Annotated in this window: 49 protein-coding genes (2 of these 49 running past the window's edge); 19 read left to right on the plus strand and 30 right to left on the minus strand. The window is 68.8% G+C overall.

The window, feature by feature from the left end:
• Nucleotides 1–386, plus strand: the end of a protein-coding gene (gene kdsA, locus ABE85_RS25795; protein ID WP_067283643.1) for a 3-deoxy-8-phosphooctulonate synthase. Its footprint begins 454 nt before the window's first position; the window shows 386 of its 840 coding nt (coding positions 455–840); its start codon lies beyond the left edge, outside the window; it ends in the stop codon at nt 384–386.
• A gap of 72 nt (nt 387–458) precedes the next feature.
• Here the strand turns inward: kdsA and ABE85_RS25800 are convergent, their stop codons facing one another.
• The 11 genes from ABE85_RS25800 to ABE85_RS25850 all read right to left on the minus strand — a co-directional run bounded on the left by ABE85_RS25800 (nt 459) and on the right by ABE85_RS25850 (nt 13,209).
• Entirely contained in the window at nt 459–1,745 is a 1,287-nt protein-coding gene (locus ABE85_RS25800; RefSeq protein ID WP_082939115.1) for an acyltransferase family protein, read from the minus strand.
• Between the two features lie 133 nt (nt 1,746–1,878).
• Entirely contained in the window at nt 1,879–3,132 is a 1,254-nt protein-coding gene (gene wecB, locus ABE85_RS25805; RefSeq protein WP_067283647.1) for a non-hydrolyzing UDP-N-acetylglucosamine 2-epimerase, read from the minus strand.
• Nucleotides 3,133–3,139: 7 nt separating this feature from the next.
• Nucleotides 3,140–3,691 (minus strand): dTDP-4-dehydrorhamnose 3,5-epimerase, encoded by a 552-nt coding sequence (gene rfbC, locus ABE85_RS25810; RefSeq protein WP_067283649.1) that lies wholly within the window; start codon nt 3,689–3,691, stop codon nt 3,140–3,142.
• The gene (gene rfbA, locus ABE85_RS25815) at nt 3,691–4,581 is read right to left on the minus strand and encodes a glucose-1-phosphate thymidylyltransferase RfbA (RefSeq protein ID WP_067283651.1); all 891 of its coding nucleotides are present in this window, start codon (nt 4,579–4,581) and stop codon (nt 3,691–3,693) included. The genes rfbC and rfbA overlap by 1 nt, the downstream gene beginning before the upstream one ends.
• 14 nt (nt 4,582–4,595) lie before the next feature.
• Entirely contained in the window at nt 4,596–5,477 is an 882-nt protein-coding gene (gene rfbD, locus ABE85_RS25820) for a dTDP-4-dehydrorhamnose reductase (RefSeq protein ID WP_067283654.1), read from the minus strand.
• Between the two features lie 14 nt (nt 5,478–5,491).
• Nucleotides 5,492–6,550, minus strand: coding sequence for a dTDP-glucose 4,6-dehydratase (gene rfbB / locus ABE85_RS25825; RefSeq protein ID WP_067283655.1), 1,059 nt, complete (start codon nt 6,548–6,550; stop codon nt 5,492–5,494).
• Between the two features lie 85 nt (nt 6,551–6,635).
• Nucleotides 6,636–7,916, minus strand: coding sequence for a nucleotide sugar dehydrogenase (locus ABE85_RS25830; protein WP_067283656.1), 1,281 nt, complete (start codon nt 7,914–7,916; stop codon nt 6,636–6,638).
• 98 nt (nt 7,917–8,014) lie between these two features.
• Nucleotides 8,015–9,424 carry a mannose-1-phosphate guanylyltransferase/mannose-6-phosphate isomerase gene (locus ABE85_RS25835; protein ID WP_067283984.1) on the minus strand — a complete coding sequence of 470 codons (1,410 nt, stop codon included), beginning with the start codon at nt 9,422–9,424 and terminating at the stop codon, nt 8,015–8,017.
• Nucleotides 9,425–9,548: 124 nt separating this feature from the next.
• Nucleotides 9,549–10,571, minus strand: coding sequence for a UDP-glucose 4-epimerase GalE (galE, locus tag ABE85_RS25840; protein ID WP_067283658.1), 1,023 nt, complete (start codon nt 10,569–10,571; stop codon nt 9,549–9,551).
• 16 nt (nt 10,572–10,587) lie between these two features.
• Complete coding sequence (locus tag ABE85_RS25845; protein WP_157523198.1) at nt 10,588–11,760, minus strand: hypothetical protein; 1,173 nt, start codon at nt 11,758–11,760, stop codon at nt 10,588–10,590.
• A gap of 54 nt (nt 11,761–11,814) precedes the next feature.
• The gene (locus ABE85_RS25850; RefSeq protein WP_082939116.1) at nt 11,815–13,209 is read right to left on the minus strand and encodes an undecaprenyl-phosphate glucose phosphotransferase; all 1,395 of its coding nucleotides are present in this window, start codon (nt 13,207–13,209) and stop codon (nt 11,815–11,817) included.
• A 137-nt stretch (nt 13,210–13,346) separates the two neighbouring features.
• On the opposite strand from ABE85_RS25850, the gene ABE85_RS25855 reads away from it, so the two are divergent.
• Together ABE85_RS25855 and ubiB are read left to right on the plus strand one after the other, a co-directional pair.
• Nucleotides 13,347–13,880: a hypothetical protein gene (locus ABE85_RS25855; protein ID WP_067283662.1), complete on the plus strand. Its 534-nt coding sequence runs from the start codon at nt 13,347–13,349 to the stop codon at nt 13,878–13,880.
• 22 nt (nt 13,881–13,902) lie between these two features.
• Nucleotides 13,903–15,456, plus strand: coding sequence for a ubiquinone biosynthesis regulatory protein kinase UbiB (gene ubiB / locus ABE85_RS25860; protein WP_067283663.1), 1,554 nt, complete (start codon nt 13,903–13,905; stop codon nt 15,454–15,456).
• 106 nt (nt 15,457–15,562) lie between these two features.
• Here ubiB and ABE85_RS25865 read toward each other — a convergent pair whose 3' ends face one another.
• The 4 genes from ABE85_RS25865 to ABE85_RS25880 all read right to left on the minus strand — a co-directional run bounded on the left by ABE85_RS25865 (nt 15,563) and on the right by ABE85_RS25880 (nt 18,541).
• Nucleotides 15,563–16,285 (minus strand): sigma-70 family RNA polymerase sigma factor, encoded by a 723-nt coding sequence (locus tag ABE85_RS25865; RefSeq protein ID WP_067283665.1) that lies wholly within the window; start codon nt 16,283–16,285, stop codon nt 15,563–15,565.
• A gap of 174 nt (nt 16,286–16,459) precedes the next feature.
• The gene (gene sctS / locus ABE85_RS25870; RefSeq protein ID WP_409072598.1) at nt 16,460–16,729 is read right to left on the minus strand and encodes a type III secretion system export apparatus subunit SctS; all 270 of its coding nucleotides are present in this window, start codon (nt 16,727–16,729) and stop codon (nt 16,460–16,462) included.
• 10 nt (nt 16,730–16,739) lie between these two features.
• Nucleotides 16,740–17,435, minus strand: a complete 696-nt coding sequence (gene sctR, locus ABE85_RS25875) for a type III secretion system export apparatus subunit SctR (RefSeq protein WP_067283991.1) — start codon at nt 17,433–17,435, stop codon at nt 16,740–16,742.
• Entirely contained in the window at nt 17,432–18,541 is a 1,110-nt protein-coding gene (locus ABE85_RS25880; RefSeq protein ID WP_067283666.1) for a FliM/FliN family flagellar motor switch protein, read from the minus strand. Before ABE85_RS25880 ends, sctR begins: the two co-directional genes overlap by 4 nt.
• A gap of 133 nt (nt 18,542–18,674) precedes the next feature.
• Between ABE85_RS25880 and ABE85_RS28175 the strand changes: the two genes are divergently transcribed.
• The 8 genes from ABE85_RS28175 to ABE85_RS25920 are packed head-to-tail and all read left to right on the plus strand — an operon-like array spanning nt 18,675 to nt 27,756.
• Nucleotides 18,675–19,394, plus strand: coding sequence for a FliH/SctL family protein (locus ABE85_RS28175; protein ID WP_067283667.1), 720 nt, complete (start codon nt 18,675–18,677; stop codon nt 19,392–19,394).
• Complete coding sequence (locus ABE85_RS25890) at nt 19,391–19,600, plus strand: hypothetical protein (protein ID WP_067283668.1); 210 nt, start codon at nt 19,391–19,393, stop codon at nt 19,598–19,600. Before ABE85_RS28175 ends, ABE85_RS25890 begins: the two co-directional genes overlap by 4 nt.
• Nucleotide 19,601: 1 nt before the next feature.
• On the plus strand, nt 19,602–21,410 hold the full coding sequence (gene sctC / locus ABE85_RS25895) for a type III secretion system outer membrane ring subunit SctC (protein ID WP_067283669.1): 1,809 nt from the start codon (nt 19,602–19,604) through the stop codon (nt 21,408–21,410).
• Between the two features lie 31 nt (nt 21,411–21,441).
• Complete coding sequence (locus ABE85_RS25900; protein ID WP_067283673.1) at nt 21,442–22,671, plus strand: hypothetical protein; 1,230 nt, start codon at nt 21,442–21,444, stop codon at nt 22,669–22,671.
• A 58-nt stretch (nt 22,672–22,729) separates the two neighbouring features.
• Nucleotides 22,730–24,883 (plus strand): flagellar biosynthesis protein FlhA, encoded by a 2,154-nt coding sequence (locus ABE85_RS25905; RefSeq protein ID WP_082939117.1) that lies wholly within the window; start codon nt 22,730–22,732, stop codon nt 24,881–24,883.
• A gap of 1 nt (nt 24,884) precedes the next feature.
• On the plus strand, nt 24,885–25,955 hold the full coding sequence (locus ABE85_RS25910; RefSeq protein WP_067283677.1) for a hypothetical protein: 1,071 nt from the start codon (nt 24,885–24,887) through the stop codon (nt 25,953–25,955).
• A complete protein-coding gene (locus tag ABE85_RS25915; protein WP_067283679.1) occupies nt 25,949–27,304 on the plus strand; it encodes a FliI/YscN family ATPase in 1,356 nt (451 codons plus the stop codon). Before ABE85_RS25910 ends, ABE85_RS25915 begins: the two co-directional genes overlap by 7 nt.
• 56 nt (nt 27,305–27,360) lie before the next feature.
• A complete protein-coding gene (locus ABE85_RS25920; protein ID WP_067283681.1) occupies nt 27,361–27,756 on the plus strand; it encodes a hypothetical protein in 396 nt (131 codons plus the stop codon).
• A 78-nt stretch (nt 27,757–27,834) separates the two neighbouring features.
• On the opposite strand, the gene ABE85_RS25925 is transcribed toward ABE85_RS25920, so the two are convergent.
• From ABE85_RS25925 to ABE85_RS25960, 9 genes are all read right to left on the minus strand, one after another.
• Nucleotides 27,835–28,977: a flagellar biosynthesis protein FlhB gene (locus tag ABE85_RS25925; protein WP_067283683.1), complete on the minus strand. Its 1,143-nt coding sequence runs from the start codon at nt 28,975–28,977 to the stop codon at nt 27,835–27,837.
• 18 nt (nt 28,978–28,995) lie between these two features.
• The gene (locus ABE85_RS25930) at nt 28,996–29,838 is read right to left on the minus strand and encodes an EscT/YscT/HrcT family type III secretion system export apparatus protein (RefSeq protein ID WP_067283685.1); all 843 of its coding nucleotides are present in this window, start codon (nt 29,836–29,838) and stop codon (nt 28,996–28,998) included.
• 10 nt (nt 29,839–29,848) lie between these two features.
• Entirely contained in the window at nt 29,849–30,544 is a 696-nt protein-coding gene (locus tag ABE85_RS25935) for a GNAT family N-acetyltransferase (protein WP_067283686.1), read from the minus strand.
• A complete protein-coding gene (locus ABE85_RS25940; protein WP_157523200.1) occupies nt 30,541–31,248 on the minus strand; it encodes a hypothetical protein in 708 nt (235 codons plus the stop codon). The genes ABE85_RS25935 and ABE85_RS25940 overlap by 4 nt, the downstream gene beginning before the upstream one ends.
• Nucleotides 31,249–31,256: 8 nt before the next feature.
• On the minus strand, nt 31,257–32,096 hold the full coding sequence (sctJ, locus tag ABE85_RS25945; RefSeq protein ID WP_157523203.1) for a type III secretion system inner membrane ring lipoprotein SctJ: 840 nt from the start codon (nt 32,094–32,096) through the stop codon (nt 31,257–31,259).
• The gene (locus ABE85_RS25950; RefSeq protein ID WP_067283692.1) at nt 32,096–32,452 is read right to left on the minus strand and encodes a hypothetical protein; all 357 of its coding nucleotides are present in this window, start codon (nt 32,450–32,452) and stop codon (nt 32,096–32,098) included. Before ABE85_RS25950 ends, sctJ begins: the two co-directional genes overlap by 1 nt.
• 13 nt (nt 32,453–32,465) lie before the next feature.
• On the minus strand, nt 32,466–32,939 hold the full coding sequence (locus ABE85_RS25955) for a hypothetical protein (RefSeq protein WP_157523206.1): 474 nt from the start codon (nt 32,937–32,939) through the stop codon (nt 32,466–32,468).
• Nucleotides 32,940–33,098: 159 nt separating this feature from the next.
• Entirely contained in the window at nt 33,099–33,257 is a 159-nt protein-coding gene (locus ABE85_RS27820) for a hypothetical protein (RefSeq protein WP_157523209.1), read from the minus strand.
• A gap of 61 nt (nt 33,258–33,318) precedes the next feature.
• Complete coding sequence (locus ABE85_RS25960) at nt 33,319–33,513, minus strand: hypothetical protein (RefSeq protein WP_067283699.1); 195 nt, start codon at nt 33,511–33,513, stop codon at nt 33,319–33,321.
• Nucleotides 33,514–33,695: 182 nt separating this feature from the next.
• Here ABE85_RS25960 and ABE85_RS25965 point away from each other — a divergent pair, with 182 nt between their 5' ends.
• The 4 genes from ABE85_RS25965 (at nt 33,696) to aspS (ending at nt 38,290) form a co-directional block, all read left to right on the plus strand.
• Nucleotides 33,696–35,204, plus strand: a complete 1,509-nt coding sequence (locus ABE85_RS25965) for a sodium:solute symporter family protein (RefSeq protein WP_082939119.1) — start codon at nt 33,696–33,698, stop codon at nt 35,202–35,204.
• Nucleotides 35,205–35,254: 50 nt separating this feature from the next.
• Nucleotides 35,255–35,620 carry an FmdB family zinc ribbon protein gene (locus ABE85_RS27210; RefSeq protein WP_082939120.1) on the plus strand — a complete coding sequence of 122 codons (366 nt, stop codon included), beginning with the start codon at nt 35,255–35,257 and terminating at the stop codon, nt 35,618–35,620.
• 20 nt (nt 35,621–35,640) lie between these two features.
• Entirely contained in the window at nt 35,641–36,318 is a 678-nt protein-coding gene (locus ABE85_RS25975) for a DUF502 domain-containing protein (RefSeq protein WP_067283704.1), read from the plus strand.
• Between the two features lie 178 nt (nt 36,319–36,496).
• Nucleotides 36,497–38,290, plus strand: coding sequence for an aspartate--tRNA ligase (aspS, locus tag ABE85_RS25980; RefSeq protein WP_067283707.1), 1,794 nt, complete (start codon nt 36,497–36,499; stop codon nt 38,288–38,290).
• 147 nt (nt 38,291–38,437) lie between these two features.
• Here the strand turns inward: aspS and ABE85_RS27825 are convergent, their stop codons facing one another.
• Nucleotides 38,438–38,584: a hypothetical protein gene (locus ABE85_RS27825; RefSeq protein WP_157523212.1), complete on the minus strand. Its 147-nt coding sequence runs from the start codon at nt 38,582–38,584 to the stop codon at nt 38,438–38,440.
• 249 nt (nt 38,585–38,833) lie between these two features.
• Between ABE85_RS27825 and ABE85_RS25985 the strand changes: the two genes are divergently transcribed.
• The 3 genes from ABE85_RS25985 to ABE85_RS25995 all read left to right on the plus strand — a co-directional run bounded on the left by ABE85_RS25985 (nt 38,834) and on the right by ABE85_RS25995 (nt 41,854).
• Nucleotides 38,834–40,432: an ABC transporter substrate-binding protein gene (locus tag ABE85_RS25985; RefSeq protein WP_067283710.1), complete on the plus strand. Its 1,599-nt coding sequence runs from the start codon at nt 38,834–38,836 to the stop codon at nt 40,430–40,432.
• A complete protein-coding gene (locus ABE85_RS25990) occupies nt 40,429–41,280 on the plus strand; it encodes an urease accessory protein UreD (RefSeq protein ID WP_067283712.1) in 852 nt (283 codons plus the stop codon). Before ABE85_RS25985 ends, ABE85_RS25990 begins: the two co-directional genes overlap by 4 nt.
• Nucleotides 41,281–41,449: 169 nt before the next feature.
• A complete protein-coding gene (locus tag ABE85_RS25995; RefSeq protein WP_067283715.1) occupies nt 41,450–41,854 on the plus strand; it encodes a GFA family protein in 405 nt (134 codons plus the stop codon).
• Between the two features lie 261 nt (nt 41,855–42,115).
• Here the strand turns inward: ABE85_RS25995 and mdoH are convergent, their stop codons facing one another.
• The 5 genes from mdoH to ABE85_RS26020 form a co-directional block, all read right to left on the minus strand.
• Nucleotides 42,116–44,293, minus strand: a complete 2,178-nt coding sequence (gene mdoH, locus ABE85_RS26000; protein WP_082939145.1) for a glucans biosynthesis glucosyltransferase MdoH — start codon at nt 44,291–44,293, stop codon at nt 42,116–42,118.
• Between the two features lie 11 nt (nt 44,294–44,304).
• Nucleotides 44,305–45,813 (minus strand): glucan biosynthesis protein G, encoded by a 1,509-nt coding sequence (locus tag ABE85_RS26005; RefSeq protein ID WP_067283721.1) that lies wholly within the window; start codon nt 45,811–45,813, stop codon nt 44,305–44,307.
• 244 nt (nt 45,814–46,057) lie between these two features.
• Nucleotides 46,058–47,419 (minus strand): sigma 54-interacting transcriptional regulator, encoded by a 1,362-nt coding sequence (locus ABE85_RS26010; RefSeq protein ID WP_067283722.1) that lies wholly within the window; start codon nt 47,417–47,419, stop codon nt 46,058–46,060.
• Between the two features lie 79 nt (nt 47,420–47,498).
• Nucleotides 47,499–48,101: a hypothetical protein gene (locus ABE85_RS26015; protein WP_157523215.1), complete on the minus strand. Its 603-nt coding sequence runs from the start codon at nt 48,099–48,101 to the stop codon at nt 47,499–47,501.
• Complete coding sequence (locus tag ABE85_RS26020; RefSeq protein ID WP_067283726.1) at nt 48,059–49,507, minus strand: ATP-binding protein; 1,449 nt, start codon at nt 49,505–49,507, stop codon at nt 48,059–48,061. Before ABE85_RS26020 ends, ABE85_RS26015 begins: the two co-directional genes overlap by 43 nt.
• Before the next feature lie 192 nt (nt 49,508–49,699).
• Between ABE85_RS26020 and ABE85_RS26025 the strand changes: the two genes are divergently transcribed.
• Nucleotides 49,700–57,144: the beginning of a C80 family cysteine peptidase gene (locus ABE85_RS26025; RefSeq protein ID WP_067283731.1), read on the plus strand. It continues 8,428 nt past the right edge of the window; only the first 7,445 of its 15,873 coding nucleotides appear in the window; the start codon lies at nt 49,700–49,702; its stop codon lies off the right edge, out of view.

Consider the following 57,144-nt stretch of genomic DNA (forward strand, 5'->3'; position numbering starts at 1 on the left):
AGGAAGGCGGCAACCCGAACGTGATGCTGTGCGACCGCGGCGCGCAGTTCGGCTACGACAACCTGGTCGTCGACATGCTGGGCTTCGGCGTGATGAAGCAGGTCAGCGGCGGCAAGCCGGTGATCTTCGACGTGACCCATGCGCTGCAGCAGCGCGAGTCCGGCGCCGCGGCGTCGGGCGGCCGTCGGGGTCAGGTGACCGAGCTGGCCCGCGCCGGCATGGCGATCGGCCTGGCCGGCCTGTTCCTGGAAGCCCATCCGGATCCGGAGAAGGCGCTCTGCGACGGCCCCAGCGCGCTGCGCCTGTCGCAGCTCAAGCCGTTCCTGGAACAGGTCAAGGCGGTCGACGACCTGGTCAAGGGCTTCCCGGCGCTCGACACGAACTGAGGCGCGCCACAACGCGAGGCGCGGAGGCACCTCGTGGTGCCTCGGGCGCCTCAAGCGCCTGAGGCGTGGCCGTCAGGCTCGTCCAGCAGTGGCGGTGACGGGTTGGTCGTGCGGGGCCGCCGGGAGGCGGCCGTTGAACAGCAGCCGCGTCACGGCGAAGGGGCGCACCACCCAGCGATGGAAGGCCAGGCTGAGCGCCAAGGCGCCTGAAGCGATGAGCGCGAACTTCAGCGCCGCGGGCCAGTCCAGCGGCAGCAGGAGCAGCGCCAGCGCCACCACCATCAGGTGGTGGACCAGGAAGATCGTGTAGCTCGCGTCGGCGAGCGCGCGGCCCAGATGGTGGCCAAGACGGTCGCCCATACCGCTGCCGTGCGGGCGGCTCCGCCAGCGGGCGAGCAGCCCGACGGCCGCGCCGGTGGCCAGCCAGATGCCGAGCAGTTCCACGGCCAGCGCCACCTCTCGCGCCAGCGCGTGCGGCAGCGTGTCGCTGGCCGCGTCGCCCCAATTGGCCGCGAAGGCCGCCACCGGCAGCAGCCACCACGGCGTGCGCAGCCAACCGGCCAGCCACGTCGGGTGGTGTCGCATCGTCAGTCCGGCCAGGAACATCGGTGCGTAGAACGCCAGGTTGAACAAGGTCAGGCCGCCGGGTCCCGGCGCATAGGCCAGGCCGCTCAGCCGGACGACGACGAGCAGGAGGTGACTCAGCAGGGCGCCGATCAGCGCCACGGTCATCCAGTGGATCGGGTGGGACGCGGGCAGGGACGCGAAGGCGATCTTCCGCCGGGTCCCAAGCGGCAGAGCGCCGCGGATCGCCACCCAGACCAGCACGAGCAGGTTCATCACCAGCAGGTCGCGCACGAACCAGAGATGGCCCATGGGCGTCGAGATCGATGCCAGCGCCTCCCATGGGTCACCGCCGCGATGCCAGGCCAGCAGGGCGGTCTGCGCGGCGTTGAGAACGGCCCAGCAGCTCAGCAGCGGCACGCCCAGGCGTACCAGTTGGCGCAGCGCGAGGCCAGGTGCGGCATGACGCGTCAGGCTGCCCGCGAAGAGCAGGCCCGATAGCAGGAAGAAGCCTGGGACGCGGAAGCTGTGGATCACAGCGACCAACGCGTCGAAGGCGATGCCGCGGTGGGAATCGGAGACCAGCCAGTCGCCGGCGCTGACGAAGACGTCCGCGGCATGCAGGGCGATGCCCAGCACCATCAGCGTGGCGCGGATCCTGTCGAAGTCGATGGCGACAGCCATGCCGGTGGGACCGGATGTCGCTGTCGCGGGCGTCGTGATTGTTTCTGCGGTGGGCGGCCCGCCGACGGCGGAACCGGCCACCTCCCCGTGCGGGGCGATGGAAACGTGCATGGCATACCTCCTCAGCACTTGCCGGGCGCCTCTCCGTGCGCCTGAGCGAATGACTGTACGAGTGGCGCACCTGCGAAATGCATCCACCTGTAAGCAGTTCTTTCAGAGCCCCCCGGAACGCGGGGGTGGCCGGTCAGCGGAGGAGATCGCCCGCGAGCCGGGCGACGATGCGCGCGGCCGCCTGGCCGTCCCAGAGAGGGGGGCGGCGTACTTCAACGTTGGGCTGGCCCTCACCCCCACCCTCTCCCGCAAGCGGGAGAGGGAGTCCGCCACTGCTCCTGCCACCCCCTCTCCCGCTTGCGGGAGAGGGCAGGGGTGAGGGCCAGCGGCCGTCGATGTCATCGACCCGTTGCATCGCCAGTGCCAGGATCCGCGCCGGGTCGGTGCCAGCGATCTGGTTGGTGCCGAGGTCCACCGTGACCGGCCGCTCGGTGTTGTCGCGCAGCGTGAGGCAGGGAATGCCCAGCGCGGTGGTCTCTTCCTGCAGACCGCCACTATCCGTGAGGACCAGCGCGGCGCGGCGCCACAGCGCCAGGAACGGGCGGTAGGGCAGGGGGGGCAGCAGGTGCAATCCCGGTGCGGGCGTCAGGCCCAGCGCTTCGAGGCGGGCACGCGTGCGCGGATGCACCGGGAACAGCAGCGGCAGTCGCGCTGCCAGCGTGCCGAGCGATTGCATGAGTGCGGCGAGCTGCGCCGGATCATCCACGTTGGCCGGCCGATGCAGCGTGACGACACCGAAGCGGCCCGTGGTCGCGTCGCCGGCGCCAGCGGCATCGAGCGCCGCCTGCGCCGCCGCTTCCGCGGCTTGCGCCTCGGCATCGCCGGCGGCCAGCCGCTGCAACTGGAAGAGCAGGTTGTCGACCATGACATGACCGACCTCGACGATGCGCGTGTCCGGATGCCCTTCGCGACGCAGGTGCGCGGCCGCGCTGGGTTCGGTCGTGAAGAGCCAGTCCGTGATCGCGTCGGTCGCGCGGCGGTTGATCTCTTCGGGCATCGTCATGTCGCCGCTGCGCAGGCCGGCCTCGACGTGCGCCACCGGCACGCCGAGCTTGCGCGCCGTGAGCGCGCAGGCCAGCGTGGAGTCGACATCGCCGACGACGACGCAGGCGGCAGGACGGTCCGCGATCACATGCGGCTCATAGGCCTGCATGATCCGCGCGGTCAGCTGCGCATGACCGCCGCCGTGGCAGTCCAGCGAGACGTCGGGCGGCGGCAGGCCGAGCTCGTCGAAGAACACGCCGCTCATCGCGGCGTCGTGATGCTGTCCGGTGTGGATCAGCTTCCATGCGAGCCGGCCATCGGCGCGCAGCGCCCGCACCAGCGGCGCGAGTTTCATGAAGTTGGGCCGCGCGCCCGCGATGAGATGCAGCAGCGGCGCGGCCATCGGCGGCTCAGTCGAAGAACTTGGCGTCCGCGAGCAGCGGCGCCTTGGCGTCCTTCTCCGCGAGCTTGAATTCGACCGGCAGCGTCGGCCACTCGATGCCCACCGCCGGATCGTCCCAGCGCACCGCGCCTTCGGCCTGCGGCGCGTAGAGATCGGTGGTCTTGTAGAGGAAGTCGGCCGTCTCGCTCAGCACCAGGAAGCCGTGCGCGAAGCCCGGCGGGATCCACAGCTGGCGGTGGTTCTCGCCGGTCAGCTCGACGCCGACCCACTTGCCGAAGTTGGCGCTGGACTTGCGCATGTCGACGGCGACGTCGAACACTGCCCCCGCCGTGCAACGCACCAGCTTGCCCTGCGCGTGCGGCGGCAGCTGGAAGTGCAGGCCGCGCAGCACGCCCTGGCTGGAGCGTGAATGGTTGTCCTGCACGAAGCGCACGTCGTAGCCGCAGGCGGCGTTGAACTTGGGCTCGGTCCAGCTTTCCATGAAGAAGCCGCGCGCATCGCCGAAGACCTTCGGCTCGATGATCAGCACCTCGGGCAGCGCGGTGGGAATCACATTCATCAGAACACCTTCTCGTTGAGCACCTGCTTCAGGTATTGCCCGTAGCCGTTCTTGAGCATCGGCTGCGCCAGTCGCTCCAGCTGCTCGGCGCTGATCCAGCCCTTGCGGAAGGCGATCTCTTCAGGGCACGCGACCTTCAGGCCCTGGCGCTTCTCCAGCGTCGCGATGAACTGGCCGGCTTCCATCAGGCTGTCGTGCGTGCCGGTGTCCAGCCACGCGTAGCCTCGGCCCATGATCTCCACGCGCAGCTGCTGCTGCGCGAGGTAGCGCGCGTTGACATCGGTGATCTCGAGCTCGCCGCGCGGGCTGGGCTGGATGTCGGCGGCGATGTCGCAGACCTGGCGGTCGTAGAAGTACAGGCCGGTGACGGCGTAGTTGCTCTTGGGCGTCCTGGGCTTTTCCTCGATGCTGACGGCGCGCTTGTCGCCGTCGAACTCGACCACGCCGTAGCGCTCCGGATCGTGCACGTGGTACGCGAAGACGGTGGCGCCGTCGGTCTGCACGTCGGCGCTGCCCAGCAGGCCGGCGAAGTCGTGGCCGTAGAAGATGTTGTCGCCCAGCACCAGCGCGCTGGGCGCGCCGCCGATGAAGTCCTTGCCCAGGATGAAGGCCTGCGCCAGCCCGTCCGGGCTGGGCTGCACGCAGTACTGGAGGTTGATGCCCCAGCGCGCGCCGTCGCCCAGCAGCGCCTCGAAGCGGGGCAGGTCCTGCGGCGTGCTGATCAGCAGGATGTCGCGCATGCCCGCCAGCATCAGCGTGCTGAGCGGGTAGTAGACCATCGGCTTGTCGTAGACCGGCAGCAGCTGCTTGCTGATCGCCAGCGTCGCCGGATGCAGCCGGGTGCCGGAGCCGCCGGCCAGGATGATGCCCTTGCGGGTGTCGTTGCCCATCGTGCTGTCCCCTCTCACAGGATCTCGTCGAGCAGCCGGTCCACGCCGGTCTGCCAGTGCGGCAGCACCAGGCCGAAACGGTCCTGCAGCTTGTGGTTGTCCAGGCGCGAATTCAGCGGGCGCGGGGCCGGCGTCGGGTAGGCGCTGCTGGCCAGCGCCTCGACCTGCTCGGGCTGGACCTTCAGCGTCACGCCCTTGTCCCGCGCGCGCGTCAGCACGTGCTTCGCATACTGGTGCCAGCTGGTCTCGCCGCTGGCGACCGCGTGATAAGTGCCGCTCAGCGCGCGATCCTTCAGCGTCGCGCGGATGAGGTGCGCGGTGATGTCGGCCAGCAGGTCCGCACCGGTCGGCGCGCCGATCTGGTCGGCGACGACCTTCAACTGCTCGCGCTCGGTGGCCAGGCGCAGCATGGTCTTGGCGAAGTTGCCGCCGCGCGCCGCGTAGACCCAGCTCGTGCGCAGCACCAGCGCATCCGCGCCGGCGGTGGCGATCAACTGCTCGCCCTCCAGCTTGGTCTTGCCGTAGACGCTCAGCGGACCGGTCGGCGCATCCTCGAAGCGCCAGTCGTTGCCAGCGCCGTCGAAGACGTAGTCGGTCGAATAATGGACCAGCAGCGCGCCTAGGGTCTTGGCTTCCTCGGCCAGCACGCCGGTCGCGAGCGCATTGATCTGGCGGGCGGCCTCGGGCTCGCTCTCCGCCTTGTCGACGGCGGTGTAGGCCGCGGCATTGACGATGACGTCCGGCGCGACGCGGCGCACCGTGGCGCGAAGCGCGTCGCTGTCGCCGAGATCGCCGCCGTCGCTGCGATCCAGCGCCACCAGATCACCCAGCGGGGCGAGGGCGCGTTGCAGCTCCCAGCCCAGTTGGCCGTTTTTTCCGAGCAGCAGAACTTTCATCGTGTCCTCGGACCTCAAGCGCCGTACTGCTTCGTGACCCACTCGCGGTACGCGCCCGAGAGCACGCGCGCGGACCATTCCTCATTCGCAAGGTACCACTGCACCGTCTTGCGGATGCCGGTCTCGAAGGTCTCGGCCGGACGCCAGCCCAGGTCGCGCTCGATCTTGCGGGCGTCGATCGCGTAGCGGCGGTCGTGGCCGGGGCGGTCCTTGACGTAGGTGATCAGGCGGGCATACGGGCCGGCGGGATCGGGGCGCAGCTCGTCGAGCAACGCGCACACCGTCTTCACGATGTCGATGTTGGCCTGCTCGTTCCAGCCGCCGATGTTGTAGGTCTCGCCCAGCGTGCCGCCGGCCAGCACCGCGCGGATGCCCGAGCAGTGGTCGGTGACGTAGAGCCAGTCGCGGATCTGCTGGCCGTCGCCGTACACGGGCAGCGGCTTGCCGGCCAGCGCGTTGACGATCATCAGCGGGATCAGCTTCTCGGGGAAGTGGTACGGGCCGTAGTTGTTGCTGCAGTTGGTCGTGACCACCGGCAGGCCGTAGGTGTGGTGCCAGGCGCGGACCAGGTGGTCGCTGGCCGCCTTCGAGGCCGAGTAGGGGCTGTTGGGCTCGTACGCGTTCGTCTCGGCGAAGGGCGGATCCTCTGCCTTCAGCGAGCCGTAGACCTCGTCGGTCGAGACGTGGTGGAAGCGGAAGCCCGCCTTCGCGTCGCCTTCGAGCGCGGACCAGAACGCACGCGCGGCCTCGAGCAGCGTGAAAGTGCCCTCGACGTTGGTGCGCATGAAGGCGCCGGGCCCGTGGATGGAGCGGTCGACATGCGACTCGGCCGCGAAGTGCACGATCGCGCGCGGCTGGTGCGTGGCGAGCAGCTGGTCGATGAGCGCGCGGTCGCAGATGTCGCCTTGCACGAAGACGTGGCGCGCATCGTCCTTCAGCGAGGCCAGGTTCTCGAGGTTGCCCGCGTAGGTGAGGGCGTCGAGGTTGACGACCGGCTCGTCGGAGGTCTTGAACCAGTCGAGCACGAAGTTGCTGCCGATGAAGCCGGCGCCGCCGGTGACGAGGATCGTCATGGAGCTTTCCTGAGAGGTCTGTGATCCGCGCGGATCGTCGGAGAGGATGCGTGACGGGACGGCGGCGCCCCAGCGCCGCCAGCCGTCACAGTCGCCAGACCCGCAGGCCGGCCGCGCGCAGATTGTCGCTGTTAAACGCGGCCTTCACGTCGATGAAGGCACCGCCTTCGACCAGCTTGCCGGCGAGCTCCGCGACGGCCAGCGCCTTGTACTCGCGGTGGGCGACCGCGGCCACGATCGCGTCGGCGCGGGGCAGGTCCTCGTAGGCGTGCAGCTGCACGCCGTACTCGTGCATCGCCTCGTCGGCCTCGGCGGCCGGGTCTGTCACGAAGACCTCGACGCCGTAGGTGCGCAGCTCCTGGATGATGTCGATCACCTTGGAGTTGCGCAGGTCGCCGCAGTCCTCCTTGAAGGTCAGGCCCAGCACGTTGACCTTGGCGCCCTTGACGTGCGAGCCTGCGGCGATCATCTGCTTGATGGTCTGCTCCGCGATGAACTTGCCCATGCCGTCGTTGATGCGCCGGCCCGCCAGGATGACCTGCGGGTGGTAGCCCAGCATGTCGGCCTTGTGGGTCAGGTAGTAGGGGTCCACGCCGATGCAATGGCCGCCGACCAGTCCCGGCTTGAACTTCAGGAAGTTCCACTTCGTGCCGGCGGCCTCCAGCACCTCGGAGGTGTCCAGGCCGATGCGCTCGAAGATGATCGCCAGTTCGTTCATCAGCGCGATGTTCAGGTCGCGCTGCGTGTTCTCGATGACCTTGGCGGCCTCGGCCGTCTTGATGCTGGACGCGCGGTGCACGCCCGGGACGATGATCTTCTCGTAGGTCTTGGCGACGACGTCCAGCGTCTCCGGCGTGTCGCCGGAGACGATCTTGAGGATCTTCGTCAGCGTGTGTTCCTTGTCGCCCGGGTTGATGCGCTCCGGGCTGTAGCCGACGAAGAAGTCCTGCTTCCACTTCAAGCCGGATTCGCGCTCCAACACGGGGATGCAGACCTCCTCGGTCGCGCCGGGGTACACCGTCGATTCGTAGACCACGACCGCGCCGCGCTTCATGTGACGCCCGACGCTGGTCGAGGAGCCGATCAGCGGCTTGAAATCGGGGATGTGGGCCTGGTCCACCGGCGTGGGCACGGCGACGATGATGACGTCGGCCTCGGCCAGGCAGGCCGGGTCGCTGTGGTACTCGGCGTGGACGGCGGCGCGGACTTCCTCGTCGGTCAATTCGCGCGAGGGGTCGGTGCCGGCGCGGCACTTGGCGACCTTGTCCACCGCGATGTCGAACCCGATCGTGCGACCGTGCTTGCCGAACTCGACCACCAGCGGCAGTCCCACATATCCCAACCCGACGACGGCGATCACGGACACGGCCTTCTCCTGTTCTTTCCGAGGACGGCTTTGTATCCGACTTTCACCCGACTTTCGTGTCGCCGCCCCTCCCGTCCCCCCGGGTGAGGGTCAGGGGATCAGTTGCGGCCGTAGGTGTCCTGGTATCGCACGATGTCGTCCTCGCCCAGGTAGGAGCCGGACTGGACCTCGATGATCTCCAGCGGCAGCTTGCCCGGGTTGGACAGCCGGTGCACCTGGCCCAGCGGGATGTAGGTCGACTGGTTCTCGGTCAGCAGCAGCGTCTTGTCGCCGTTGACGATCTCGGCCGTGCCCTGCACGACGATCCAGTGCTCCGCGCGGTGGTGGTGCATCTGCAGGCTCAGCGAGGCGCCGGGCTTGACCATGATGCGCTTGACCTGGAAGCGCTCGCCCATGTCGATGCTGTCGTACCAGCCCCAGGGGCGGTGCACCTTGCGGTGCAGGGTCTGCTCGTCGCGCTGGCTGGCGGTCAGCTGGTTGACGATCTTCTTGACGTCCTGGCTCTTGCTGCGGTCGGCGACCAGCACCGCGTCCGGCGTCTCGACCACGACGATGTTGTCCAGCCCCACCGCGGACACCAGCCGGCTGGTGGCGTGCACCAGCGTGTTGCGGCTGTCCGCGATGATCGCGTCGCCGCGGCTGGCGTTGCCGGATTCGTCCTTGTCGGCGACCTGCCAGACCGCTTCCCAGGCGCCCAGGTCGTTCCAGCCGGCGTCCAGCGGCACCATGCGCAGCGCGATCGCGCTGCCGGGGCAGCGCTCCATCACGGCGTAGTCGATGGATTCCGACGGCACGGCCGCGAAGGCTTCCTTGGCCGGGCGCACGAAGGCCCCGTCCACCGCCTTGGCGGCGAAGGCGACGCGGGTGGCCTGGTCGATGTCGGGACGGAACTGCTGCAGCGCCTGCAGCCAGACGCTGGCGCGCAGCACGAACATGCCGCTGTTCCAGTAGTAGCCGCCCTGGTCGAGGTACTTCTGCGCGGTCGCGGCGTCGGGCTTCTCGACGAAGGCCTCGACGCGCAGGCCGGCGCCTTCGGCACCGGCGCGGATGTAGCCGTAGCCCGTCTCCGCACGGTCGGGCGTGATGCCCAGGATCACGATCGCGCCGTCGCTGGCCTGACGCACGGCGTCCTGCAGCGCGGCGGTGAAGGCCGGGCTGTCGGTGACGGTCTGATCCGCCGGGGTGACGACGAGCACCGGGTCCTCGCCGCCCTCGATCGCCTGCAGCGCCGCCAGCGTGATGGCCGGCGCGGTGTTGCGGCCGACCGGCTCCAGCACGACGGCGCCGGGCGAGAGCTTCTGCTCACGCAGCTGGTCCAGCACCATGAAGCGATGCTCCTCGTTGCCGACGACGATGGGCGCCTTCACCGCGATGTCCTCGGCGGACAGTGCGGCCAGGCGCTCCGCGGCCTGCTGGAACAGGCTGTTGTTGCCGCTCAGCACCAGGAACTGCTTCGGGTAGCCCGCGCGCGAGAGCGGCCACAGCCGTGTGCCGCTGCCGCCCGCCATGATCACCGGTTGCACATCGATGCTGTTCGAGGTCTTGCTCAAGTTACTGCTCCCTGCCAGTCGCGCGCGGCCGCTTCGTGCCGCGCCTGTTGAATTGGAAATCGGAGGGCCGTCGAGGGCCCGCTCAGCCTTCGAAACCGTTGGGATTGGCCGACTGCCAGCGCCAGCTGTCCTCGCACATGCGCTGCAGGTCGAACCGGGCGGTCCAGCCGAGCTTCTCACGCGCCAGCGCCGGATCGGCGTAGCAGGCGGCGACGTCGCCCGGGCGGCGGGCGACGATCTCGTAGGGCACTTCACGGCCGCTGGCGGCGGCGAAGGCGTTGACCAGTTCCAGCACGCTGTAGCCGCGGCCGGTGCCGAGGTTGACCCAGATCGACTCGTCGCCGCGCACCAGGAAGTCCAGCGCCGCGACGTGTCCTTCGGCCAGGTCGACGACGTGGATGTAGTCGCGCACGCCGGTGCCGTCGGGGGTGTCGTAGTCGTCGCCGAAGACCGACAGCTTCGCGCGCCGGCCCACGGCCACCTGCGTCACGTAGGGCATCAGGTTGTTGGGGATGCCGCGCGGGTCCTCGCCGATGCGGCCGCTCTCGTGCGCGCCGACCGGGTTGAAGTAGCGCAGGCAGGCGGTCTGCCAGCGCGGATCCGACGCACCCAGGTCGCGCAGGATGCCTTCGCCGATCAGTTTGGTCGCGCCGTACGGGTTGACGGCCATCAGGTCCGCGTCCTCGCGCAGCGGCAGCGTCCTGGGCTGGCCGTAGACGGTGGCGCTGGACGAGAAGACGATGCGCTTGCACTCGTGGCGGCGCATGGTCTCGCAGACGGTCAGCAGGCCGTCGAGGTTGTTGCGGTAGTAGCTCAGCGGCTTGGTCGTGGACTCGCCGACCGCCTTGTAGGCGGCGAAGTGCACCACCGCCGCGGGCTGGTACTCGCTGAACACGGCGTCCAGCGCCGCGCCGTCGCAGACGTCGAGCTTCTCGAACAGCGGCGTCTGGCCGCTGAGTTCGGTCAGCCGCTCCAGCACCTTGGGCGAGCTGTTGCTGAAGTTGTCCACGCCGACCACGCGGTAGCCCGCGGCCAGCAGCGCGAGCCACGTGTGGGAGCCGATGTAGCCGGTCGCGCCGGTCAGCAGGATGGTGTCGTTGGCCATGAAGGGGTCCCGGGTCTCAGCGGATCATGCCTTGCACGTAGCAGCCGGCGGTGTAGGCGTTGTAGGAGTACAGCACGTTGGACGTGCTGCGATCGAAGCGTGTGTATGAGCAACCGAGGGTGACGTTGCGCAGCGCTTCCCAGGCCAGGCCCAGGCTGTACTGCTTGGAGTCGTCCTTGGCGCCCGCGCCGGGCAGGGCGATGTCGCCGTTGCGGCTCAGCTTGGTGATGCCCAGGCCGGCCGTGGCAGTGACCTTGCCGCTCAGGCGGTAGCTGAGCTGAGACTGCAGCGCCGTCTGCACGCGGTTGAAGTCGGCCAGGCCGTTGTTGATGCCGAGGTAGTAGGCCTCGACGCCGGTGTCGCGCGACAGCTTGGTGTTGAGCGACCAGCGGCCGCCCGGGGACAGGTTCCAGCTCAGCGAGCCCGTGACCCCGGTGAAGGAGTCCGAAGTGCTGCGGCTGATCCGCGCGTCCAGGCTGCTGGAGCCGGTGGCGCGCCACCGCGCCGTGAGGTCGATGTCCTTGCGGTTCCACTCGAAGCCGTTGGACGGCACGCGACCCTTGGTGTAGCGGCCCGCCACGCCGAAGCGCCAGGCGCTGCTGGCGTTGTAGAGCACGCCCAGCGAGGACATGTTCTGGCGGTACTCCTGGCTGTCCCAGAGCGCCAGCGAGTAGTCGCGCTCCCGGCGGGAGAAGGTGCCTTCCAGCGTGAACGGCGACAGGTTGGGCAGGCCCAGACGGATGCTGCCGCCCAGGCTGCGGTCGGTCTGCAGGTTGCGCTCGGTGGTCGGGGCAATGCCGGTGTTGCTGTTGAAGTCGGCCAGCGTGCGCGCGGTGGTGTAGTCCAGCGTGCCGGACAGGTTGCCCGCGGTCTCCCAGTCCAGGCCGGTGTCGATGTTGTAGCCGCGGTTGTCCAGCGAGCTGTTGTGCTGGTAGCGCGTGTCGTTGAAGCGCGCGTCGGCGTGCACGCGCTGGCGGCCCAGCCGCGTGTCGGCGCCGGCCAGCAGGCTCAGCGAGGTCAGCTGGTCGCTGTTGGAGGCGGCGTTCGAGCGGAACACGTTGTCCGTGTAGTAGTGACCCAGCGAAGCCCCGAGGTACCAGGGGCTGCCGACATCGCTCTGCGCCCAGGCGGTCCCGGAGGCGGTGGCGAGCAGGGCGGCCGGCAGGGCCAGGCGGTGGAGTCGCTTCATCGGTGGAGTGCCTTTCTTGTCGTCGTCATCGGTGGTCGCCATCGGTGGTCGCCATCAATAGGCATGGCGATCGAACAGCATCAACCGGACGGTCCGCACGATGATCTGGAGATCCAGGCCCAGTGACCAGTTGCGCAGGTACTCCAGATCGTATTCGACGCGCGCCTTCATCTTGTCCACGGTGTCGGTCTCGCCGCGCAGGCCGTTGACCTGGGCCCAGCCGGTGATGCCCGGCTTGACCTTGTGGCGGACCATGTAGGCCTTGATGATCTGGCGGTATTCCTCGTTGTGCGCGACCGCGTGCGGACGCGGTCCGACGATGCTCATGCGTCCCTGCAGCACGTTGACGAACTGCGGCAGCTCGTCCAGCGAGGTCTTGCGGATGAAGGCGCCGAACGGCGTGATCCGAGAGTCGCCCTTGGTCGCCTGCTTGACGACCGCGCCGTTGTCCATCGAGCGCATCGAGCGGAACTTGTAGACCATGATCTCCTCGCCATCCAGGCCGTTGCGGCGCTGGCGGAAGATCACCGGTCCGGGCGAGCTCATCTTCACGCCGATGGCCAGCATCACCAGGATCGGCGAGATCAGCACCAGGATCAGCGACGCCAGCACGATGTCGCTGATGCGCTTGACGACCTCGTTCACGCCGGTGAACGGCGTCTCCAGGATGCCGACGACGGGCACGCCGTTCACGTCCTGCAGCCGGCCCTGGATGATGCTGATGCCGAACACGTCGGGGACGAAGAACAGCGACGCGGTCGTGCCCTGCAGCTGTTCCAGCAGACGCAGGATGCGCGGTTGCGAGCCCAGCGGCAGCGTGATGTAGACCTCGCGCACGCCGTGCGTGCGGACGTAGTCGCTGAGCTGCGGCAGCGTGCCCAGCACGCGTCCCAGGCAGTCGGGATGCAGCCGGTCGTCGGTGCGGTCCTCGAAGAAGCCCAGGCAGTCCGCCCCGCCGACGGGGCCGAACTGCAGCGCCCGCGCCACCTTCGCCCCCAGCGGTCCCGCGCCGATGATCACCGCGGTGCGGCGGATCCACGGCTGGCGCGAACGCCAGCGCAGCACGCGGCGGCCGATCTCGACCGCGACGATCTGCGCCAGCGGCGTCAGCAGCGCCCACCACAGCAGCACCGGCCGCTCGAAGTAATGGAAGCTGCTGGTCGCGTAGGCGAACATGCCCAGGATCAGCAGCAGCATCAACCAGGAACCGACGATGTCGGTGACCGCGCTGGCGGGATGATCCGCGAAGCGGTTGCGCCCCGGGAAGGTCAGCGCGAACACCAGCATGCACAGCGTGTACGTGGAACGCATCACCGGCTCGCCGAACCAGGCCAGCAGGGTGAGGTAGACCAAAACGATCAGGGTCGGTTCCAGGAAGGCCGCGATGAAGGATTGGACCGACTGCGGCGCGCTGTAGAAGGTTCTTTTGTAATTTCGGTCCTCAAACATCACCCAGTGGTCCTTCCCCGGCCAAGAGCCGGAAATTCTCGCTCAATTCGTTGCACGGACTCGTAACCGGACCCCCTAGCTTGTCACCGGTTCCGCCGTGGACGGACCGCTCTCGCGGCCTGCCTACAATCGGTCCCATGCTTCAAGAATGGTCCAAGCTCCTCGCCCCCGCAGTCCAGGATCGCATCACCCTGTTGCTCAACCATGTCATGTCCCGCGAGCCGGTCGCCACCGCACGTCTGGCCCCGCATACGGGCAAGACCTTGCGACTGCGGCTGGCCGGCTGGCCGGCGATGCTGCCGGCCGCACCGGATCTGCGGTTGCGCGTCACCCCGGCCGGTCTTCTGGAACGGATGGGCGACGAGGATGCCCCTAGGCAAGAAGCGGACCTGCTCATCGAGCTGGACGCCTCCAACCCCGCCGCCGCGGCCTTCGCGGCGCTGTCCGGCGCGCGTCCGGATGTGCGGGTGCAGGGCGACGCGCAACTCGCCGGCGACTTCAACTGGCTGATCGATCACGTGCGCTGGGACATCGAGGACGACCTTGCCGCCATCACCGGTCCGGCCGTGGCGCACCAGCTCGGCCGCTTCGGCCGCGCCGCGGCCACGGCGATGGCGACGCTGGCCCGCACGGCGGGCCGTTTCATGCCAGACGGCCAGGGCCGGGCATGAGGTCCGTCAACCAGGTCCAGGCATGAGGTATCTGTCCCGCCTGCTGGTCATCGTCTGGACCCTCTATCGACACGGACTGGATGAGCTGGCGCTGTCCACGCTCAAGCGCCGCCGCTTCCGCTTCCTGCGCCGGCTGATCACGGTCGGCCGCGCCTGGGACCAGCCGCGCGGCGTGCGGCTGCGGCTGGCGCTGGAGCGGTTGGGGCCGATCTTCGTCAAGTTCGGCCAGCTGCTGTCCACGCGGCGCGACCTGGTGCCGCCCGACATGATCGAGGAGCTGTCGCGGCTGCAGGACAACGTGCCGCCGTTCCCCGCCGAGCTGTCGCGCGAGCTGATCGAGCGCGCCTTCGGCCGCCGCATCGAGGACCTGTTCGCCACCTTCGACGCCGAGCCGGTGGCCAGCGCGTCGATCGCGCAGGTGCACTTCGGGACGCTGCATGACGGGCGTGAAGTCGCCGTCAAGGTGCTGCGGCCAGGCATGCTCGACATCATCGAGGACGACCTGGCGCTCATGCGCACGCTGGCGGGCTGGGTGGAGCGCTTCTCCGCCGACGGCCGGCGGCTGAAGCCGCGCGAGGTGGTCGGGGAGTTCAACACCTACCTGCACGACGAGCTGGACCTGGTGCGCGAGGCCGCCAACGCGGCCCAGCTCCGTCGCAACATGCAGGACCTGCAGCTGGTGATGGTGCCGGAGATGATCTGGGAGCTCTGCCGCAGCGAAGTCATCGTCATGGAGCGCATGCGCGGCGTGCCGATCTCGCAGCTGGAGCGGCTGCGCGAGGCGGGCGTCGACATCAGGAAGCTGGCCCGCGACGGCGTCACGATCTTCTTCACGCAGGTGTTCCGCGACGGCTTCTTCCACGCCGACATGCATCCCGGGAACATCCAGGTCAGCCTGGATCCGCAGACCTTCGGCCGTTACATCGCGCTGGACTTCGGCATCATCGGCACGCTGAACGGGGTCGACAAGGACTACCTGGCGCAGAACTTCATCGCGTTCTTCCGCCGCGACTACAAGCGCGTGGCCGAGCTGCACATCGAATCCGGCTGGGTGCCGCCCGAGACCCGCGTCGATGAGCTCGAAGGCGCGGTGCGCACGGTGTGCGAGCCGCATTTCGACAAGCCGCTGAAGGACATTTCGCTGGGTCAGGTCTTGATGCGCCTGTTTCAGATCTCACGAAGATTTAACGTGGAGATCCAGCCGCAGCTGGTTTTGCTGCAAAAAACGCTGCTCAACATTGAAGGTTTGGGTAGGCAGCTGGATCCGGAGCTGGACCTCTGGGCGACGGCCAAGCCCTTCCTCGAGCGCTGGATGGACGAGCAGATCGGCTGGCGAGCGTTCCTGCGCCAGTTGAAGAAGGAGGCGCCGCGCTTCGCGCAGATGGTCCCGGAGTTCCCCCGGCTGATGCACGAGGTGCTGCGCCAGCGCGCCGAGGACGGCCATGCCGACCTGACGCGTCAGCTGCTGGTGGAGCAGCGCCGCACCAATCACCTCCTGCAGGCACTGCTGTGGGGCGTCGGTGGCTTCCTCCTGGCGCTGGTGCTGACCCAGCTGGCGATCCGCTGGATGGCGTGATCGGGCGTGAGGGTCTCCGGTCGGCGGGGCCAAACGCAAAGCGCCCCTCATGGGGGCGCTTGCGGTGCGTAGCGACTCGCGCGTCAGGTGGCGCGCCGGTCGCGACTCAGGTCGCGTAGTCGGCGAAACCCTGCTTCAACCGCGAGCGCAGCAGCGTGCGGACGCGGTTCACGCGCGAGCGCACCGTGCCGATCGGGATCGCCTGGATCTCCGCGACATCGCGGTAGGACTCTTCCTGCAGGCAGGCCAGGTCGAAGGTGCCGCGCAGGTCCGGCGACAGTCCGGACAGGGTCATGTCGACGATGCCGGCCAGTTGCCGGTAGGCGACCTGCTGGCTGACGTCCATCGAGGAGTCGCGCGGCCGGTGCGCCGATTCCGCGTCCATCATGTGCGGCGATTCATCCAGGCTCTCCATCTGGCCGCTGCGCTTGGAGCAGCGCGCCACGTGATTGCGGGCGACGTTCGCGGCGATCCCGAAGAACCAGGTCTCCACCGACGATCGCGCCTGGAAACGGTCGGCGCAGCGCGTCGCTTCCAGCATCGCATCCTGGATGATGTCGTCGAGCTCTCCGGGCGAGCGCTCGTAGCGCCGCAGGAATCGTTTGAGCTTGCTGGAGTCGCTGCGCGAATCGCGGGCGATCTTGACGATGTGGGTCAGCACCAGCTGCTGGCGTTGCTTGACGAGTTCCGGGTCCACGGGCTCGATCGGCTCGCCCTGCTCTGACGGTTCGGACGGTTCGGTGGGCCCGGCCTGCTCGAGCAGTTCGACCTGCTCGACGGCCTCGCCGGAATCCGTGTTGTGGTCATTGGCTTCGGTGGAGTGGTTCATAGACAGACTCGAAGAAGGTCCGGATCCCCGTTCGGCTCGGTGTCGGCGCGAGCACGAGGGGAATCTTCCGGAGCCGGGGGCTCCCTGGAACAGAGGAGAGGTCGCGCCGCGCCAGGCGCGCAGGGGGAAACGGGGGCAGTGCGGAGGGCATGCGCGTCGTTCGCGCCAGGGCCGTCATGGCCGACCTCCGAAGGTGACCAGCGCCGCGAGGGCCTGGTCGCCCAGCGCCAGCAGCTGCAGCGCCATCCAGCGGCCGGTCATCGCCAGCACGAGGCCGACGGCGAGCAGCTTCGCGGCGAAGGGGATGCTCTGGTCCTGCATGGACAGCACGGTCTGCACCAGCGAGACCAGCACGCCCGCCACCACCGCCACGATCAGCGGTGGCAGCGACAGCCAGATCACCAGGAGCAGGCCTTTCTGGAAGAACGCGATGGTCTCGATCACGGCGCGCTCCTCAGGCGTAGGAACGGACCAGGCCGTCGAAGAGTCGCGTCCAGCCGTCGAGCAGCACGAACAGCAGGATCTTGAGCGGCAGCGACACCACCATCGGCGAGACCATCTGCATGCCCAGCGCGAGCAGCAGGTTGGACAGCAGCAGGTCGATGACGACGAAGGGCACGTACAGCACGAAGCCGGCCTTCAGCGCCAGTTCCAGCTCGCTCACGACGAAGCAGGGGATCAGCACGACGTAGTCGCTGCCCTCGGGCGCCGACATGCGGGTGCCCCATTGCTGGCGCGCCAGGTCGACGAATTTCTGCCGCTTCTCCGGCAGCGTGTTGGCCAGCATGAAGCCGCGCATCGGCTCGAAGGCATGGGCCAGTTCGGTCAGGCCGACGCGGGCGGACTTCGAGCGCTGGGGGGTCAGGTCTTGCGCCTGTGGCGCCTGACCGGACCCGGGGAAGAAATCGACGGGCAGCCGCGACACGACCTCGTTGAGCACCGGGGCCATCACGAACAGCGTGGCGGCGAGCGCCATGCCGTTGAGGGCCATCGTCGGCGGGACCTGTTGCACGCCCAGCGCGTTGCGCACGATCATCAGCACCACGGAGATCTTCAGATAACTCGTCGTGCAGACCAGCAGCAGCGGCAGCAGCGTCAGGCCCACCAGCAGGAATGCCAGCGAGACCGGGTCGAGGCCGCCCCCGTTCACCGCGGGCTCCCCCACTGGAGGATCTCGACGGCCAGGCGTCCCTCGACCTCGACCAGTTGTCCCGCGCCGAGCTCGGTGCCGTGCGCGACGATGCGCACCGAGGCGGGCGTCAGCGCTTCCAGGGGGACGATCTGGCCGGCGGCAAGCGCACTCAGTTCGCCGACGGTCATGGCGACGCGGCCAACGATGAAGTCCAGGTCTACGGTCAAAGCATCCACGTTGCGGGGCTCCGTTGGGGGTGAAAAGGCATGAGGGGAATTGGACGGCGACCCCCCCGTTGAGCCCCATCCCTGGAACTCACGTGTGAGGTGGTCGACCTGACCTAAATGCACTAGTCGCCTCCCGCAAACTACGCAGAGCGGGCTGCTTTTCGCTTGCCCGTCGGAGGGAAGCCAGAGGGCGTCGCCGGGCCGCAGGGACGGCAGTCGCGACGCGGAGATCGCGACCCGCGCCAGCGCGAGGCCGGCCTCCAGGAAGATCCCCGCGATGGCAGTCGGCATCGCGGGCCGTGCCGGGAATGCGCGCCAGCCCGGTGTCGTCGCGCAGGCCAGAAGCGTGCGCGGCGACGCGCGGAGCGGCACGGTCTGCCGCGCGCCATCGCGACTGACGAGCGTCAAGACCAGGGTGCGGAGCCCACGCGGGCCCGCTTGATGCATGTCGTGTCCGCCCCGATGCGCCGTCGGGGTGCCACCGAGCGCGCGGGACAGTGCCGCCGGCCAGGCAGCGCAGGCCAGGCGCAGGAGGCCCTCCCGCGTGTCGCGGTTCAGGCCCTGGGGCAGGTGCGCGCCTGTGGCGATCGCGATGAAGGTGTCGTCTTCCAGGAAGAGCACGCCGTGCGGCGTGTCGAGCGCGAGGCCGTCGTTGGCCGGAGCCGCCGCGGCGTCCTCACCGTCGGACCTCAGTCGCAGTTCAAAGGAGGACCACGGGACATCGCTGTTGTCGACCTCGTCGACCTCCCACACGACGCCGCCCCTGACCCGCTGGCGCAGGCGCACGTCGTCGGCGTCCCTGCTTGGGATCTGGAGTCGCGATGGTGAAGCGTGTGCCGGCGCGGGCGAGGCGGTGGAGAAATCGGACGCGGGTCGGGTGATCGGATCGGCAAGCATCGAAGCAGATCGCCGGTGTCACCGGCGGCGTGGAAGCGAAGGTGCGGATCAGTGCGATGTCGTGGGAATGCCGTTCTTGTGCTGCCGATCCGCCTGCGGAACCCTGCCGGCCGGTTCGTCCACTAGCGGCCAGATGAACCCCGCCTGGATCTCCCGTCGTCTGCCGCTGAGCGGCTGCGCCGTCCGCATCGATGATGTGGACGGCGAGGACGTGGGCGTCGGCGTCCTGCGGCGCGAGTCCCTTGCCGTGGTGCGGTCCGCGGCCGAGGTGGTCCAGGCGGCGCGTCAGGCCTGTGCGCGGCGGCTGCGAGCCGCGCGTGAACGCGAGCGCCGCTGGCGGCAACGGACGCGCGAGCAATCCGCGCAGGATCTCGCACGCGAATCGGATGAAATCCGGCGTCGGGCGCTGGCCGACGCCACGCGCATCGCGATCGCGATGCGCGGAGAGCGTGAACAACTCATCGAGGCCGCCGAAATTTTCTTGATCGAGATCGCGCACCAAGCGGCACGTCGACTGTTGCTTGAGCTGCCTGCGGAGCAGACCGCGCGATCCAGTGCCCGGTTGCTGCGTGACGAATGGCGCGCGACGCGCGGCGAGGGAGTCGCCGAATTGCGCGCGGCCCCCGACGACATCGCGAGCCTGGAACACATCGCGGACGACGCCGGCTGGACGCTCGCACCGGATACCCAGCTGACGCGCGGCCAATGCGTGCTGACGCATGCCGCCGGCAGCCTCCACGCCAGCTATGGCGACAACGTCCAGGCGCTGCTCGCTGCGCTGCCCGGCGCGCTACCCAACGTGCTGCCGACGTCACTCTCTTCTTCCCCTGACATTCCGGAGATTTTTGAATGACTGAGATCAATTCCACCCAACGTCTGCTACGGACGGCCCTGACCAGCTCGAATCGGCTGGCCGAGGAGATGCAACGCATCGGTCCCGCGGACCTGGAGCGGGCGATCGCCATCAAGCAGAAGATCCAGACTGACAACGTGTCGATGAACACGGCGATCCAGATGCATCGAAGCATCGAGCGCAAGATCCTCAACGAGCAGCGCTGACATGAGACGCTCTGCCACGCCGATCGGATCCGCGTTGCGCGTCGCACTGTGCGCGATGGCGCTGGCCGGTCCGCTGGGCCCTGCGCTCACCGAGGCGATGGCGGTCGCGCCGGTCGCCTGGCGCGACACGCTCTACAGTTTCCGCGCCGATGAGGCGCTGTCCCTGACGCAGGTCCTGGCGCGCTTTTCTTCGACGATGGGCCTCGAGGTGAAGCTCGCCGATCCGACGCTGGGCCGGCGCCAGGTGCGGCTGAGCGGCAAGGGCCTGTCGCCGGCACTGTTCCTGGATCGCCTGTGCGATGCACAGGGCCTGGACTGGTTCGTCTACCAGGGCGTCCTGCACGTATCGGCGCGCTCGACGGCGACCAGCGAGCGGATCTCCCTCGGTCCCCAAAGTCCCGCCGACGCCAAGGACGCGCTGGTCGGCATCGGGCTGTTCGAGAACCGCTTCGGCTGGGGGGAGTTCGATTCCGATCCGCCCACCGTGCTGGTGTCTGGCCCGCCCGCGTATGTCGCCCTGGTCCGCCGTGTGCTCGCGGTCCCGCCGGACATGACACCGCGCCGGGAGCGCCCGCGGCTGATGGTCTTCCGCCTGAAGCATGCGTCCGCGTCCGACCGGGAGATGCGCACGCGCGAACGCAGCGTCACTCTGCCGGGTCTGGTGACCACGCTGAATCAGGTGCTGCCGAACACCCGATCCTTGAACTTTCCGACACTCGGAAAAATCGGGCGGGAAAGCGGGCGCGACGGGGGCGCAGGTTCTCCGTTGTCCGGTGCCGAGGACCCCTGGGCCGCACTGGCGAGGGAGCTTTCCAGCGGTGCGCCGTCGCCCGGCGCTGCGTTGGCAGGACTTGCCGCCGCGCGACTGCCGATGCCCCCCTCGGCCCCTGGCGGCGCTTCGGGGCGGAATGACAACGCGGACACCGCGTTGCCCGCATTCGCCGAGCCGACGGGCCTGCGAAAGCGCCCGACTCATCGCAACGATCCGGCCGAGCCCGACTTCGTCCCGTCCATTGCGGCCTACACGCCGCTCAACGCGGTGCTGGTCTGGGACCTGCCGTCCCGTCGCGAGGAGTACCGCGAACTCATCGACGTGCTGGACGTGCCCAGCCGCCTGATCGAGATCAACGTGACCATCCTCGATGTCAGCGCGGACGCCTTGCGCGACTGGTCCGTCGATCTCGAGGCGGGCTCGGGGAGCACACGGGTCGCGCTCGGCGCCGAGGGGAACATCGGCGCCTCCCCCGGCGAGACCGGCGTGAAGGGATCGACGATGGTGCTCTGGGCCTCGAACCGTCTCGCCTTGCGGCTCCGCGCGCTGGAGTCCCGAGGGCAGGCGCAGGTCCTGTCGCGTCCGTCGGTCCTGACCTTGAACAACGTCGGTGCCCTGCTGGACATGAACCAGTCGGCCTACGTGAAGCTCGTCGGCGAACGCAACGCCGACCTGCGCACGATCACCGCCGGCACGCTGCTCAAGGTGACGCCCAGCATCGTCGGCGACGATGCCGGCGGCGCGGAGACCCAGGGCATCCGCGTCACCCTGGACATCGAGGATGGCCAACTGACGAAGGCCTCGTCCGATCAGGGCACGCCCAGCGTCGGCAACAGCGCGGTCAGCACCGAGGCCGTGGTGAAACCCGGCGAATCGCTGGTCGTCGGCGGCTACCGGCGACAGGATCGCCAGGTCGCCAATTCGCGTGTGCCGGGCCTGTCGGCCATCCCCGTGATCGGCGCGCTGTTCCGCAGCGACAGCGCCGTGAACAGCGAGCGTGAGCGCCTCTTCATCGTGACGGCGCGCGCGCTCCCTTGAAAGTTTCTCCTCCCACTGCCCGAGATTCGCCATGAGCACGATCACCCCGCGCGCAAGTCCTGTCACTTTCGATCCCGGCCAGGAGGTGCTCCGCCGGGACAGGCTCTTTGCCAATTCCAATTCCAATTCCAGCCTTTCCCGACCATCCGGCCCGGATCGCAGCCTGGAGTCGGCGCGCGAACTGGCGCAGCTCGCCGAGCGCCGTGCCGCGATCCGGGTCGCCGCTGACGCCGCCTTGAACTCGCAAGGACTCGGGGCCAGCGCCGAGGAGATCACCTTCGGGACCAGCGAGCGTGCAGAGACGGAAACACACGACGAGACCCGCGACGCGCGCGATCGGAAGGAGGAGCGCGTCGAGGCCCTGATGCGCATCGACGAGGTCCACGCGCTGATCCGGCACCTCGCGGGCGAGCCGGCGTTCCAGTCGATCCGTCAACGGGCGGAGCGTTTCGCGATGCTCTGGGCGCGGGGCAGCCGCGAGACAGCCCTGGAGGAACTGGACAGGGGTGGCTTCGCCCCGGCGGAGCGCAGGGTCTTGATGGAAATGGCGCTGCGCAAGCTGCCGCCCGGAGCGGACACGAACGGGTTGGACGTTCGAATGAGCGAGCTGGAGAGCGACGCCGAAAGCGCCGTGCGTCAATTGATGCGGACGAGCCTCGTGGCGGGTTCTTCGGCCAGCGCCAAGGCGGCCGTCGCGCCGGACTCGGCCCTGCTGGCAGCCTCGCACTCGCCGCCGACGCAAAAGCTGATCAACGATGCCGCCATCAGCTTGGGGCGCGACGGTCTCGACCAGTTGGAAGCCCTGGCGCTTTCTCGCGGTCGCATCGACCCGCGGCTCTCACGCGGCGCGGAAGTGTTCCTCTCGTTGAGCCTGCTCCGGATGGTCCAGCAAGTTCGTCAGGTGGAGCAGTTCGGCATCGGTCTGAGGAAGAAGTCCGGTGCGCCCGGCGCCGATAACCTGGAGGACGTCCGCAAGACGACGCGTTGGCTGCTTGACGTGATGCAGGCGCCGGCGCCGCAGGGCGTGCTGGCAAAGATGGGTCTGGTCATGAATGTCAAAGGCGACGCGCTGCGGCGCGCTCGTCGGGAGATGCTGGGCGAGCTCCCCAAGCTGCCGGACGCCGTGTGGCTCAACGCCAATACCAAACACCTCGTGAAGACCGATCTGAAGCAGGCCAACACGGACCAGCTGACGGAGCAGGGCTTGCTGAACCGACAGGGATTGACGCGTGACATCCGCCGCGTCATCTCCGTGGCCTAGCAAGCCAGCAGATTCAGGTGGCGAACCGCGGACGACAGCGCACGACTGACCGTCCATCATGTCTCTGCCATCTCCTCGACACGCGACGCCCGGCGCCGCTTCCCCCACGCCGACGAGTGGGTTCCTGTCGCCGGCGCAGGCTTTGGCGCGGCAGATCGCGCCGCGCGGCGAGCGCGCCGAGGTCGTCGTCACCGCACTGGTCGTCGCGGTGGTCTTCGCGATGCTGCTCCCGGTCCCGACGTGGCTGCTGGACCTGCTGATCGCGATCAACCTCTGCGTGTCGGCCTTCCTGATCGTGCTGGTGATGCAGGTGAAGCAGACGACCGGGCTGTCGTCGTTCCCGTCGCTGTTCCTGGTCACCACGCTCTTCCGTGTCGCGCTCAGCGTGGCCAGCACGCGGCAGATCCTGCTCAACGCCGATGCCGGCCACATCATCGCGGCCTTCGGCGAGATCGTCGTCGGCGGCAACCTGGTGGTCGGCCTCGTGGTGTTCCTGGTGCTGACCGTGGTGCAGTTCATCGTGATCACGAAGGGATCCGAGCGCGTCGCCGAGGTGGGCGCGCGTTTCTCATTGGACGCGATGCCGGGCCGGCAGATGGCCATCGACATGGAGCGCAAGGCGGGCGGCATCACGCAGGAGGAGGCCAAGGCCCAGCGCGACGCGCTGACCGAGGAGAGCCAGTTCTTCGGCGCGATGGACGGCACGATGAAGTTCGCCAAGGGCGATGCCATCGTCGGCATCGTCATCGTGCTGGTCAACCTGCTGGGCGGCCTGTCGGTGGGCGTTTTCCAGCGCGGCATCCCGGCGTCCGAGGCGCTGCAGGTCTACGCGATCCTGACGATCGGCGACGGGCTCGTCGCGCAGATCCCGGCGCTGCTGATGTCCATGACCGCCGGTCTGCTGGTCACGCGGGTGTCCAAGCCCACGGGCGGGCGCGCGATCGGCAATGAGTTGACCGCCCAGCTGCTGCACCAGCCCAAGGCCTGGGTGACGGCCAGCGCCGCGATGCTCGCCTTCGGACTGCTGCCGGGCATGCCGCTGCTGGCCTTCGCCGGCCTGGCGACGGGCTCCGCCACGGTCGGCCTCACGATGATGCATCGCAAGCTCAGGGCGGAGCGCGAGGAGGTGCAGGAGCGCGACGCTGCAGTGGAGGCCTTGCGCGACTTCGACCTCGTGCGGCCCTTCGCGCTGCGGGTCAGCAGCCGCATCGATCCCGAGCGCGCCCAGCGCGCGCTCAACCTCTGCCGTCAGGTCCGCAACCGGCTCGTGCGACGCCTGGCGCTGGTGACCCCGGCCATCGATTTCGATGCCGATGTCGAGCTGGGACATGCCGACCTCGAGTTCTGCCACGGCGAGGTGCCGGTGTTCTCGATGTGGCTGAGGGAAGACCTGCGGACCTGCAGCTGGACGCGCGGGGACGCGGCCGACCTGGGCCTGCCGGCGGAGCAGGTGGAGGCGCGCGGCGGCCTGGCCTGCGCGCCGCGCATCTGGTTGCCGGAGCCGGAGGCGCTCGCGCTGGACCCCATGCCCACGGATCTGAGGGATTGCTGGCAGCGTCTGGACGAACTCTGCGAGGAAACGCTGCTGCGCGTCGGTCCGATGTACTTCGGCATGGAGGAGACGCAGAAGATCACCGCCTGGTGCGCCCGCAAGACACCGGAAGTGGCCAAGGAACTGGAACGCGCCGTCCCCGCCAGCCGGATGGCCGAGGTGCTGCGCCGGCTGCTCGCGGAGAACGTCAGCATCCGCAACCTGCCGATGATCATCAATGCGCTGATCGACTGGGGACCGCGCGAGCGGGATCCCTCCGTGCTGACCGAGTGCGTCAGGGCCGCCCTGCAGCGCGAGATCTGCGACGCCAATGCGGCGCGCAAGGAGCTGCGCGCCCTCATGTTCGACAGCGAGCTCGAGGGCCAGATCCGCGCCGCCATCCGCCAGACCGCCTATGGCGACTTCCTCGCGCTCGATGCCGACCTGACCGACGCGATCCTCGACGAGACCGCCGCCGCCTACCTGAGCGCCCATCAGGACGGGCCGCTGGTCATGATCTGCGCGCAGGACGTGCGGCCGCACATCCGCAAGCTGCTGGCGGACCGCATTCCGCCGCTCGCCGTCATCGGCATGTCCGAGCTGCCGCCGGATTTCCGCGTGAACGTGCGCGCGGTGATCAGCGTCCCGCTGGACGGGCGCGCCTTGCCGGAGATGTACTGAGATGACGGCGCTGGCCCTGGAGGCGGATGTCCTGGAACTGCGTGTCCTGAGCGGCCTGCAGTCGGGCGCCGCGCTGCCGCTGGACGGCATGCTGACGGTGGGGCCCGGCGATGACGCCGACCTGTTGCTGCTGGACGATGCCGGCACGTCCGCACGCCTGTGCGTCAGCCTGGCACCGGACGGCGGCCTGGTCCTGGAAGCGCTGGAGACGGGCGTCGTCCTGGCGGGCGGATCAACGCTGGCCAGCGGCACGTCGATGCCATTGAGACCGGGGGAGGCCTTCCGCACGGGCGGCACCTGGCTGACGGTCCGTCATGCCTCGGATCCATGGGACGCCTGGACGCCGCCGCCCGCTGTCACGGCATCGCCGGAGAACGAGCCGGCGCGTGGCGCGGAAGACGACACGACGGGCGCCATGGCGCCCGATGCGGCCATCGTCGCGGACGACCTCCGCCCCTTGCGGTCTCGCGGTCGTGTGCGATCCTCCGCGCCCCGGTCGATGCGTACCGTGGGGAGCCTGATCGTGGCAGCGGGATTGCTGTCGACGATGCTGGGCGTGGCGGCCTTGGTCCGCCAGGCCGCGGACGGCGAGGCGCCCCAGGTTCCCGGCGCTGATCCTGCGAAGACCGGCACCCCGGCGACCGACGGCCGGCGTGCGACGCCGGCTGTGCGAGCGGCTTCCGCCGTCGCCCCCTTGACGGCGACATCGCCAGCGATGTCGCCCGCCAGTGCGCCTGGCAGTTCGGGTGCAAGCTCGCCCGAATCGTCGACCGCGTCGACCATGGGCGTCGCTACCCCGCCGCCGAGTCTGTCGGAGACCGCGGCGATTCCCGGCGCAACGTCCGACCGCAGTGGCGGGCGTGACCGGTTGCTGGTGAACGTGCCGGGCGACGGCGTGGTGATCCTGCCCTTCGACATCCGGGAGGTGCTGCTCGGCGCGGACAGCCACGTGATCCTCACCAACGGCCGCCGGCTGGCGCCCGGCGACCGCGTCGGCGAGTGGCGTCTGGCCGAGATCCGGCCTGGCGCGCTGGTGTTCGACGGCCCACGCAAGGTGCTGGTCGGATGGTGACGCCGCGCGAGATCGCCGACCGCGAAGCCGCCCGCGTCGCCGCGGCCCTGGCGGGCGTGCCGCTGACCCGCCAGCTCGGGCGGGTGCACCGCGTGCTGGGCATGCTGATCGAAGGCACGGTGCCCGGAGCGAGCATCGGCGAACTCTGCGAGGTCTATCACCCGGCGGTGCCCGGCCGCGTGTGGCGCTGCGAGGTCGTCGGCTTCACCGGCCCCAACGTCCTCCTGTCGTCGCTGATGGCGCTCGAGGGCATCTCCGGCGGCTGCGTGATCCGGCCGTTGCGCACGGTGCATCACGTCGCCGTCGGACGTCCGTTGCTCGGCCGGATCCTCGATGGATTCGGCGATCCGCTGGACGACGGCCCGCCGCTGCGCGTCGGCGAAGACGGGCTGGAACTGCGTCGCGTCATTGCCGACGCGCCGCCGCCGGTCGAGCGTTGGCGCATCAAGGACCGGTTTCCCACCGGCGTGCGCAGCCTCGATGCCTTGCTGACGATCGGGCAGGGGCAACGGGTGGGTCTGTTCGCCGGACCCGGCTGCGGCAAGACGACGCTCATGGCGGCCGTCGGTCGCGGCAGTCCGGTCGACGCGATCGTCGTCGGCCTGATCGGCGAGCGTGGCCGCGAGGTGCGCGAATTCACCGAACATGAGTTCGATCCCGCGCTGATGGCCAAGACGGTGATCGTCTGCGCGACCTCGGACCGCACCTCGATCGAACGGGTGCGCGCGGCGTTCACGGCCACGGCGGTCGCCGAAGGACTCCGCGATCAGGGCCTGAACGTGCTGCTGATGGTGGACTCCCTGACCCGCCTGGCCCGCGCCCAGCGCGAGATCGGCCTGGCCGCCGGCGAGGCGCCGGCGCGCGCCGGTTTTCCGCCGTCGGTCTACGCGCTGCTGCCACGCCTCATCGAGCGCGCGGGCAATGCCGCCGGCGGCTCCATCACCGCGCTCTACACGGTGCTGCTCGAAGGAGAGCTCCGGTCGGACCCGATCAGCGAGGAGGCGGTCTCGCTGCTGGACGGTCACATCGTGCTGTCGCGCAAGCTGGCCGAACAAGGGCAGTACCCCGCCGTCGATGTGCTGGCCAGCCTGAGTCGCGTGATGTCGAACATCGTGCCCCGCGAGCACGGCCGCGCGGCCAACCGGATCCGGCAGGTGCTGTCCGGCTACCGCGACATGGAGCTGATGGTGCGCCTGGGCGAGTACCGGCCCGGTCTGGACGCGGAGACGGACCGCATCGTCGCGGACTATCCCAAGGTGATCGAGTTCCTGCGCCAGGACACGCGCACCTCGGCACCGTGGGAAGACAGTCTGGCCCGGCTGAATGCGCTGACTGCGGGCGCGGTGTGAGGCGGGTCCCGCACGAAGTCGAGTCGCCCGCCCCGCCGGACCCGCGGATTCCGGGCGTGCGCCGCATCGGCGCCCTGGCGAGCCGGCGCGCCACCTTGGCCGAGGCTGAACTGTCGCGCGCCCAGCGCGCCAGTGAAACGGCCGCACAAGCGGTAGTGGCCGCGGAACAGGCCCTGCAAGACTGCATCGCCGACGTGGCCGCGCGGCGCGCCGAACTGCTGGCGGCACGCCAGGCGGAACCCGGCGGCGCCCCGGTCCTGAAACGGTGGCGCCAGGAAGACCAGGCGCAGATCGATCGGATCGCTCCCGCACGGCGGACGGTGTCCGATCGCGAACGCGAGCGTGACGCCGCCGAACTGGCGTTGGCGGATGCGGCCGACAGGCACCGCACGCTGGCGCGCCGACGCGAGAAATACACGCTCCTGGAAGAGGAATTGCGCGACGACGTCTGAGGACACCTGACCGCACCTGATCGCGTGCGATCGCGCCTGACCTCGCGTGCGCGCTCGCCCGCCCTCGGCCTGGACCCCTCACGCGAGATCCAGCATCTCCTGCCCGATCTCGTCGTCCACGGACGCCAGGTCCAGACGCGTTTCGTCTTCGCCGGGACGCAGGGTGGGGCGCAGCAGTTCCGGCGCCTGCTTCTCGTACTCCTCGATGACGCGCAGCAGCAGCGCGACCGCGCGGAAGGTGTGCTCGGGCACGGCCTGTCCGACCTCGCCCGAGGCGAGCAGGTGCCGGGCCAGTCCCACGTAGCGCACGACCGGCACGCCGTCCTCGCGCGCGCGGCGCCGCAGCGCGAGCGCTTCCTCGTCGCTGCGCTTGTCCAGGATCAGCGGCATCTCGGTGACCTCGGGGTCGTAGTAGAGCGCGACCGCCACGTGCTCCGGATTGACCACCACCGCGTTGGGCCGCTGTTGCGCGTCGGCACCGTCGGACATGATCAGTTCCTTGGCGATCTGCTTGCGCGTGCCCTTGAGCATCGGATCGCCTTCGTTCTGCTTGTGGTCGCGGCGGACCTCGCTGATGTCCATGCGCAGCTGACGGAAGATCAGGTAACGCTGGAGCAGGATGTCGGTGACGATCAGCAGCACCAGCACGATGATGCACTGCCGTTCGAGGCCCTGGAGCATGGCCAGCGACATCGACCAGCCCTGGGCGGCGTCCACGCGGAAGCCCTGCGCGATGTCGGGCAGGTCGGCGCGGATCTTCAGCCACGCGACCGTCAGCAGCGTCAGGCTGCGCACCGGTCCGAGCACGCCCATCATGAGCTTCTGACCGGACACCAGGTTCTTCAGGTTGTTGCCGGGGTTGAGCTTGTCGAAGCCTTTGCCCAGCGCCTTTCCGGCGAAGTTGAAGCGCGTCTGGGCCAGCGTGCCCAGCACGGCGACGAGCGCCGGCAGCGCCGCCATCACCAGCAGCGCGAAGAGGGCCGGGAGGAACGAGGACCAGCTCATGGCCAGGGTCGTGTCCATCGGTCGCGCGGTCTGGCGCAGCGCGGCCTCGAGCATGGCGTCGACCAGGCCGCGCCACAGGGGCTCGGTGGCGAACGCCACCTCGGCCATCAGCAGCAGACGCAGGATCTTCAGCGAGTCCTGGCTGACGCCGACCTGGCCCTCCTGGCGCGCCTGGCGCTTGCGGGACTCGGTGGGCGGAAGATTCTTTTCGGCCATCGCGCGCTCGTCGGCGCCTCAGCGGGCGGGGACGGCAGGGCCGGTGGAACGGGGAGCGCCAGCGGCAGGCTGCGCCAGCCCCAGGGTCTCCAGCACGCCCTCCTGCCACCAGCGCAGCGAGTCGTCGACGACTTTGTCGAACAGCGGCACGGCGATCAAGGCCACGATGAGCAGGGCCGAGACCGATTTCATCGCCATCGCCGAGGCGTAGACGTCGAAGCCCTGCACGGCCGTGCTGGCGATGGCCAAGGCCAGTTCGACCATCAGGAGCAGCAGCAGGGCCGGTCCGGCCAGCAGCAGCGCCTGGGTCAGCGTGCCGGCCAGCGCCTGGAGCAGACCGCGCTGATGCGCCGCGTCGAGCGTGGGGAACAGGTCCATCATGGGCCACTGCGCGTGGCTGACCGAGAGCACGGTGAAGGTCGCCTGCAGCAGGCCCAGGTCCACGAGGAGCGCGATCAGCGCGCGTTCCGACAACTCGCCCAGCAGCGTGGCGTCGGCCTGGAGCGCCGGGTTGACCTGCTGCGCGGCGTTGGCGCCGCGCTGGTTGTCGATCAGCGTGCCCATGCCCCGCACGGCCCAGAACGGGATCGCCGCCAGCATGCCGAGCAGGCTGCCGATCAGGCCTTCCTTGAGCGCGAGCACGAGGACCGCCTCGGGCGGCGGCGGCGAGGCGACGAACGTCGGCCAGACCTGGAACGCCGCGGGCAGCGACAGGGCCAGGCACAGTGCGCCGCGCACCGCCGCGGTGGTCTGCTGGCGCGCGAAGAAGGGCAGGAAGACGATCATGCCGCCCGCGCGCGCCATGGACAGCGCCATGGCCTGCGAGACCACGAACAGCGACAGCGGCGATTCGAACGACATGGCGACCGTGTCAGGCGAATGCGGGCTCGGCCACCGTGCGGCGCTCGGCGCGCAACCGGGCGATGCCCGCCCGGCGACGCTCCAGGCGGTCCATGTGCGCGAGCCAGACGGGATCATCGAGGCGGCAGCCCCAGACTTCGAGATCGAAGCGGAGCCCGCCGTAGTCGACGACCGAGGGCATCAAGGCCCAGCGCTCGAGCCGGCAGGCGCGGACCAGCGAGAGGCTGCGGCGGTTGGTGCCGAGGATCCAGCAGGTGACGGTGTCGAAGCCGTAGCGGACGCAGTCGTTGAACACGCCGCGGATCATGCACATGGCAATGCCACTGCCCTGCCAGTCCTTGGCGACATAGAGCCAGAGATCGCCGGCGCTGCGGCACGCCTGCTGTGCCCAGCAGATGGGGCGCATGTGGGCCCAGGCGACCGGGATCCGTGGTGCGACGTCCGCGGCAGCCTCGCCGTCGACGCCCGGCGTCGCGGGCGCGGTCATCACCCAGAGCGGCCAGCCTTTGCGGCGGCTCAGCGCGATGATCGCCTGCATTTCCGCCAGGGTGCCGTTCACCAGCGTCGGTGAGTGGCCGCCGCCGGCGACGGACTCGTTGTAGATGCGGACGAGTGCCTTCGCGTCGGAGGCCTGGGCCAGGCGCCAGGTCAGCGTGGAGACGTCCTGCTCCGGACGTGCGACCGCGGTCGATGTCGTGGTGTTCATGGTGTGGGGGCGGGTTGGGCCGGCCCGGCGGCGCCGGTGCGCCAGATGCGCCAGGCCTGCCGCCGCAGCGCAGCGGCGGAGTCGGGGAGCTGCGGCGCGATGGTGGCCGCATGAAACAGTCGAGGGTCGCAGCGCAGCCGCACCCGCGACCAGGCGCCGGGCAATGCGTCTTCGATCAGGCGACCCATCAGTGGCAATGCCCATCGACGCAGGTCGATGTCCGCCGATCCGCTCGGCGGCAGTGAGCCCTCGGGACGCAAGGGGCGCGCCTTCGCCTGGCGGAGCGCGTCACGCCACATCGGCGCGTCGCCGCGCTGCGGTGAGAACAGGTCCGCCAGATCGCGGCGCGCGCCGGCCAGGCAATGGCTCGCGTGGGCGACCCGGCCCAACGCCAGGGCGGCGCGGTCCAGCGCGTCGCCGTCCAGCGGCAGATGTGCCGGCAAGGCCGCGAGGCGGTCCAGCGGCAGCGGCGCCTCGGCGTCGATGCCGAAGCGGCTGCAGAACCAGCGGTAGGCGATTCGCAGCGACGGGCCGGGCGCGCAGAAGCGCGCGAGCCAATGCGCCGTCGCGTGGTCGGGATCGCCCTGGGCCGCGTCGTCCAGCCAGCCGGGGTGCATGCGGCGCCAGGGCTCGTACCAGAGCTCCAGCCAACCGGCCTGCGATTCGAGGGAGAGGGCGAGGGCGCCTGCCTCGCCGGATGCCATCCCGGCGCTCATGGCGCTGCGGAACCGGTGATCGGATCCTCGTCGGACAAGCCGAGCGGGTCGTCTTCTTCTGCCGGCGACGGCGCGGCGCTCTTCCGGCGTTGCCACAGCCACCATCCCAGGGGGACGCCGACTCCGGCGATCACCGCCAGCACGCCGGTGATCCATCCCGTCAGGGCGTGGACGACGCCACCCGGCGCGCCGCCCGCGGTGCCGCGCTTTCCGGCGGTCGGCGTGGAAGCCATCGTCTCGGAGGGCACGAACACGACCGCGACCTTCTCCGGCGCATCGGCCAGACCCGGGATGCTGGCGACCACCAGCTTGCGGATGCGGGGTTCGTAGGCGGCCGTGTTCCAGCCTGCGACGTGCTTGATCAGGATCGAGCAGGAGGACGGCAGCACGGGTTCCCCCGGAACGACCCGTTCCGGCAGCACGGGGTGGACCCGCGCCAGCACCACGCCGTCGATCTGCGACAGCGTGCTCTCGAGCTCCTGTGCCAGCGCCGACAGGAAGCGGGCGCGCTCCTCGGTCGGCGTCGAGATCATGCCGTCCTTCTTGAAGATGTCGCCCATGCGCGTGAACGAGTTGCGGGGCAGCCCGGCGGCCTGGAGGATCGCGACGGCGGAGGCGAAACGATCCTGCGGCACGCGCACGGCGAAGAGCTGCTTGCCGCCGGCCACCTTGGACGCATCGAGGCCGTGGCGGTCGAGTTCCGCGGTGATCTCGTTGGCGTCCTTCTCGCTCAACCCGGTGTAGAGGTCGGTCGATCCGCCGCAGCCGGCGAGCAGCGCCGCCAGCGACAGCGAGGCGACCAGGAGGCGTCCGGCGCGGCCCATCCCGTGGCTCATCAGGCGGACGTCGCGACTTCTTTGATCGTGGCGCCGACCTTGCCCAGCGCCTTGGCGGCGACGGTGGAGCGGTAGTCCAGCTCCTGCATCTGCAGGGCGACCAAGGGCGCGAGACGGGCATCGTTGGTCCGTTGCATCCGGTCCTGCAGGCGACCCAGCTTGGCTTGAGCCTCGTCCATGGACGCTGTCAATCGGAGGGCAAGGTGCGCGTCCCGCGCCTGGTCGAGTGCGGGCGACAGCGGACGGTTGATGCGGGCCACCTGGGCCACGGCCTGCTCGAAGCGCGTGCCGGCGGAGGAGCGTGACGGAAGACTGACCGCGTCGACGATGCGGCCACCTTGGAGGGGAGACGTCATGCGCGTCTCCAGATCACTGCGCGCGCATCGCGTGATCGAGGTCGATCAGGACGATGCGCTTGGCGGTTTCCAGCAGTTCCTTCATGAACGGCGTTTCGGCCGGCAGTGCGCTGAAGCTGGATTCGATGGTCTGATGCAGTTCGCTGCCATCGGCCATCCCCATGGTGATGGCGGTCTTGTAGAGCGACATGGCACGGGCCATCGTGGCGACCTCTTCGTCGGACTCGTCCTCGGCGGCCAGCGCCAGCACGGCGGGGTCGGGTTCCATGTCGCCGTAGCCTTCAGCCTTGGCCGCGTCCAGCGCCGTCTGCATGTCGAAGTCCGATGGGGTACGGTCCTGCGCGGAGCGGATGACCTGGACGATGCGGCCGGTGGCCTGATCGAGGACACGTTCCTCGTGTTCGTCGGGAGCCGCCGACTGTTCGGCGAAGTGGATCCAGGTGCCGGCGCTCGTGGGCGCGGCGAAGATGGTCGGGTGGTTGTCCATGAAAGCGGCAATGCAGGCACGCTTTTCGAGGACGTGGTCCGGTGCGGAGGCGAGTTCGATCATGGCGATGAGAGGTTGAAGCGCGGCGCCGTGCGCCGCGGAAGCGGGCGGCGCCGTGCGGAGCCGCCCACGTGAGAGGTCAGAGACCCCGTCAGGACATCAGAAGCCGCGGGCGGAATAGCCAAACATCTGGCCGGCCATGCTGCTCATGAACATGCTCATCGGGTTGAACATGCCCTGCCCGATGCCGATGCCGGTCATCACGCCTTGTAATTGACCCTCCAGTCTGGCGACAACGGGCGCTAGTGGGTTTCCCATGAGAATTTCCTTTCAATGTGAACGAGGGGCCCGGGACGTCCATGTCCCGGGCACTTGGGAATCAGGCGCGGACCTTGCCGACGGACTCGACGCGGGAGTTGAAGATCTCCGTCTTTGAATCGCGACGGAGCTTGTCCATCGAGGCGTCGACTTTCTGCATCTCAATCATGGTGGCTTCCGTCTGGGCCGCTTGCTTCTGGAACTGGGCTGCGTAATCGAGAGGGCTCGAACCCCCTCCGAACAAACCTTGCAACATATAAATCTCCTGTTAAGCGCGCGAAGGCGCTGGAACGATCAGTAGCGATGCCTGATCGCGGAGTTCTCAGGGCGGGGAGGACCCGGGGCAGCAAGACCTGACGTTCCGGGGATAATCCGCGCGCCTTTTTGTGTGTGGACCCCCCACACTTTTGCAAGCCCGCATTCCCAAGGCCCGCCGCCATGCTCCTGACCCTGGTCATCCTCTACCTGCTTGTCACCATCGCGATCGGCCTCTGGGCCGCCCGGCGCGTGAAGAACACGGCGGACTTCGCCATCGCCGGGCGACACCTGCCCTTGGTGATGATCATCACGACGACGTTCGCGACGTGGTTCGGCTCGGAGACCGTGCTGGGCATTCCGGCCAAGTTCGTGCAGACGGGGCTGAACGGCGTCGTGGAGGATCCCTTCGGTGCCGGGTCGTGCCTGATCCTGGTGGGCCTGTTCTTCGCGGCCAAGCTCTACAAGATGACGCTGCTGACGATCAGCGACTACTACCGCGAGCGCTACGGCCGCGTGGTGGAGGTGGTCTGCAGCTTCATCATCATCCTGTCCTACCTCGGCTGGGTGGCGGCGCAGGTGACGGCGCTGGGCCTGGTGTTCAAGCTGCTGTCGGGCGGCGCGATCAGCATCCCCGTGGGCATGATGATCGGCACGGCGTCCATCCTGGCCTACACGCTGTTCGGCGGCATGTGGTCGGTGGCCGTGACCGACTTCATCCAGATGATCATCCTGGTGGTCGGCCTGTCCATCATTGCCTGGTTCGCCGCCGACATGGCCGGCGGCGCCGACAAGGTCATCACGCTGGCCAGCAGCCAGGACATGTTCCGCTTCCTGCCCGAGCCGAGCTTCCACGACATCGTGTTCTTCCTCGGCGCGGCCGTGACGATGATGCTGGGCTCGATCCCGCAGCAGGACGTGTTCCAGCGCGTGATGTCGGCCAAGGACATCAAGGCCGCGACGCGCGGCCCGGTCATCGGCGGCCTGTGCTACATCCTGTTCGCCTTCGTGCCGATGTTCATCGTCGTCAGCGCGCTGATCATCATGCCGGAGGCCGCGAAGCAGCTGATCGCCGAGGATCCGCAGCAGGTCATCCCGCGCCTGGTGATGGACCGCATGCCCTTCGTGATGCAGGTGATCTTCTTCGGCGCGCTGCTGTCGGCGCTGAAGTCGACCGCCTCGGCCACGCTGCTGGCGCCGTCGGTGACCTTCGTCGAGAACATCTGGCGCCAGTTCTTCCCGCGCGTCTCGGACAAGCAGGAACTGCGCACCATGCGCATCGCGGTGCTGCTGTTCTCGGTCTGCGTCTGCGGCTACGCGATCGCGCTGCAGGGCACCTCGATCTACGAGATGGTCTCCGGCGCCTACCAGGTGACGCTGGTCGGCGCCTTCGTCCCGCTGGTCTTCGGCCTGTACTGGAAGCGCGCCACGACGCAGGGCGCGATCTTCGCGATCGTGCTGGGCGTGATCACCTGGCTGCTGTTCATCGCGACCCCGGCCGGCGAGCAGTTCCCGTCGCAGCTGGCGGGCCTGCTGGCGGGCATCGTCGGCATGCTGATCGGATCGCTGGGACCGCAGGCGATCGCCGATTCGCAGGGGTCGCACCACCGGCTGGCCGGCGGCACGGCGGAGGGGCCCTCGGGACGTGCGGCGAGCGGCGCGGCGGGCATCAAGGCAGGCATCAAGGCGTAGAGCCCGGTCCGCTCTATATAATTTCGGGTTTTGACCCGGTTGTCCCCCTCATGCCGATCTACGCCTACCGCTGCGGCGCCTGCGGCCACGCCAAAGACGTGCTGCAGAAGCTGTCCGACGCCCCGCTGAGCGTCTGCCCCGCCTGTGGCGCGGAGAGTTTCTCGAAGCAGGTCACCGCCGCCGGCTTCCAGCTGAAGGGCTCGGGCTGGTACGCGACCGACTTCCGCGGCGGCTCGACCGCAGCCGCGGCGACGTCCGCCGCCGCGCCAGCCGCCGGGGCCGACGGGTCTTCGGGCTCGGGTTCGGGCGGCACGCCCGCCGCGTCGTCCGGATCCCCGGCCTCTTCCGACTCTTCTTCGGGCTCGTCGGCCTCCTCCTCGGGCACGGCCTGCGGCGGCTCCTGCGCCTGCCACTGACCCCGAGGCCGGACCCAGGCATGCGCAAGTACATCATCACCGGCCTGCTGGTCTGGCTCCCGCTCGCGATCACCGTCTGGGTGCTGCTGTGGGTGCTCGGCATGATCGACGGCGTCTTCGTCTGGCTGCTGTCGGCCGTCGGCGCCGTGCTGCCGCTGGCCGCTCAGGAATCGCTCAAGCAGCTGCACGACATCCCCGGACTGGGGGTCGTCGTCATGGTGGCGCTGCTGATGCTGACCGGCATGTTCGTCGCGAACATCTTCGGCCAGTGGTGGCTGCGCCAGTGGGACCGGCTGCTCTACAAGATCCCCATCGTCAAGAGCATCTACAGCTCGGTCAAGCAGGTCTCGGACACGCTGTTCTCGTCCAGCGGCAACGCCTTCCGCGAGGCGGTGCTGGTGCCTTATCCGCATCAGGGCTCGTGGACCATCGCCTTCGTCACCGGCACGCCGCGCGGCGAGGTCGCCCAGCAGCTGGGCACGCTCAGCGGCGCCGAGCCCGACGAGCACGTCGCGCTGTACGTGCCGACGACGCCCAACCCCACCTCGGGCTTCTTCTTGATGATGCCCCGCGCGCAATTGCGGCCCTTGGCGATGAGCGTGGACGAAGCGCTCAAGTACATCATCTCGATGGGTGTGGTCGCGCCTCAAGGGGATCCTCCCGCGATCGTCCTGCCGGCCGAAGCCACCCGAAATTGACCGGGCTGAGCGCCCCGGCAAGCGCTCAGTCCTGAGGGTCCGCGGGACCCCGCCAGCGCCTTTCGATTGCCTATCCATCCGCTGGCCGCGCCGTCACCGATCGAGCTTCGTGCCGATCCTGCCTTGACGACGGGCCGCCAGCCCCGCCCCGAACACTGAAGCATTTCCGGAGAACCCCATGCGTACCTGCTATGCCGGCCAAGTCAGCGAGAAGCTGCTGGACCAGACCGTGACCCTGATGGGCTGGGCCCATCGCAGCCGCGACCACGGCGGCGTCATCTTCATCGAACTGCGCGACCGCGAAGGGCTGGTGCAGGTCGTCTGCGACCCCGACCGCCCCGAGATGTTCAAGGTGGCCGAGAGCGTGCGCAGCGAGTTCTGCATCAAGGTCGTCGGCAAGGTGCGCGCGCGCCCGGCCGACAAGCAGAACAGCAACGTCGCCAGCGGCAAGGTCGAAGTCCTGTGCCACGAGCTGGAAGTGCTGAACCCGTCGGTGACGCCGGCCTTCCCGCTGGACGACGAGAACATCTCCGAGACCACGCGCCTGACGCATCGCGTGCTGGACCTGCGCCGCCCGTACATGCAGAACAACCTGATGCTGCGCTACCGCGTGGCCATGGAAGCGCGCAAGTTCCTGGACGAGCACGGCTTCGTCGACATCGAGACGCCGATGCTCACCAAGAGCACGCCGGAAGGCGCGCGGGACTACCTGGTCCCGTCGCGTGTCCATGACGGCATGTTCTTCGCGCTGCCGCAGTCGCCGCAGCTGTTCAAGCAGCTGCTGATGGTGGCGGGCTTCGACCGCTACTACCAGATCACCAAGTGCTTCCGCGACGAGGACCTGCGCGCCGACCGCCAGCCCGAGTTCACGCAGATCGACATCGAGACCTCGTTCCTGGGCGAGGAAGAGATCCGCGCGATGTTCGAGGGCATGATCCGCCACGTCTTCCGCAAGGCGCTGGACGTCGAGCTGGGCGACTACCCGGTGATGAAGTACTCGGAGGCGATGTACCGCTTCGGCTCCGACAAGCCGGACCTGCGCGTCAAGCTCGAGTTCACCGAGCTGACCGACGTGATGGGCGACGTCGACTTCAAGGTCTTCTCCGGTCCGGCCACGACGCCGGGCGGCCGCGTGGTCGCGCTGCGCGTGCCCGGCGGCGCGACGATGAGCCGCGGCGAGATCGACAGCTACACCGAGTTCGTCAAGATCTACGGCGCAAAGGGCCTGGCCTGGATCAAGGTCAATGAAGTGGCCAAGGGCCGCGAGGGCCTGCAGTCGCCGATCGTGAAGAACCTGCACGACAAGGCGGTCGCGGACATCCTGGCGCGTACCGGCGCGCAGGACGGCGACCTGATCTTCTTCGGCGCGGACAAGGCCAAGGTCGTCAACGACGCGATCGGCGGGCTGCGCCTGAAGATCGGTCACAGCGAGTTCGGCAAGACCACCGGCCTGTTCGAGGACAAGTGGGCGCCGCTGTGGGTCGTCGACTTCCCGATGTTCGAGGAAGACGAGGAGAACAAGCGCTGGGCCGCCGTGCACCACCCGTTCACCGCGCCCAAGGACGGCCACGAGGACCTGATGGTCACGGACCCGGGCAAGTGCGTGGCCAAGGCCTACGACATGGTGCTCAACGGCTGGGAACTGGGCGGCGGTTCGGTGCGTATCCACAAGGCCGACGTGCAGGCCAAGGTCTTCGAGGCGCTGAACATCAGCCCCGAGGAACAGCGCGTGAAGTTCGGCTTCCTGCTGGACGCGCTGCAGTACGGTGCGCCCCCGCACGGTGGCCTGGCCTTCGGCCTGGACCGCCTGGTGACGCTGATGACCAAGGCCGAGTCGATCCGCGACGTGATCGCGTTCCCGAAGACGCAGCGCGCGCAGTGCCTGCTGACCGGCGCGCCGTCCTTCGTCGACGAGAAGCAGCTCCGCGAGCTGCACATCCGCCTGCGCAACCCGGGCGCCGCGACGGCTTGACGAGCGTCAACCGGCGGTGGCGCTGAAGGCGCCGCCGCACGAGCTGCAACGGCAGCAAGCACAACGCCCCGAGGCTCATGCCGTCGGGGCGTTGTCTTTTCTGCGGGCGCTTCAGGAAAAGTCTGAGGAAAAGTCTCGGGAGAAGTTTCAGAAGGCCTGCAGCGGAGCGGGGATAGGCGGCGTCTCCGCTTGTGCGGGCAGCATGATGACCAGGCTGAAGATCGCCGCGGTGATCACCGTGGACAGCACGATGGCGCAGGCGGTGCGGGTGGCGGGAAGCGGGTGGTTTGTCATTGGAATAGGGCGTCGAGGAAAGGGGTAGATCCTCCCGTTTTGACCGGTAGTGCTTCAATGACACGAGTGAGTAGGGGTTCGCTGGTGGCTGACTTGAATGTGCTGGCTCGACCCGCTTATCAGTCGGATTCACTGTCCAGCCGCGCCACGGCAGTGCCCGCAGCGCCCAGCGTCCGGAAAGACCCCGACCTCCCGCCAAGGCTTCGCTCCCTACACTCCGCGACATCACACGACGTCGGGGAGCGCGGGATGACACGAAAGCTCATGCTGCTGGCGCTGTGCGCCGGCGTGATCGGGGGCACCGGCGGCGCGGCGTCGACGGCCCAGGCGCAGACGTTGCGCTGGGCCAGCCAGGGCGACGCCCAGACGATGGACCCGCACTCGCAGAACGAGAGCCTGACCAACGGAATGAACTCGCAGGTCTACGAGCGGCTCACCGCCCGCGACCGCCAGCTCAACATCGTGCCGGGTCTTGCCACCGAGTGGACCCAGACCGGTCCCCTGGTCTGGCGCTTCAAGCTGCGCCCCAACGTGAAGTTCCACGACGGCTCGGCGTTCACCGCCGACGACGTCATCTACTCGCTGCAGCGGGCCAAGGCGCCGACCTCGCAGGTCGCCGTCTACGCCAACGCGGTCGGCACCGCGCGCAAGATCGACGACCTCACCGTCGAGATCACCCAGCCGCGCTTCAACCCCATCTTCCTGCAGCACCTGGACCTGCTCTTCATCATGAGCAAGTCCTGGAGCGAGCAGCACAAGGTGACCAGGCCGCTCAGCTTCAAGGACAACGAGGAGAGCTTCGCCAGCTTCAACATGAACGGCACGGGTCCCTTCATGCTGGTCCGCCGCCAGCCCGGCATCCGCACCGTCTACAAGCGCAACCCGAACTGGTGGGGCCGCTTCGAGGGCAACGTGCAGGAGGTGCAGTTCACGCCGATCTCGAACGACGCGACGCGGCTCGCCGCGCTGGTGTCGGGGGAGGTCGACCTGCTGCTCGACCCGTCGCCGCGCGACGTGCCGCGGCTGCGCGCCACGCCAGGCGTGCAGGTCATCGAGGGCCTGGAGAACCGCATGATCTTCGTGGGCATGGACCAGGCGCGCGACACCCTGGTGTACGGCCGCGCGCCCAACGGCAAGAACCCGTTCCAGGACCTGCGCGTGCGGCGCGCGATGTACCAGGCCATCGACATCGACGCCATCCACAAGCGGCTGATGAACGGGCTGTCGCAGCCCACCGGCGGGCTCACGCCGTCGCCGCTGGGCGCCTTCGGCGATCCGGCGCTGGAGACGCGTCTGCCGTTCGATCTCGCCGCCGCCCGCAAGGCCATGGCCGACGCCGGTTACGCGGACGGCTTCGAGGTGACGCTGGACTGCCCCAACAACCGTTACGTCAACGACGAGGGCATCTGCCTGGCGCTGGCGTCGATGTGGTCGCAGATCAAGGTGAAGGTGAAGGTCAACGCGATGCCGCGCGTCCTCTACTTCCCCAAGCTGGAGCGCTACGAGACCAGCCTCTACCTGATGGGCTGGGGCGGCGCGATCACCGACGCGGAGACCATCCTGACGCCGGTCTACCGCAGCGACGACAAGCCGTCCGGCGCCGGGTACTACAACTACGGCCGGTCTAAGAATCCGAAGTTCGATCAGCTCGCGGGCGCTTCCTCGATCGAAGCCGACCCGGTCAAGCGCGAACAGCTGATCCGCGCCGCGCTGCAGGAGTACCGCGAGCAGATCCACGTCCTGCCGCTGCATCGCCAGGCCGCGCCCTGGGCCGTGAGACAGGGCGTGAAGGCGGTGCACCGCGCCGACAACTGGCTGGACTACGCCTGGGTGACACTGCCGAAATGATCGGCACTCCTGAGAAGCAATGGCTGGCGCGTCTGCGCGCCGATTACCGGACCGAGCGGGGACGTTGCGTCGTCAGCCACGAGCACGAGGGGCCGCTGCGCCTGTTGAAGAGTCTCTATCCCGAAGGCGAGGCGATCTGCCACAGCGTGCTGGTGCATCCGCCCAGCGGGCTGGTGGGCGGGGACACGTTGGACATCGCCGTCACGGTGGGCGAGGGCGCCCATGCGCTGGTCACCACGCCGGGCGCGACGCGTTTCTATCGCAGTCCGTCGGGCACGCTGGCGACGCAGCGCGTGCACGCGCAACTGGGTGATCACGCCAGGCTGGAATGGCTGCCGCTGGAGGCGATCGCCTATCCCGGCTGCGAGGCGCTGAACGAGGCCCGCTTCGCGCTCGCGCCCACGGCGGAGCTGCTCGCCTGGGACATCACCGCGCTGGGCCTGCCCGGCGCGGGGCAGCCGTATGCCGCGGGACGTTTCCAGCAGCACCTGGAGATCCCGGGCGTCTGGCTTGAGCGCGGCCTGCTCGATGCGAGCGACCGCGTGCTCATGGACGGCGACCTCGGACTCGCGGGTCACCGGTGCCTCGGCACGCTGGTCTTCGCCGCCGGCACCGCGATCACGCGGGAGCGCCGCGAGCAGGCGCTGGACGCGGTCCGCGCGCTGATCGAGGCCGATCCGCTGCGCCTCGCCGCCGGGGCGACGGCAGCGCAGGACGGTGTGCTGGTGGTGCGCGCGCTGGGTCCGGTGGTCGAGCCGGTCTCGCTGCTGCTGCGCCGCTGCTGGGCGGCCTGGCGTCAGGTCTTGTGGGGCCTGGACGGCACCTCGCCGCGCCTCTGGGCGATGTAGGCCGGACGTCCTGCGCGATTCCAGGGCAAATCGCCGGCCCGCGCGCATCCCCCACTCTGGGGACGCCTGTGGATGTCGTTGTGGCAACGATGTCTCAGGGTGGTAGCCAGCGCACCAAGCCAGCGCTTAGCATGGCCTCTCCACAGACGGTCTCCAGGGAGGTGATCGCATGGCTTCACGTACCGCTTCATGCAGTTGCGGCCAATTGAAGATCGTGGTGCAGGGAGAGCCGCTGGGAACCGGCCTCTGCCATTGCCTGGCGTGCCAGCGTCGCACGGGCAGTGTCTTCGCGACGCTGGCGGCCTTCGCCGAGCCTTACGAGGTGCTCGGCATCGCGACGGAGTTCGTGCGCGCCGGGGATCAGGGCGCGCGCTTCCGGTTCCACTTCTGCCCGGTCTGCGGCAGCAACGTCTTCCACACGGAGGAAGGTGTCGAAGGGTCGGTCGGTGTCGCCGTCGGCGGCTTCGCGGATCCGACTTTCCCGCCGCCTCAGGACTCGGTCTACACCTGCCGCATGCACGGCTGGGTCCGGTTGCCGGAGGAGGTCAGGACCTACGACAAGGATCCGATGTAGCGGAGAGAGTCAGGCGAAGAGCGCCGCATGACTGCCTAGAGCCCGCGCGCTGCGCGCGCCCCTCACCCCCACCCTCTCCCGCAAGCGGGAGAGGGAGTCCGACTGGACTCCCTTCTTGCTCCCTCTCCCGCTTGCGGGAGAGGGCAGGGGTGAGGGCCAGCGGCGGTGGCAGTTACGCAACCACCGGTCCCGGGCGCCGCGCCTCCGCCATGACTCGTCGGCGGGGCGCCCGGGCCGATGGGGCGTTTCGGCGATCGTCGATCAGGCGGCCAGACGCAGGTCCGGACGCACTTCGGTCAGCGTGGACGGACGCAGCGGCTGCGCCAGGCGCAGCAGGTGATTCGGCTCGCTCAGGAAGCGCATGCGGTCGGCGTTGCTCATTGCATCGACGATGCCCGGCTGCGACGTCAGATCTTGCAGGCGGCGCGCACGCACGTCCGCGCGCATGCCCAGACCCACATCGCGGCGACCCATCGCCTCGGCCGCCAGTGCGGTCAGGCGGCGGCTTGCCAGCAGGTCGGCGAAGCCGGGGAGATGACGCTCCTGGCGACCATAGGCCCACGCATTGCGCAGCACCGTCGGCGTGAGGCTCTCTTCCGGGATCACCAGCAGACCGGCGCCACGCATGCGCTCGCCCAGGCTGGCGCGGCTCGACAGCACCGTGATCGGCGCGGCCAGCAGCAGCGGCAGGGCGATCGGCGCGATCCAGATCAGCGTCGAGGGGCTCAGCGCCCCGATCACCGCGGTGATGGCGAGCGTCACCAGGCTGATGCGGCCGTAGGCGGCGAAGGCTTCGCGCCACGACACGTCCTCGGCGGCCCGCGGCGGCGACTTCCAGTCCAGCGAGATGCCCGTCAGCGCGACCACGCAGAAGATCGAATGCGCGACCATCCGCAGCGGCGCCTGCAGCAGCGACATGCCGGCCTCGGTGGCGCAGGAGGCCACCAGCTTCAGCGAGCCGCCGTACTGCGACTGCTCGCCGCGCAGGATCAGCGCGGCGACCGACAGCAGACGCGGCAGCAGCAGCATGCCGATCGTGCCGAACCACAGCGCGGCCACGCCCGGGGCCAGCGAGCCGTCTTCCAGGAAGGGCTGGAAGGCCTCGTTGCCGCCGACGTTCCAGAGCAGCACGCCCAGGCCCACGTAGAGCAGCCACAGCGGCGCAGCGAGGTAGGACAGCGCGCCCGTCACCAGCATCGCGCGATGGACGCCGTGCAGGCCCGGCTCGGCGATCAGGCCGGCGTTCTGGATGTTGCCCTGGCACCAGCGGCGGTCGCGTTGCAGCTCGGCCAGCAGATGGGGCGGTTGTTGTTCATAGCTGCCCGGCAGGTCGGCCACCAGCCACACCTGATAACCGGCGCGGCGCATCAGCGCGGCCTCGACGAAGTCGTGGGACATGATGTCCTTGCCGCGCAGCGGGGCGAGGGCGCAATGCTTCATGAAGGGCTCGACGCGGATGATCGCGTTGTGGCCCCAGTAATGGGCTTCGCCCAGCTGCCAGAACTGCATGCCGGCGGCGAAGAGGCGACCCGTCACGCGGCTCGCGAACTGCTGGGCGCGGGCGTGCGGCGTGTCGTGGCCGCAGACCTGGTTGGCGGCCTGCAGGATGCCGGCGCGCGGATGCTTTTCCATCAGGCGGACCAGGCCCAGCAGGCAATCGCCGCTCATCACGCTGTCGGCGTCCAGCACCACCATGTAGCGGTAGTTGCGGCCCCAGCGGCGGCAGAAGTCGGCGACGTTGCCGGCCTTCTTCTTCACCCGGCGCTGGCGCCAGCGGTAATGGATGCGGCCGCGGCCCGCGAACTGCGCGCGCAGCTCGGCCCAGGCGGCCAGCTCCTGCGTGCGGCACTCGGGGTCGGAGCTGTCGGAGAGGATGTACACGTCGAACAGGCGCAGCGCGCCGGCCGCCGCGAGCGACTCGCAGCTGGCGCGCAGGCCGGCGAAGACGGTGGTGACGTCCTCGTTGCAGATCGGCATGACCAGCGCGGTGCGCGCGTCTGCGCCCAGCGCGTCATTGCCCGCGTCCTTGATCGAGATGGCGTGCCGGTCGCCGCGCAGCATGACCCAGAAGCCCATCACCGCGGTGACGCAACCGGCGCTGACCCAGGCGAACAGCAGCGCGAACAGCGCCAGGTGCACGCATTGCAGCGCGAAGGCCCAGGGCTCGGCGGCCCAGCCGCGGTGCGTCTGCCACAGCACGCTGGTGGCCAGCGCGGTGGCGCCGAGGATGGACAGCTTCAGCGCGTTGCGGCGGTGCTTCGCGGCGGTTTCCCAGGCCTCGGGCGGCTGGGCGCCGGGCAGGGATTCGACCGGCGGATTGCGCAGGCCCCAGGGGCGGGGCACCATCGCGCCGCGCTTGATCGCCGGGGCGCTCGGACCGACCGGCCCGGGGGTGGCGGCGGCCGGGTGCACGGCGGCGGTGTGCGTGGATTCGATCATGTCGTGCTCCTTCACTGGGGAGGAAGAATCAGGCTCCAGGTCTCGGTGAGGACCTGTTGCTTCGTCTGGAGGAAGCCGCGCAGCTCGGTCGACTGACCGGGGCGGACCTGCTTGATGCGGACGGCCATGCGCCAGCCGCCGGTGACCGGGTTCGGGTAGGCGTTGACCTCGGTGACCTGGCCGTTGCCGTCGGTGCTCGCGACGGCCTTGACCTCGGCGCCGGCGGGCAGCGCGGCCAGCGACGGGCCTTCGAAGTCGACGATGAACTGCTGCTCGTTCTTGTCGAGCTTGGCGTAGCTGTAGCCGGTGCGGGACTGCACGGCCCAGGCGCCGGGCGGGCGCTGCTGCTGCTCGCCCTGCAGGTGCAGGCGGTACGAGTAGTCCAGCGGCTGGCCCGGGGCCGGCTGCTTGGCGGGCACCCAGTAGGCGACGATGTTGTCGTGCGTCTCGTCGGGCGTGTGCAGCGACATCAGCTCCACGCGGCCCGGACCCCAGTCGCTGGTCGGCTCGACCCACGCGGAGGGACGCATCTCGTAGCGCGCCTCGGTGTCCTCGTAGTTGGAGAACTTGCGGTCGCGTTGCATCAGGCCGAAGCCCTTCACGCCGGGCAGCGTGAACGAGGTGGTCAGCGTGCCGTTCGGGTTGATCAGCGGACGCCAGATCCATTCGCCCGTCGAGCTGGCGACCATCAGGCCGTCGCTGTCGTGGACCTCGGGCCGGAAGTCGCCCTTCTGCGGCTGGTTCTCGCCGAACAGGTACATGCTGGTCAGCGGCGCCAGCGCCAGGGTCGCGACCTGCGAGCGCATGAACAGCCGCACGCGCGTCTCGACGACCGTTTCCGCGCCCGGCTTCACCACGAAGGTGTAGACGCCGCTGGCGCGCTGCGAGTCCATGAGCGCATGCACGGTCAGCGACTTGGCGTCCGCCGTCGGACGCTCGATCCAGAACTCGGTGAAGCGCGGGAATTCCTCGCCCTTGCCGCCGACGGTGTCGATGGCCAGGCCGCGGGCCGACAGGCCGTAATGCTGGTTGGCGCCCAGGACGCGGAAGTAGCTCGCGCCCAGGAAGACGGCCAGCTCGTCCTTGTACTTGTCGTTGTTGAGCGCGTAGTGCGCGCGGAAACCGGCGTAGCCCACGTCGCCCCACTTCTGCGGCGACAGCTGGCTGTTCTTGCCGTAGTCGAAGTCCTCGCGCTTGAAGGGGACAGGTCTTGCCTGGCCGCCGACGATCTCGTTGATGCGCACGGCCTGGGTCTGGTAGTGGCCCAGGTGGAAGAACATCAGCTCGAAGGGCAGCTTCTCCTCGCGCCACAGCGCGCGCGCCGGCTTGAACCGGATGTCGCGCATCTGGTCGTAGTTCAGGTTCTTCAGCTCGGCCGGCAGCGTGTCCGGCGGCGCGACGTAGGGCTTGGCCGCGAGCGCCTTGGCGCGCTCGGCCACCTCGTCGAAGCCGAAGGCGTGCGCCGCGGCGGTGGCCGCCAGCAGCGCGGCGCCGACCGCGAGCCCGAAGAACGACCCCATCCACCGACGCTGGCCGGCCTGGAGGCGGGCACTGGCCGCCTGGATGAGGACCCGAGAGGAGGGGGTGTGAATATTTCTCATGTGACACACCTACTGCAAGGCCTGTGCCACATGGGAAAACTGTTTTAAATCAACAGCTTACGTCGTTGGTGCGGTGCCGCACACGGGAATTTCTGTCGCCGTGGGGCGACGGGATTGCCGCCGGTTCTTCCAAGTGCTTGATTTGAAAAGGATTTTCTTGTCGCTATTCAGCGACAGGCCCGTCGGCGCGGAACATCGAGGGGTCCAGCCCGTTGCGCTGCAGCAAACGGTAGAACTCGGTCCGGTTGCGGTCGGCGAGCCGGGCGGCATCGGCGACGTTGCCGTCGGTGAGCTTGAGCAGGCCCACCAGGTACTCGCGTTCGAAGCGCTGTCGCGCCTCGGCGTAAGGAAGTACTTCGATGCTGGGCGAGCGCAGCGCCCGCTGCACCAGCGAGAGCGGGATCAGCGGCGAGGTGGCCAGCGCGCTGACCTGCTCCACGACGTTGTGGAGCTGGCGCACGTTGCCCGGCCAGGCGGCCATGGTGAGCGCCTTCAGCGCCTCGGGCGCGAAGCCGTTGAGTCGCTTGTCGTACTTGGTCGCGAGCTTCTGCAGGAAGTGCTGCGCCAGCAGCGGGATGTCCTCGCGGCGCTCGTCCAGCGTGGGCAGCGTCAGGCTGACGACGTTGAGGCGGTAGTAGAGGTCTTCGCGGAACTGGCCTTCCGCCAGCGCGGCCTCGAGGTCGCGGTGGGTCGCCGACAGGATGCGGACGTCGATGGGCACCGAGGCGCTGGCGCCGACCGGGCGCACCTGGTGTTCCTGCAGCACGCGCAGCAGCTTGACCTGCAGCGGCAGCGGCATGTCGCCGATCTCGTCGAGCAGCAGCGTGCCGCCGTCGGCGGCCTGGAACAGGCCGCGGTGGTTGGCCAGCGCGCCGGTGAAGGCGCCCTTGACGTGGCCGAAGAGCTCCGACTCCAGCAGCGGCTCCGGGATCGCGCCGCAGTTGACGGCGACGAAGGGCCGCTTGGCGCGCGGGCTGGCCGCGTGGATCGCGCGCGCGAGCAGCTCCTTGCCGCTGCCGCTTTCGCCGCGGATCAGCACCGGCGCCTGCGAGGCCGAGACCAGCCGCGCCTCGGCCAGCACCTCCGCCATCACGTTGGAGCGGCTGACGATGGACTCGCGCCAGAGCTGGTCGGGGCTGTCGTCCTGGTGGACGGCGGTGAGGGTCAGGGCTTGCGCGATGGTGTCGAGCAGCGCGCGGCCGTCGAAGGGCTTGGTCAGGTAGGTGTAGACCCCCTGCGCGGTCGCGGCGACGGCGTCGGGGATGGTGCCGTGGGCGGTCAGCAGGATGACGGGCAGGGCGGGATGCCGCTCGCGGATCGTGTTGAACAGCGCCAGGCCGTCCATGCCGGGCAGTTGCACGTCGCTGAGCACCAGCGCGGGCCGCTGCACGTCCATCTGCGCGAGCGCGGCCTCGGCGCTGCCGACGGCGGTGACGTCGTAGCCGGCGGCCTCCAGCCGCATCTGCAGCAGTTTCAGCAGGTCGGCGTCGTCGTCGACGATGAGGAGTCGCGCGCCGCCGCTCATGTGAGCCCCTCGTCCGCGGCGCGCCGCAGCCGGTCCCCCGGGGGGACGTTCGCTTGCTCGGGGCGGCCCTGCGCTGCGCTCATGGCTTGTCCAGCGCCGAGCGCGGGCCGCCCAGGCTGCGTTCGATCGCCTTCAGCGCCTCGAGCTTGCGGTTGGCGTCGTCCAGGCGGCGTTGCAGGTCCTCGCGGGCGAGGCGGCCCTTGTCGAGCTCGCCTTCCATGCGGCGCTGCTCGGCGACGCGGTCGACGAGGAACTGCGCCATCGGCCGCCATTCGTCGGCTTCGGGGCGCGCGTCGCGCAGGACCTGGTCGAGCAGCGTCTGCGCGCGGAAGGTCTCGCCGTTGGCGTGGCTGAACATCAGCGCGAGCGCGAGCTGCACGGCGTTGCCGGGCGGCAGCGCGGCGTCGTCGCGCGGGGCGACTTCCTGCGCCAGCTCCAGCGGGCTCATCTGGCGCAGCCGGTCGTTGAGGTTGAGCACGATGCGCGCGGCGTTGTCGGTCGGCGCGACCACGGGCACCTGGACCGGCACCTGCACGCGCACCTCCTTGATGACGGTCCTGGGCGGCTGCTGGGCGCAGCCGGTGGCCAGCAGCGCGATGACCGTGGCGGCGGCGAACGGGAGGGCCCGGGCGGCGGCCGTCATGCGGTCGAGGACTTCAGGAATCGGGGCGTGTGGGCGCATGGCAGCGTGATTCTGAAATGGGCGCCCTGGTCGGCGGGCAGCAGGTCGATGTGACCGCCGTGGGCGGCGATGTATTCGGTGACGATGGACAGGCCGATGCCGGTGCCCTTCAACGCGTCGTCGGGCTGGCGTTCGCCGCGGTAGAAGGGCTCGAAGATGCGGGCCTGGTCCGCCGGGGCGACGCCGGGTCCGTCGTCGCGCAGGTTGATGGTGAGCTGGCCGCCCTGGCGCGCGAGGGCGATGTCGACGCGGCCGCCGGGCGGGGCGAAGCGTATCGCATTGGAGAGGAGGTTGCCGACGGCGGCCGCGATCTTGGCCGGGTCGATCTCCGCCTCGAGCGGTGCGCCGTTCAGGCTCACGTGCAATCCGCGTGCCTGCCATTGCAGCCGCTGATGGTCGATCGTGCCCTGGATCAGGGACAGGAGGTCGGTGCGCTCCGGCTTGAGGTCGCGTGCTTCGAAGGCGGCGGCGTTGAAGCGCAGCAGGTCCTCGATCTGGCGCTGCAGCACGGCGGTGTTGTCGCGCAGGATGCGGGTCACTTCCTTCTGCTTCTCGTTGAGGGGCCCGGCCACCTCGTCCTCCAGCAGCGCGGTGCCTTCGCGCAGCGCGGCCAGCGGGGTCTTGAGCTCGTGCGAGACATGCCGCAGGAAACGCGCCTTGTCGGCATCGAGTTCCGCCAGCCGCAGCCGCAGCCAGTCCAGGCGCTGGCCGATCACGCGCAGGTCGGCGGGGCCGCGGATCTCGATGCGGTCGTCCAGGCGGTTCTCGCCCAGGCCCTTGATGGCGCGGGCGAGGTGGCGCAGCGGCCGCGTCAGGAAGATGCCGAACACCAGCGACAGCAGCGCGGCGATGCCGATCGCGCCCAGCACCTGCTGGCCGAGCAGCACGCGGTTGTTCTCGAGCTTGTCCTGCAGCACGCGGTTGCTGGACTCGGCGTGCTTGCGGACGTCGTCGGCCAGGCCGCCGGTCAGGGCGCCGAGTTCGCGGAAGCGCGTCATCAGGTCGGTCTCGCGCTTGCGCGGATTGGCGCCGCGGGGCGTGTCCATCAGCGCGCGGACCTCGCCGAGCTTCGTCTTCCAGGCGTCCAGCGGCGCCGGGGTCAGGCCTTGCGTGCGCAGCAGGCCGAGCAGGCGCTCGGCGTCGTCGGCGTCCTCCTCGAAACGCTGGCGCAGCACGTGGTCCTCCAGGACGGCGTACTGCCGCGCGGCGCGCTCCATGCTGACGCCGCGGTCGCCGAGCTGCTGCACCTCCGAGCTCATGCGCGCGGCGCGCACGACAGCCTCGCGGCTCTGCACGGTCAGGCGCTCGAGCGTGAGCAGGCCGCCCAGCGACGCGGCGGCGAGGAGGCCGGCGATCGACAGGAAGCCGATCAGCAGCATCTGGCGGAAGGAAATGCGGTTGAGCATCGGGCGGCAGTGTAGTGGTCCGGTCCGGGTCCGGTTTGCGGATGCGCGGGTTCTCCGCTGCCAACGGGCGGCGAATCCGACAACCGCGCGGCGGGGGTTGCCACTGACGCAGTGTTTCGATTTCCTGCGACAGCTGCCATGCCTTCCCAAGTGCAAACCTCTTCGACCTCGACCCCGCCGTCGGACACCTCCATGACCGTGGAATCGACGTTGTCTCCTGATATCCCCACGACGACGACCACGACCACGGAATCGACGCTGTCGCCTGACATCTCCACGACCAAGGTATCGACCCCGCCGTATCGATTCCTGCCGCAGTTCCTGTCGACGATGTGGGATGCCTCGATGGACGAGTCGGCAAAAATGCTGCAGCCGCATGCCGGCCTCGTGCGAGTGCTCCTGAAGAAATACGGTGACGCGTTGAAGGATCAGCGCGGTGCCTGGAAGCCGGTCGTCGCGGACCTGCAGCGCCTCATCCGCGAGGAGTTCGGGAAGGTCGACGCGTTGAGGGACGGCGCAATGCCTTCCGAGGCGCTTGATCGGGCCGCCAGATCGATGACCGACGCCTTGCAGCACGGCGACATGGAGGCGCTGGGTCGCGCCTACTTCGAACTCGACGAGCACTTCTTCGATACCAACCGCTCGTTCGTCGTGACGGTGAACCCCTCGCCCCATGGGGTGATCGATGCGGAGTCACCGCTTTTCGCATCGAGTGCGATGTATCGCCAGTCGATGCTTGCCAGTCACGAGGCCGCATTCCTGGCCGGCCTGCACCAGGGCGTGCGCACGATCGCGGACGAGCATGCCGATCTGCAAGGCGCTTCGGCGGTGTTGATCGGACAGAGTCTCGACGCGGCGATCACCGAGTCGAAGTTCATCCTTGAAGCCGAGCAGATCGAGCGGCTCCGTCAGTCCGGCGTGCCTTCCGATCAGCACTTCCTCGACGCGATCCGACGTCTCTATCCCGCCATCGGCGAAGCCGCGCAACATGGACTTGTCCAACCCGTCGAGGTGATCTGGACGACGCGCGGCGACGGCGTTGAAGATGTGATGGCCGAACTCTTCGATCAGTACCGTGCCACATCGTCGGATCGGGAAATCCGCACGGTGCTCGGCATGGATACGGTGAAGGGCACGCCGGCGTCGGGGGCGGCCATCGACGAGCAGCGTCCGTTGACCTTCCTCGAAGGATCCCTGCCCGCCGCGGAGCAGCGATTGGACCGTGCCGCGGGAAGCATCGAGGTCCGTTGGCCGGCCACCGACACCGAACCCTCCCGGACGATCACGCTCAAGTTCCGTCCATTGCCGCCGGATGCCACGGAAGACGTGCGGCACCTGCAGGACCTGGATATCCGGTTGCTCGACGAGCATGTGCAATCGCATTTCGTGCGCTGGCCGCGACCCGCCTCGCGCGGCTTTCCGCACGAGATCATTCTGTCCGACGGTCGCATCATGGCAACGCGGCTGCTCCTCGCCAGGCACGAGGAAGAGACAGGCTGGCGCACCAGCAAGGGCGGGGTCCTTCGGGCGATGAACGTCCTCAATGCCTTCTCGGCGCCCAAGACCCTGAATGCCGGGCAGTGGTCCGACCATGGCTATGTCTTCGTCGAGGCGCCGAGGCCCGCCCAGCCGCTGCAGGCGTTGCGCATTCAACTCCAGATGGAAGACGATTGGGCGTCAGTCGTGAACATTGCGTCGGCCCTCCACAGACATCCGGACAACACGGTCTGGATCCGGGCCGGCAGTGACGGCAGCTGGCACGTCGTCCGGGGCAAGGAACTGCTCTCGCATCTGGCACCCGACGTGAACATCGCCATCGAGATCGTCGGCCACGGCACCCCGGTGCAGAACGCCCGACGCATGCAGCTGTCCGGCTATTCGCCGGTACCCTTGTCGCAGCGCGTCAGCGCGTTGATGGCCGATCTGGGCCTGCCTGCCAAGGTCACGAAGGTCACGCTCTATTCCTGCGCGCTGGAAACGCTCATGGCCGCAGAACGCTATTCGCGGACCTTCCTGAACAGCGCCATCGACATGGATTGGATGATCCCCCCGGGGAAGGTGACGGGGTATGCGGAGGTCGTGGGCTCTCATCCCCGGATGACGCAGAAGTATGGGGGGGCGGAGTGGAGATATCACGCGCCCAAGCGGACCTTCGTCCATACCGGCGACGACGATGGCGGGGAGATGGCGAGGCGGGACAAGTACCCGCGTCTCGAGGCGGACCCGACGTTGGTCGAAAGCTATTTCACCGACCTGGGCCAGCGCCGGGACGACGAAGCGTCGTCCGACCCTTTGGCGGACATCGATGCCGTCCGCCCGGAGGGGGAACTCGGCGCTCCGGTTCTGGATCTGGATCCGTATCCGGACGCCGTCGAGCTCTCCAGACGCGCCGTGGTCGAGGATATCCGCTACCAGGCCGGTCAGGCGGGCACGCTGATGGCGGCGTTCGAGGGCCTGGAACATGGCTTGCGGACCTCGAAGATCAAGGCGTTGGCGGGGGATCCGCCCGCCTCGGTCGTCGCGGCGATCCGGCGGGAATTGCTGCTGGTGTATCCGAAGGGTGACGAGAGGGTGGATGTCACGCGCGCGTCCCGGGCCACGAAAGCGATCGCGGAGGGGCTCTGGCATCTGAAGCCCGCCCGGCTGTATGAGGGCTTCGTCGAGATGTCCCGCATGTTCGACCCGGACGCCCTGGTCCCGTTCCATTGGAGCGATCTCCCGAAGGGCCTGAAGGGCAAGGCGGTTCTCCCGTCCCGGATGCTGGCGAAGTACCGCAAGACCGTGGTGATGCCCGCCGCGGAGGTCGCGCTGATGAAGTCCCTCGACGCCGGGTTCAGGACGATCATGAAGCTCGACGGGAAGTCGGCGTCGGCCAATGATCCGTTGCGCGCGGTGGTGGGCCAGCAGACGTCCGAATTCGTCGAATCGATCCTGAGCGGGCGGCCGTTCGTGGTCGATGTCGACAAGCTGCGGCTCCTGGCGCCCGCCGGGCGCAAACGCCCGGCGCAGAGTCTCCCGGTCGACATCCTGGAGGTCGTGCACGGCACGGCCATGCGACTGGCGCGTCAGGGGATCATTCCCTCGCCGATCTACCTGACGGACGCGAAGGTCGATCCCGCCAAGGGCTGGGAGACGTCTCCGAAGGAGAGCAGCGTGCATCGGGGCGATCTCCTGCCGGAGCTGTTGCCGCAACGCAAGGGCGCCATCATGCGTGCGCGTGCGCCGTCCCCGCAGAGCTTCGACGAGACCCGGCCGTTGGCGAGTCTGACGCGATTCATGCCGAACGCGACGCAGGTGCTGGACCGGGAGCGCGGCACCGTCACGATCACCTGGCCGGGAAAGCCGGGCGAGCGGCAGGCCGACTCGGTGCTCCACTTCTCCCCGGCCGGGGCCGGGGCCGATGCCAGCGCCGAACGTCGCGCCGCGCAGACGGCCGACATCCAGGCCCTCGACGAGTTCATCGTTCCCGCATTCTTCGATCTGGCCGACTCCCGGCAGAACAGCATGCCGGCCGAGTTGACGCTGTCCGAAGGCACCTTGAGCACGGGCCGCGCGACCCTGGGCCGACGGGTGGACGGGCGATGGATCCTCGACCATGACGTGCTTGAGCATGTCCGCTTCGTTTTCGGCATTCACGATCGCGGCGGGACGCCGACGCCCGTGTCGAAGTGGGAGTACAGCCTCAGCGACAAGTTCCCGGGGACGGCCGGAGAGGGTCGGAAGCTCGGCGCCAAGCTGCGCCTCCATCTCCAGGTCGAGGACGACCGGGCGATGCTCCGCGGCGCACGTCGCGCCGTCCGGAATCACCCGAACGAAGTGGTCTGGATCCAGGTGGACCGGCTCGGGAATCACGAGATCCGGTACGGGGAAGGCCTGCTGAAGCAAGTCACGCCAGACACGCCCGTCAAGATCTCGATCGAAGGGCACGGGCGGACCGATGACACCACGCGTACCCAGCGCCTGGGAGACTCGACGCCTTCAGAGCTGCTGGAGCGCGTGGCGCCGGTCATCGAGCGGCTGGGGCTGCAGTCGAGGGCCGTCGAGGGCGTGCTCCTGGGCTGTCAGCTGGTCGCACTGTTCGCGACCGGCGATTACGCCGAGGACTTTCTGTCGGAGGCGATGAAACGGGGTCTGTTCCGTCAAGAGGCGTCGCTGGAGGCGTTCGCGGAAAACGTGGTGTTCAATGACGCGGAGAGAAGGGCGAAGTGGACGCGCAGGTTCCGGGGCGATCCCAGGCGAGACCATGAGTCCGGAGCGACGTGGGTCTACAGGATGGACCACGAGAAGCAGGCGATCGTCCGGCATGACAAGTACCCCGCGGGCGACGCCCATTCGTCCGGACTGGACAGCGTCAGGGTCCTCGGCGATGAGAAGCCCTTCCATGTCCGGCCGGGTCGTGCCGGCACCCTGTCGGAGCTGTTCGGCACGCTGACGGCGACACAGGGCAGGAGCGGCATTGTCACGATCCAGACGGGGCCCGCGCCGGACGCCATGGTGACGGCGGTGCGCGGGCGACTGGCCTCGTTGTACGACGTTCTGCACGGCGGGCCGGGGATGGACCTGGGTCCCCATGCACGGTTGATCGCCGACGGCATCTGGCAGAGCAGGCCGGAGAAGTTGAACGAGGCCTTCGCCCAACTGACCGACCTCGCCGGGGACCGCGGGTGGATGTCGAGGGCGACCTGGAGCGGCGACCCGATGGGGGTCGTGGACCGGGTGCGCACGCCCTTGCAGATGCGCCTGAAGTTCGACACGGTCACGACCGTGCCGCTGCCCGACGCCGCCCTCCTGGACGGCATGAAGTCTGCGGTGCAGGCCATGGAAGGCCTGCCCGTGGACATGCAGCCGGACGCGGTCGGGCGGGCCTTCGCCCGTCAGACCCTGTCGTTGACGGAGGCGACGCTGAGCGGGCGGCCCTTCACCATCGACGCGGACGCGGTGTTCCGGATGTCCGGCTCGAAGGCGGCGGGGGACCGCGCGACGCTGGACGTCCTGGACGTCATGCACGGCACGGCGATGCAGATGGCGGGCAGGGACCTGATGCAGGCGCCGATCTACCTCACCGACGGCCCCCAGACGGCGGTGGGCTGGACGACACCGCAAGATGCGGACGGCAGCTACTTCCATCGCGGCGACATCCTGGCGGACATCCTGCCCGAGCGCAGGGCGACGCTCGAGCTGCTGCGGACCCGGCCCGTCGTCGAGATCACCGAGACGAATCCGTTGCCTAGCCTGACCCGCCTGATGCCGCGGGCCCAGCAGACGCTCGACCGTGCACTCGGCACCGTCCGGATCGTCTGGCCCGACGACATGAAGAACGGCCGGCAGGCCGCTTCGGTGCTGCATGTCGAGCCGTCCGATGCCGCGCCTGGAACTCAGGGGCGGCACAAGCAGGACACGGCCATCGCGGCGCTCGACGATTTCATCATCGGCGAGTTCCTCTCGTCGGCAGGCCTGATGCGCAACAGCGTGCCGGCCGAACTGACATTCCACAACGATGAACTGCGCGCCGGGAATTCCCTGCTGGCCAAGCGGGACAAGGGACGATGGGTGCGGAACGACGATGCCTTGCAGGAGGCCGTGGAGATCCTCAATCCGCAAACGCCGCGGTCCAAGATTCTGAAGCCCGCACAGGAGTGGGACGCCGATCTGGGCGGCGCCCTGTCGGGTGTGGTCGCGACGGGCAAGGGACGCCGGCTGCTGGTCCATCTGCAGATGGAGGATGACATCGCCATGCTCAATTTTGCGCGGCGGACCATCCGGACCCATCCCGACGAGACCGTGTGGATCCAGGTGGACCGGGAAGGCGGGCATGTGATCCGCTACGGGGAGCATCTGTTGAAGCAGGCCGGTGCCGAGCTCCCGGTGAAGATCGAGATCAGCGGACATGGCAGCCACGATCCCGCGACGCGGACGCAGCGCCTGTCGGGCTACGGCCATGCGGATCTGGTGGAGCGCGCGAGCGCGGTGATCGGGGACCTCGGACTGATGTCGAGGGCGCGCCAGCTCACGCTCGTGTCGTGCGCGATCGAGGCCCCGCCGGTGGCGGACAGCTTCGGCCGGGGGTTCATGGAGACGGCGATCGCCAAGGGTCTCGTCCACGAGGATGCGTCGATGGTGGCGTACGGCGAAGTGCTAGTCCGCAGGACGGGGCTGCTGGCGGACGCGGAGCCGTCGCGCACGACGCGCATGCATTCGGACGCGGCGCCCACGAAGCACAAGTCCGGCGTGACCTGGATGTTCAAGAGGGATCGCGAGACCCGCCAGATCGTGCGGACGGACAAGTATCCGGACACGGGGACGGCGACCGCGCCCGTGGACGCCGCCGGTGACGAGGACTCGGCATGGGACGGGCTCTCGGAGCATCGGGAGGTGTGGGAGGCGCGGACGCGGGAAACCGTGGCGGAGGGGCTGGCCGGACGCACGCTGAGCATGGATGGCTTCGACGTGCCGATGTCCTTCCTGGCCTCGCTGGGGGCGCAGATCGACGGCCAGCCGCTGACCATGGAGCTGCTGCGATCGTTGGCCGATCTTCCGGGCGATCCGTTCGAGCGTCTGAAGATCGACGCGGATCTTTTTGCGGACTGGGTCACGCTGTTGCGCGACCGGACCGACGGCGAAGTCGCGGATCGGCTCCGGGCCCTGGATGGGTGGATCACCGAGCGGGAGGCGCAGGCCGGGCCGGGAACGGCGTTCGTTGGCGAACCGTCGGCCAAGTCCCGCAAGATCCTCGACAGGATGAAGGTCGCCGTCGCCAACGACATGGAAGAGGACGAGACGACAGAGGCCGGTTGGACCGAGTCGACGGGGGCAGAAGACGCTTCCCGCGGGATCTCGGGGCCCATGTCGCCGGAGGCGCGCGCGCAACTCGAATTGGAAATGGCCGCGATGGGAAAGCGTGCCACGGCAGTGTCGAATTCAAGCCGCGACACCGCCCCGGACAGCCGCTCGATCACCGAGGTGGGGCCGACGAACGATCCGGTCGCCGAGATCGACGGCGAGACCGCGAGAGACGCCCGGCTGATCAAGGCCGTGCAGGGCGATGACGTGGTGATCACGAGCATCCTCGGCGAGGTCCTGGTCCCGGTCCCGGACGGCCAGCCGACGTCCGCCGTGGACGTCAAGGAGTGGCTGGCGAAGCGGGGAATGACCTTCGACGATGTGGCCGACATGCAGAAGCCGAAGGCGCCGCGCGTGGGGGATACGTCGGTGGAAATGATCGCCCGGGAGATCGGACACCGCGCTCGGGACCAGAGCGATGTCGATTTCAAGCGGCTGGTCGCCATGAACCAGGACACCGCGCTCGCCAGCCTGCGCGAGATCGGTGTGATGAGCGCGGACCAGCACGGTCTGCGACTGGACGCTGGACGACTTCAGGCATTCATCGACAGCAGGGATGGTCTGACACTCGCAAAGGCGGGTCGCGCATTCAACAAGATGTCGGACAACGCCTATCGAACGCTTCTGGAGTCGGCGCCGCAAGGGGTCGTCCGACACTTCATGGACCAGCAGCGCAACCTTCCGAAAATAGACGCGACCAAGTTCGAGAAGGTGTTCCACAAGCTGAGCGTGACGGTCGACTTCGTGTACACCGTCCAGGGCATGCTCCAGATCCTGACGAGCTGGGACGAGATGAG

Source organism: Mitsuaria sp. 7 (assembly GCF_001653795.1).
Classification (GTDB): domain Bacteria; phylum Pseudomonadota; class Gammaproteobacteria; order Burkholderiales; family Burkholderiaceae_C; genus Roseateles.

Coding starts and splice junctions, on each gene's coding strand:
- ABE85_RS25955 (WP_157523206.1), bottom strand. CDS start 32,939: ATGGACAACCACCCGACCATCTTCGCCGCGCCCACGAGCGCCGGCACC.
- ABE85_RS25850 (WP_082939116.1), bottom strand. CDS start 13,209: ATGTTTGAGGACCGAAATTACAAAAGAACCTTCTACAGCGCGCCGCAG.
- ABE85_RS25890 (WP_067283668.1), top strand. CDS start 19,391: ATGACTGAGATCAATTCCACCCAACGTCTGCTACGGACGGCCCTGACC.
- ABE85_RS25935 (WP_067283686.1), bottom strand. CDS start 30,544: ATGAACACCACGACATCGACCGCGGTCGCACGTCCGGAGCAGGACGTC.
- ABE85_RS25975 (WP_067283704.1), top strand. CDS start 35,641: ATGCGCAAGTACATCATCACCGGCCTGCTGGTCTGGCTCCCGCTCGCG.
- ABE85_RS25985 (WP_067283710.1), top strand. CDS start 38,834: ATGACACGAAAGCTCATGCTGCTGGCGCTGTGCGCCGGCGTGATCGGG.
- ABE85_RS25915 (WP_067283679.1), top strand. CDS start 25,949: ATGGTGACGCCGCGCGAGATCGCCGACCGCGAAGCCGCCCGCGTCGCC.
- ubiB (WP_067283663.1), top strand. CDS start 13,903: ATGAGGTATCTGTCCCGCCTGCTGGTCATCGTCTGGACCCTCTATCGA.
- galE (WP_067283658.1), bottom strand. CDS start 10,571: ATGGCCAACGACACCATCCTGCTGACCGGCGCGACCGGCTACATCGGC.
- ABE85_RS25865 (WP_067283665.1), bottom strand. CDS start 16,285: ATGAACCACTCCACCGAAGCCAATGACCACAACACGGATTCCGGCGAG.
- ABE85_RS25910 (WP_067283677.1), top strand. CDS start 24,885: ATGACGGCGCTGGCCCTGGAGGCGGATGTCCTGGAACTGCGTGTCCTG.
- ABE85_RS25930 (WP_067283685.1), bottom strand. CDS start 29,838: ATGTCGTTCGAATCGCCGCTGTCGCTGTTCGTGGTCTCGCAGGCCATG.
- ABE85_RS25995 (WP_067283715.1), top strand. CDS start 41,450: ATGGCTTCACGTACCGCTTCATGCAGTTGCGGCCAATTGAAGATCGTG.
- rfbA (WP_067283651.1), bottom strand. CDS start 4,581: ATGGGCAACGACACCCGCAAGGGCATCATCCTGGCCGGCGGCTCCGGC.
- aspS (WP_067283707.1), top strand. CDS start 36,497: ATGCGTACCTGCTATGCCGGCCAAGTCAGCGAGAAGCTGCTGGACCAG.
- ABE85_RS25835 (WP_067283984.1), bottom strand. CDS start 9,424: ATGGCGGGCGGCAGCGGCACACGGCTGTGGCCGCTCTCGCGCGCGGGC.
- ABE85_RS26015 (WP_157523215.1), bottom strand. CDS start 48,101: ATGCGCCCACACGCCCCGATTCCTGAAGTCCTCGACCGCATGACGGCC.
- mdoH (WP_082939145.1), bottom strand. CDS start 44,293: ATGATCGAATCCACGCACACCGCCGCCGTGCACCCGGCCGCCGCCACC.
- wecB (WP_067283647.1), bottom strand. CDS start 3,132: ATGGCCGCGCCGCTGCTGCATCTCATCGCGGGCGCGCGGCCCAACTTC.
- sctJ (WP_157523203.1), bottom strand. CDS start 32,096: ATGAGCCACGGGATGGGCCGCGCCGGACGCCTCCTGGTCGCCTCGCTG.
- ABE85_RS25800 (WP_082939115.1), bottom strand. CDS start 1,745: ATGCACGTTTCCATCGCCCCGCACGGGGAGGTGGCCGGTTCCGCCGTC.
- ABE85_RS28175 (WP_067283667.1), top strand. CDS start 18,675: ATGAACCCCGCCTGGATCTCCCGTCGTCTGCCGCTGAGCGGCTGCGCC.
- ABE85_RS27820 (WP_157523209.1), bottom strand. CDS start 33,257: ATGGGAAACCCACTAGCGCCCGTTGTCGCCAGACTGGAGGGTCAATTA.
- ABE85_RS25960 (WP_067283699.1), bottom strand. CDS start 33,513: ATGTTGCAAGGTTTGTTCGGAGGGGGTTCGAGCCCTCTCGATTACGCA.
- rfbC (WP_067283649.1), bottom strand. CDS start 3,691: ATGAATGTGATTCCCACCGCGCTGCCCGAGGTGCTGATCATCGAGCCG.
- rfbD (WP_067283654.1), bottom strand. CDS start 5,477: ATGAAAGTTCTGCTGCTCGGAAAAAACGGCCAACTGGGCTGGGAGCTG.
- ABE85_RS25990 (WP_067283712.1), top strand. CDS start 40,429: ATGATCGGCACTCCTGAGAAGCAATGGCTGGCGCGTCTGCGCGCCGAT.
- ABE85_RS25845 (WP_157523198.1), bottom strand. CDS start 11,760: ATGAAGCGACTCCACCGCCTGGCCCTGCCGGCCGCCCTGCTCGCCACC.
- ABE85_RS25880 (WP_067283666.1), bottom strand. CDS start 18,541: ATGCTTGCCGATCCGATCACCCGACCCGCGTCCGATTTCTCCACCGCC.
- rfbB (WP_067283655.1), bottom strand. CDS start 6,550: ATGACGATCCTCGTCACCGGCGGCGCCGGCTTCATCGGCAGCAACTTC.
- ABE85_RS26020 (WP_067283726.1), bottom strand. CDS start 49,507: ATGCTCAACCGCATTTCCTTCCGCCAGATGCTGCTGATCGGCTTCCTG.
- ABE85_RS25925 (WP_067283683.1), bottom strand. CDS start 28,977: ATGGCCGAAAAGAATCTTCCGCCCACCGAGTCCCGCAAGCGCCAGGCG.
- sctC (WP_067283669.1), top strand. CDS start 19,602: ATGAGACGCTCTGCCACGCCGATCGGATCCGCGTTGCGCGTCGCACTG.
- ABE85_RS26010 (WP_067283722.1), bottom strand. CDS start 47,419: ATGAGCGGCGGCGCGCGACTCCTCATCGTCGACGACGACGCCGACCTG.
- ABE85_RS27210 (WP_082939120.1), top strand. CDS start 35,255: ATGCCGATCTACGCCTACCGCTGCGGCGCCTGCGGCCACGCCAAAGAC.
- ABE85_RS25965 (WP_082939119.1), top strand. CDS start 33,696: ATGCTCCTGACCCTGGTCATCCTCTACCTGCTTGTCACCATCGCGATC.
- ABE85_RS27825 (WP_157523212.1), bottom strand. CDS start 38,584: ATGACAAACCACCCGCTTCCCGCCACCCGCACCGCCTGCGCCATCGTG.
- ABE85_RS25905 (WP_082939117.1), top strand. CDS start 22,730: ATGTCTCTGCCATCTCCTCGACACGCGACGCCCGGCGCCGCTTCCCCC.
- ABE85_RS25900 (WP_067283673.1), top strand. CDS start 21,442: ATGAGCACGATCACCCCGCGCGCAAGTCCTGTCACTTTCGATCCCGGC.
- ABE85_RS25940 (WP_157523200.1), bottom strand. CDS start 31,248: ATGGCATCCGGCGAGGCAGGCGCCCTCGCCCTCTCCCTCGAATCGCAG.
- ABE85_RS26005 (WP_067283721.1), bottom strand. CDS start 45,813: ATGGGGTCGTTCTTCGGGCTCGCGGTCGGCGCCGCGCTGCTGGCGGCC.
- ABE85_RS25855 (WP_067283662.1), top strand. CDS start 13,347: ATGCTTCAAGAATGGTCCAAGCTCCTCGCCCCCGCAGTCCAGGATCGC.
- ABE85_RS25950 (WP_067283692.1), bottom strand. CDS start 32,452: ATGACGTCTCCCCTCCAAGGTGGCCGCATCGTCGACGCGGTCAGTCTT.